This window comes from Streptomyces sp. NPDC046831, from assembly GCF_040645305.1.
Classification (GTDB): Bacteria; Actinomycetota; Actinomycetes; order Streptomycetales; family Streptomycetaceae; genus Streptomyces.
In genome coordinates, this window is sequence record NZ_JBEYXZ010000001.1 from 115,344 (window position 1) to 173,014 (window position 57,671).

Annotated in this window: 48 protein-coding genes and 4 pseudogenes (2 of these 52 cut by a window edge); 34 read left to right on the top strand and 18 right to left on the bottom strand. The window is 72.7% G+C overall.

Annotation, left to right across the window (positions count from 1 at the left end; genetic code table 11):
* Positions 1-1,072, bottom strand: partial view of a HAMP domain-containing sensor histidine kinase gene (locus ABZ920_RS00345; RefSeq protein ID WP_361496795.1) — the 5' portion only. Its footprint begins 374 nt before the window's first position; only the first 1,072 of its 1,446 coding nucleotides appear in the window; it begins with the start codon at positions 1,070-1,072; its stop codon lies beyond the left edge, outside the window.
* A complete protein-coding gene (locus ABZ920_RS00350; protein WP_361496798.1) occupies positions 1,069-1,803 on the bottom strand; it encodes a response regulator transcription factor in 735 nt (244 codons plus the stop codon). Before ABZ920_RS00350 ends, ABZ920_RS00345 begins: the two co-directional genes overlap by 4 nt.
* Positions 1,804-1,915: 112 nt before the next feature.
* Here ABZ920_RS00350 and ABZ920_RS00355 point away from each other — a divergent pair, with 112 nt between their 5' ends.
* Positions 1,916-2,218 carry a hypothetical protein gene (locus ABZ920_RS00355; RefSeq protein ID WP_361496801.1) on the top strand — a complete coding sequence of 101 codons (303 nt, stop codon included), beginning with the start codon at positions 1,916-1,918 and terminating at the stop codon, positions 2,216-2,218.
* 428 nt (positions 2,219-2,646) lie between these two features.
* On the opposite strand, the gene ABZ920_RS00360 is transcribed toward ABZ920_RS00355, so the two are convergent.
* Together ABZ920_RS00360 and ABZ920_RS00365 are read right to left on the bottom strand one after the other, a co-directional pair.
* On the bottom strand, positions 2,647-3,057 hold the full coding sequence (locus tag ABZ920_RS00360; protein ID WP_361496804.1) for a peptidase: 411 nt from the start codon (positions 3,055-3,057) through the stop codon (positions 2,647-2,649).
* Positions 3,058-3,472: 415 nt separating this feature from the next.
* The gene (locus tag ABZ920_RS00365; RefSeq protein ID WP_361496807.1) at positions 3,473-4,849 is read right to left on the bottom strand and encodes an FAD-linked oxidase C-terminal domain-containing protein; all 1,377 of its coding nucleotides are present in this window, start codon (positions 4,847-4,849) and stop codon (positions 3,473-3,475) included.
* Between the two features lie 182 nt (positions 4,850-5,031).
* On the opposite strand from ABZ920_RS00365, the gene ABZ920_RS00370 reads away from it, so the two are divergent.
* From ABZ920_RS00370 to fabG, 8 genes are all read left to right on the top strand, one after another.
* Entirely contained in the window at positions 5,032-6,051 is a 1,020-nt protein-coding gene (locus ABZ920_RS00370) for a beta-ketoacyl-ACP synthase III (protein WP_361496810.1), read from the top strand.
* A 72-nt stretch (positions 6,052-6,123) separates the two neighbouring features.
* Positions 6,124-6,363: an acyl carrier protein gene (locus ABZ920_RS00375; RefSeq protein ID WP_361496813.1), complete on the top strand. Its 240-nt coding sequence runs from the start codon at positions 6,124-6,126 to the stop codon at positions 6,361-6,363.
* Positions 6,363-7,583, top strand: a complete 1,221-nt coding sequence (locus tag ABZ920_RS00380; protein WP_361496816.1) for a beta-ketoacyl-ACP synthase II — start codon at positions 6,363-6,365, stop codon at positions 7,581-7,583. Before ABZ920_RS00375 ends, ABZ920_RS00380 begins: the two co-directional genes overlap by 1 nt.
* A 99-nt stretch (positions 7,584-7,682) precedes the next feature.
* The gene (locus ABZ920_RS00385; RefSeq protein WP_361496818.1) at positions 7,683-9,524 is read left to right on the top strand and encodes an acyl-CoA dehydrogenase; all 1,842 of its coding nucleotides are present in this window, start codon (positions 7,683-7,685) and stop codon (positions 9,522-9,524) included.
* A gap of 5 nt (positions 9,525-9,529) precedes the next feature.
* Positions 9,530-9,952 (top strand): thioesterase family protein, encoded by a 423-nt coding sequence (locus ABZ920_RS00390; RefSeq protein WP_361496820.1) that lies wholly within the window; start codon positions 9,530-9,532, stop codon positions 9,950-9,952.
* A gap of 1 nt (position 9,953) precedes the next feature.
* Entirely contained in the window at positions 9,954-10,892 is a 939-nt protein-coding gene (locus tag ABZ920_RS00395; protein WP_361496823.1) for a fumarylacetoacetate hydrolase family protein, read from the top strand.
* A gap of 413 nt (positions 10,893-11,305) precedes the next feature.
* The gene (locus tag ABZ920_RS00400) at positions 11,306-12,388 is read left to right on the top strand and encodes a branched-chain amino acid aminotransferase (protein WP_361496826.1); all 1,083 of its coding nucleotides are present in this window, start codon (positions 11,306-11,308) and stop codon (positions 12,386-12,388) included.
* Between the two features lie 54 nt (positions 12,389-12,442).
* Complete coding sequence (gene fabG / locus ABZ920_RS00405; protein WP_361496829.1) at positions 12,443-13,162, top strand: 3-oxoacyl-ACP reductase FabG; 720 nt, start codon at positions 12,443-12,445, stop codon at positions 13,160-13,162.
* Positions 13,163-13,181: 19 nt separating this feature from the next.
* On the opposite strand, the gene ABZ920_RS00410 is transcribed toward fabG, so the two are convergent.
* A complete protein-coding gene (locus tag ABZ920_RS00410) occupies positions 13,182-13,772 on the bottom strand; it encodes an XRE family transcriptional regulator (protein WP_361496832.1) in 591 nt (196 codons plus the stop codon).
* Positions 13,773-13,840: 68 nt separating this feature from the next.
* Between ABZ920_RS00410 and ABZ920_RS00415 the strand changes: the two genes are divergently transcribed.
* The 5 genes from ABZ920_RS00415 to ABZ920_RS00435 all read left to right on the top strand — a co-directional run bounded on the left by ABZ920_RS00415 (position 13,841) and on the right by ABZ920_RS00435 (position 19,556).
* Complete coding sequence (locus tag ABZ920_RS00415) at positions 13,841-14,524, top strand: AzlC family ABC transporter permease (protein WP_361496835.1); 684 nt, start codon at positions 13,841-13,843, stop codon at positions 14,522-14,524.
* A complete protein-coding gene (locus ABZ920_RS00420) occupies positions 14,521-14,853 on the top strand; it encodes an AzlD domain-containing protein (protein WP_361496838.1) in 333 nt (110 codons plus the stop codon). Before ABZ920_RS00415 ends, ABZ920_RS00420 begins: the two co-directional genes overlap by 4 nt.
* Before the next feature lie 1,352 nt (positions 14,854-16,205).
* The gene (locus ABZ920_RS00425) at positions 16,206-16,574 is read left to right on the top strand and encodes a LuxR C-terminal-related transcriptional regulator (protein WP_361496841.1); all 369 of its coding nucleotides are present in this window, start codon (positions 16,206-16,208) and stop codon (positions 16,572-16,574) included.
* Between the two features lie 375 nt (positions 16,575-16,949).
* The gene (locus ABZ920_RS00430; RefSeq protein WP_361496844.1) at positions 16,950-17,633 is read left to right on the top strand and encodes a DUF4142 domain-containing protein; all 684 of its coding nucleotides are present in this window, start codon (positions 16,950-16,952) and stop codon (positions 17,631-17,633) included.
* A 363-nt stretch (positions 17,634-17,996) separates the two neighbouring features.
* Complete coding sequence (locus ABZ920_RS00435) at positions 17,997-19,556, top strand: RICIN domain-containing protein (protein WP_361496847.1); 1,560 nt, start codon at positions 17,997-17,999, stop codon at positions 19,554-19,556.
* A 36-nt stretch (positions 19,557-19,592) separates the two neighbouring features.
* Here the strand turns inward: ABZ920_RS00435 and ABZ920_RS00440 are convergent.
* The 4 genes and pseudogenes from ABZ920_RS00440 to ABZ920_RS00455 all read right to left on the bottom strand — a co-directional run.
* Positions 19,593-19,826 (bottom strand): annotated as a pseudogene (locus tag ABZ920_RS00440) (alpha/beta hydrolase); the annotation flags it as partial.
* A gap of 4 nt (positions 19,827-19,830) precedes the next feature.
* Positions 19,831-20,000: pseudogene (locus ABZ920_RS00445) on the bottom strand (ABC transporter permease); the annotation flags it as partial.
* 434 nt (positions 20,001-20,434) lie between these two features.
* Positions 20,435-22,267 (bottom strand): AMP-dependent synthetase/ligase, encoded by a 1,833-nt coding sequence (locus ABZ920_RS00450; RefSeq protein WP_361496850.1) that lies wholly within the window; start codon positions 22,265-22,267, stop codon positions 20,435-20,437.
* 95 nt (positions 22,268-22,362) lie between these two features.
* Positions 22,363-22,782: an acyl-CoA thioesterase domain-containing protein gene (locus ABZ920_RS00455; RefSeq protein ID WP_361497565.1), complete on the bottom strand. Its 420-nt coding sequence runs from the start codon at positions 22,780-22,782 to the stop codon at positions 22,363-22,365.
* 6 nt (positions 22,783-22,788) lie between these two features.
* Between ABZ920_RS00455 and ABZ920_RS00460 the strand changes: the two are divergent.
* From ABZ920_RS00460 to ABZ920_RS00505, 10 genes and pseudogenes are all read left to right on the top strand, one after another.
* Positions 22,789-23,230 (top strand): annotated as a pseudogene (locus ABZ920_RS00460) (glycoside hydrolase domain-containing protein); the annotation flags it as partial.
* A 180-nt stretch (positions 23,231-23,410) separates the two neighbouring features.
* On the top strand, positions 23,411-25,276 hold the full coding sequence (locus tag ABZ920_RS00465; protein ID WP_361496853.1) for an FUSC family protein: 1,866 nt from the start codon (positions 23,411-23,413) through the stop codon (positions 25,274-25,276).
* Between the two features lie 93 nt (positions 25,277-25,369).
* Positions 25,370-26,044, top strand: a pseudogene (locus tag ABZ920_RS00470) (aminotransferase class III-fold pyridoxal phosphate-dependent enzyme); the annotation flags it as partial.
* A gap of 74 nt (positions 26,045-26,118) precedes the next feature.
* Positions 26,119-26,793 carry a LysE family translocator gene (locus ABZ920_RS00475; protein ID WP_361496856.1) on the top strand — a complete coding sequence of 225 codons (675 nt, stop codon included), beginning with the start codon at positions 26,119-26,121 and terminating at the stop codon, positions 26,791-26,793.
* Between the two features lie 791 nt (positions 26,794-27,584).
* Positions 27,585-27,962: an ATP-binding protein gene (locus ABZ920_RS00480; protein ID WP_361496859.1), complete on the top strand. Its 378-nt coding sequence runs from the start codon at positions 27,585-27,587 to the stop codon at positions 27,960-27,962.
* A gap of 120 nt (positions 27,963-28,082) precedes the next feature.
* Positions 28,083-29,315, top strand: a complete 1,233-nt coding sequence (locus ABZ920_RS00485; protein ID WP_361496862.1) for a Scr1 family TA system antitoxin-like transcriptional regulator — start codon at positions 28,083-28,085, stop codon at positions 29,313-29,315.
* Entirely contained in the window at positions 29,302-29,490 is a 189-nt protein-coding gene (locus ABZ920_RS00490) for a DUF397 domain-containing protein (protein WP_361496865.1), read from the top strand. The genes ABZ920_RS00485 and ABZ920_RS00490 overlap by 14 nt, the downstream gene beginning before the upstream one ends.
* 254 nt (positions 29,491-29,744) lie before the next feature.
* Positions 29,745-32,735, top strand: coding sequence for a BTAD domain-containing putative transcriptional regulator (locus ABZ920_RS00495; RefSeq protein WP_361496868.1), 2,991 nt, complete (start codon positions 29,745-29,747; stop codon positions 32,733-32,735).
* A gap of 80 nt (positions 32,736-32,815) precedes the next feature.
* Complete coding sequence (locus ABZ920_RS00500) at positions 32,816-33,160, top strand: STAS domain-containing protein (RefSeq protein WP_361496871.1); 345 nt, start codon at positions 32,816-32,818, stop codon at positions 33,158-33,160.
* Entirely contained in the window at positions 33,157-34,107 is a 951-nt protein-coding gene (locus ABZ920_RS00505) for a sensor histidine kinase (RefSeq protein WP_361496874.1), read from the top strand. The genes ABZ920_RS00500 and ABZ920_RS00505 overlap by 4 nt, the downstream gene beginning before the upstream one ends.
* Before the next feature lie 22 nt (positions 34,108-34,129).
* Here the strand turns inward: ABZ920_RS00505 and ABZ920_RS00510 are convergent, their stop codons facing one another.
* Positions 34,130-35,482 (bottom strand): monooxygenase, encoded by a 1,353-nt coding sequence (locus ABZ920_RS00510; RefSeq protein WP_361496877.1) that lies wholly within the window; start codon positions 35,480-35,482, stop codon positions 34,130-34,132.
* A 691-nt stretch (positions 35,483-36,173) separates the two neighbouring features.
* Between ABZ920_RS00510 and ABZ920_RS00515 the strand changes: the two genes are divergently transcribed.
* Positions 36,174-37,334 (top strand): alpha/beta hydrolase, encoded by a 1,161-nt coding sequence (locus tag ABZ920_RS00515; RefSeq protein WP_361496880.1) that lies wholly within the window; start codon positions 36,174-36,176, stop codon positions 37,332-37,334.
* 774 nt (positions 37,335-38,108) lie between these two features.
* Positions 38,109-39,005: an endonuclease/exonuclease/phosphatase family protein gene (locus tag ABZ920_RS00520; RefSeq protein WP_361496883.1), complete on the top strand. Its 897-nt coding sequence runs from the start codon at positions 38,109-38,111 to the stop codon at positions 39,003-39,005.
* Between the two features lie 136 nt (positions 39,006-39,141).
* On the opposite strand, the gene ABZ920_RS00525 is transcribed toward ABZ920_RS00520, so the two are convergent.
* From ABZ920_RS00525 to ABZ920_RS00535, 3 genes are all read right to left on the bottom strand, one after another.
* Positions 39,142-41,034: a CocE/NonD family hydrolase gene (locus tag ABZ920_RS00525; RefSeq protein WP_361496886.1), complete on the bottom strand. Its 1,893-nt coding sequence runs from the start codon at positions 41,032-41,034 to the stop codon at positions 39,142-39,144.
* A 690-nt stretch (positions 41,035-41,724) separates the two neighbouring features.
* On the bottom strand, positions 41,725-43,776 hold the full coding sequence (locus ABZ920_RS00530; protein ID WP_361496889.1) for a PA14 domain-containing protein: 2,052 nt from the start codon (positions 43,774-43,776) through the stop codon (positions 41,725-41,727).
* 572 nt (positions 43,777-44,348) lie between these two features.
* Positions 44,349-44,900, bottom strand: a complete 552-nt coding sequence (locus tag ABZ920_RS00535) for a hypothetical protein (RefSeq protein ID WP_361496892.1) — start codon at positions 44,898-44,900, stop codon at positions 44,349-44,351.
* Positions 44,901-46,515: 1,615 nt separating this feature from the next.
* Here ABZ920_RS00535 and ABZ920_RS00540 point away from each other — a divergent pair.
* From ABZ920_RS00540 to ABZ920_RS00560, 5 genes are all read left to right on the top strand, one after another.
* Entirely contained in the window at positions 46,516-47,286 is a 771-nt protein-coding gene (locus tag ABZ920_RS00540) for a TauD/TfdA family dioxygenase (protein WP_361496895.1), read from the top strand.
* Between the two features lie 65 nt (positions 47,287-47,351).
* Positions 47,352-48,119, top strand: coding sequence for a TSUP family transporter (locus ABZ920_RS00545; protein WP_361496898.1), 768 nt, complete (start codon positions 47,352-47,354; stop codon positions 48,117-48,119).
* 77 nt (positions 48,120-48,196) lie between these two features.
* On the top strand, positions 48,197-49,267 hold the full coding sequence (locus tag ABZ920_RS00550) for an alpha-hydroxy acid oxidase (RefSeq protein ID WP_361496901.1): 1,071 nt from the start codon (positions 48,197-48,199) through the stop codon (positions 49,265-49,267).
* A gap of 83 nt (positions 49,268-49,350) precedes the next feature.
* Positions 49,351-50,466: a PLP-dependent aminotransferase family protein gene (locus ABZ920_RS00555; protein WP_361496904.1), complete on the top strand. Its 1,116-nt coding sequence runs from the start codon at positions 49,351-49,353 to the stop codon at positions 50,464-50,466.
* A 477-nt stretch (positions 50,467-50,943) separates the two neighbouring features.
* Complete coding sequence (locus ABZ920_RS00560) at positions 50,944-52,179, top strand: benzoate/H(+) symporter BenE family transporter (RefSeq protein WP_361496907.1); 1,236 nt, start codon at positions 50,944-50,946, stop codon at positions 52,177-52,179.
* Positions 52,180-52,344: 165 nt separating this feature from the next.
* On the opposite strand, the gene ABZ920_RS00565 is transcribed toward ABZ920_RS00560, so the two are convergent.
* A complete protein-coding gene (locus ABZ920_RS00565) occupies positions 52,345-52,782 on the bottom strand; it encodes a glutaredoxin domain-containing protein (RefSeq protein WP_361496910.1) in 438 nt (145 codons plus the stop codon).
* 179 nt (positions 52,783-52,961) lie between these two features.
* On the opposite strand from ABZ920_RS00565, the gene ABZ920_RS00570 reads away from it, so the two are divergent.
* Entirely contained in the window at positions 52,962-53,453 is a 492-nt protein-coding gene (locus ABZ920_RS00570; RefSeq protein ID WP_361496913.1) for a GNAT family N-acetyltransferase, read from the top strand.
* Between the two features lie 221 nt (positions 53,454-53,674).
* Here ABZ920_RS00570 and ABZ920_RS00575 read toward each other — a convergent pair whose 3' ends face one another.
* From ABZ920_RS00575 to ABZ920_RS00590, 4 genes are all read right to left on the bottom strand, one after another.
* Positions 53,675-54,121 carry a VOC family protein gene (locus tag ABZ920_RS00575; RefSeq protein ID WP_361496916.1) on the bottom strand — a complete coding sequence of 149 codons (447 nt, stop codon included), beginning with the start codon at positions 54,119-54,121 and terminating at the stop codon, positions 53,675-53,677.
* 68 nt (positions 54,122-54,189) lie between these two features.
* Positions 54,190-54,603 (bottom strand): helix-turn-helix transcriptional regulator, encoded by a 414-nt coding sequence (locus tag ABZ920_RS00580; RefSeq protein WP_361497568.1) that lies wholly within the window; start codon positions 54,601-54,603, stop codon positions 54,190-54,192.
* An 87-nt stretch (positions 54,604-54,690) separates the two neighbouring features.
* Positions 54,691-55,269, bottom strand: coding sequence for a TetR family transcriptional regulator (locus tag ABZ920_RS00585; RefSeq protein ID WP_361496919.1), 579 nt, complete (start codon positions 55,267-55,269; stop codon positions 54,691-54,693).
* A gap of 199 nt (positions 55,270-55,468) precedes the next feature.
* Positions 55,469-55,960, bottom strand: a complete 492-nt coding sequence (locus ABZ920_RS00590; RefSeq protein WP_361496922.1) for a hemerythrin domain-containing protein — start codon at positions 55,958-55,960, stop codon at positions 55,469-55,471.
* Between the two features lie 392 nt (positions 55,961-56,352).
* Between ABZ920_RS00590 and ABZ920_RS00595 the strand changes: the two genes are divergently transcribed.
* On the top strand, positions 56,353-57,363 hold the full coding sequence (locus ABZ920_RS00595; RefSeq protein ID WP_361496925.1) for an aldo/keto reductase: 1,011 nt from the start codon (positions 56,353-56,355) through the stop codon (positions 57,361-57,363).
* A 30-nt stretch (positions 57,364-57,393) separates the two neighbouring features.
* Positions 57,394-57,671, top strand: partial view of an SRPBCC family protein gene (locus ABZ920_RS00600; protein ID WP_361496928.1) — the 5' portion only. It continues 136 nt past the right edge of the window; 278 of the gene's 414 nt are visible here — the first part of the coding sequence; it begins with the start codon at positions 57,394-57,396; its stop codon lies off the right edge, out of view.

Sequence of the window (57,671 nt, forward strand, 5' to 3'; positions counted from 1 at the left end):
GGTTGTCGATGATCTGCTCCAGGGCGCCGGGGATCGCCCACACGTGGCCGGCGGGCGGGCCGCTGATGCCGAGGGCGACGTACTGCTCGGCGGCCAGCGGCTCCCACATCGCGACCCGGTCGGCAAGGACGGCGTCCAGGTCGACCGGTTCGGGGGTGGTGGCGGCGTTCTCCAGGCGGGCCAGGGCGAGCAGGCCCTGCACCATGCGGCCGAGGCGTTCGACCTCGCCGACGGCTTCGTCCAGGCTGCCGTGCGCACGCGGGTCGAGGTAGGGCTCGAAGTTCTCCAGCCGCAGTCGCAACGCGGTCAGCGGTGTCTTCAGCTGGTGGGAGGCTTCCGAGGCGAACGCCTGCTGGGACCTGAGCAGGAGCTGCAGCCGGGCCGCGGTGCGGGTGAAGGACGCCGCCAACCGGCGCAGTTCGGGCGGTCCGGTGGTGGCGTCGGGCGGATGGGCCAGGTGCCCGTCGGCGAGCTGGGTGGTCGCGGTCTCCAGGGTACGCAGGGGGCGGGTGATCCAGCGCGCCAGGCTGAACGCGACCAGGGCGACCACGGCCAGGATGCAGGCACCGGCCAGGGCCAGGGCGCCCCAGATGCGATGCACCCGGGTGCCGACCTGGTCCAGGGGGTAGGTCAGGCGCAGGGTGCCACGGATCGTGGTGCCCGAGGAGCCGGGCATGGTCGCGGACAGCACGTCGCGGCCGTCGCCGTCCGTCGTGGTGGTGACGGTGGGCTGGTTGTTCAGGGCCCGGGCGATGTCCGCCTCGGCGGCGAGGCTGATGCCGGTGCGTCCGTCGGGACCGGAGTCGGCCAGGACGACACCCTGTTCGTCGGTGACGACGACGTGGCCTCCGGTGCGGGTGGCGTAGTCACCGACCACGTCCGGCAGCGCATCGAACTGGCCCTTCTCGATGTTCTCCTCGGTGACCTCGGCGAGCATGGACGCGTCGCGTTCCACGCTCTGGGAGGCTCGGGCGATCTCGCCGCGGGCGTAGATGTAGCCGAGCGGGATCTCCAGGCCGGCCAGCACCAGCAGGGCCAGGGCAAGATAGCTGAGCAGCAGACGCCTGGTCATCCGGCCGCCCCGGAGGCGGCAGGTTCACCGGGGATGGTGAGGCGGAAACCGACGCCGCGAGCGGTGGTGACCCAGCCCGGATCACCGAGCTTGCGGCGCAGCGCGGCCACGTGGGCGTCCAGAGTCTTGGTGGGGCCGAAGAAGTGCGGATCCCACACCGTGTCCATGATCTGCTGCCGGGAGCACACCGTCCCCGGATCGTCCGCGAGGAAGACGAGCAGGTCGAACTCCCTGGGCGTCAGAGCGATGTACCGGCCGTTCAGGTGAACCTCGCGGGTGCGGCGGTTGATCGCCAGCGGTCCCAACTCCTGTGCGCCGGAAGGCGGCCGGTGCGGTTCCGGGGTTTGCGCAGGCCCGGCCGGCGTGAAGGCGGGGGCTCCCGCGCGGCGGGTCACGGCGCGGATGCGGGCGACCAGCTCCCGCACGCCGAAGGGCTTGGCGAGGTAGTCGTCGGCACCGAGTTCGAGGCCGACGATGCGGTCGGCTTCCTCGCCCCGCGCGGTGATCATGATGATGGGGACTGCGGAGCGGGCGCGCAGGCTGCGGCAGACGTCCAGGCCGTCCATGTCGGGCAGGCCGAGGTCCAGCAGGACCAGCTCCGGTGCGGGGGTGGTGTCGGCGAGTCCGGCGGCGCCGGTGCGGACGTGGTCCACGGTGAACCCGTAGCGTCCCAGGCCCTCGGTGAGGGGGCCGGCGATTCGGTCGTCGTCTTCGATGAGCAGGAGCCGCATGGCGCCAGGCTCGCACAGCTGTGTCAGGGGAGTCGGGGGGTTCACGGGAAGCCGCCTGAGACCGGTAGGACGTAGAGGACGACGGTGGACAAGCAGGTGCCGCCCGGCCGACGTGGACGGGAGGACGGCGTCGGCCGCGCGGCGGTGGCGGGACGTCGGACGGCGGTTGCGGGACGGCGGTTCCGGGACGCCGGGCAACGCCGACCGGGAGTCATTCGTCTGCGTCGTCGCCGTCCTCGCGTCCCTGGTGCTCCTGCCCGTGGTCCTCACCGCGGTCCCGGGCCTCGCCGGTGCCCGGCGGCTGGCCTGCGTGGGTGGTGCGGCCGGGCTCACGGCGTCGCCAGGAGGCTCGACGGTGGCCGGTGCTGCCGGCGACGGCGGCTGCGTGGTGGGCGACTTCGGCACCGAGACCTGAGCGGTGCCGGCCGGGGCGGGTGGAAAGGTCACCGTGTCGCTGACCGTGGACAGGGAGAGCCCGAAACCGCCCAGACCACGAGCGCGGCGGCGGCCGTGAGGACTGACCGGGGCCGGACAGCCGTTTGCCGCCGGCCGTCTGTACTCCTCACCGCCCTCCCCCTGGTGCCGCGTTGGGCGGCCGGCGCCTGTGGCTCGGTGCCTGGTTGACCGGCGCCCGTCGGGGCCGGGTCGGCGGACCAGGAGTGCGCCGGCGACAAGGGTGGTCGAAGGCGCACTCCGCGAAACGCTCGCCGTAGCCGTCCGGAGCCGGGGCGCCGGGTACCGCGTCCAGGATCGCCGTCTCCTCAGCATCTGTGGGCGAAGAGGAGGTCTGCTCGGGCTCAGGCGGCATCGGGCTTCTTCCTTCCCCGGGTCAGGCCCCGGCTGTCAGCCCGCGTCCTCGGCCTCTTCGGTGCCTTCCTTCTTGGTGGCCGTGACCTTGAAGGACTTGTCGAGGTAGACCTCGATCGAGGTGCCGTCGGCCTGCTTGACCTCCACCGCGTACATGCCGGGCTTCTCGGCGTCCTCCTCGGACTTCTCGACGGTGCCCGGGTACGCGGCGAGCGCGGCGGCCTCGGCCTTCGTCTTGATGTCCCCGGTCAGCGGCGGCTCCGGCTTGTCGTCGGTGTCACCGGCCGCCTCACCGCCGGCCTCGGCCCCGCCCGCGCTCTGCTCCTGCTGGGTGGCCGCGGCCCTGGAGCTGTCGGGGCTGGAGTCGGATCCGCCGCAGGCGACCAGGGCGAACGCCAGCACGGCGACCGGAGCGGCGAGCAGGGCACGACGGGGCAGAGCACGCATCAGAAGGTCTCCAGACACTGGGAATCATCGTGAGGCCGGAGAACCGTGGGGCCGGGTCTCCGGGGGACGACAACGACCCTAGGAACCCGCTGTCGAGAAGCAGACCAGCAAACGGAGAAAGGCAGACCAGCGGAGCCCCAATATTTCGCCACGGGACGCTGTACCAAGACGGACAACGGACAGCATCGAACCCTGGCCGTCAGACAGCAGGCAGGTACCCGTACGGGGCGTCCGGGCCGGGCAGCTGCCGCGCGACCTTGCGGGCACGCCCGGCGACCTGCACGAGCAAGCGCCCCAGTGGCGTGAACACACGTGCCGGCGCACTGCTTTCTCCGCACGCGGCTTGGCCACCGGGCTGACCCGGCTGGTCGACGCGTCGTACGATGCGTCGACCAGCCGGCGATGTCCGACAGCTTCAGGCGGAGAAGACCTTGCCCGGGTTGAGGATGCCCGCCGGATCCCACACCCGCTTGATGTCACGGTGCAGGTCCAGTACCGCCGGGCTGAGTTCGTCGGCCAGGCCGCGCATCTTCAGCAGGCCCACGCCGTGCTCTCCGGTGACCGTGCCTCCCAGCGCGAGCGCCAGGTCGACGACCTCTTCGAACACCCCGCGGCAGCGGGCGAGTTCGCGCTCGTCGCCGCGCGGAACGACCAGCATCGGGTGCAGGTTGCCGTCCCCCGCGTGCGCCAGGGTGGCGATGTGCACGCCGTGCCGCGCGGCTACGTCCTCGAGGCGGGCGAGCATCTCGGGCAGGAGACTACGGGGGACACAGACGTCTTCGCTGAGCACCATGCCCAGGCGCTCCAGCGCGGGGTAGACCAGGCGCCGCGCGGCGAACAGGGCGTCCGCCTCGGCCGGGTCGCCGGACCGCGCGCTCCAGGTGGCGCCGGCGGCCTCGAAGCAGGCCAGCACGGTGTCCGTCTCCTGCACACCCGCCGCTCCCGGTGCATCGCAGCGGGCCAGCAACAGCACGTCGCCGCCGTCGGTGAGGCCCATGTTCTTCCACTCGTCGACGGCGCGCAGGGAGAATCGGTCCACGAGTTCCAGGGCGCTGGGGACCACGCCGGAGGCCACTACCCGGGCCACGGCCCGGCCGGCGCTCGGCAGGTCGGCGAAGTAGCCGACGACCGTGTGCTCCTGGGCCCGCTCGCCCCGCAGCCGCACCGTGACCTCTGTGATCAGGCCCAAGGTACCCTCCGAACCCACCAGCAGACCGGCGAGTTCGAAACCGGCCGAGCTCTTGGCGGTGCGCCGCCCCAGCCGTACCACGTCACCGCGACCGGTGACCACCTCGAGGCCGAGCACGTAGTCCCGGGTGACGCCGTACTTCACGCAGCACAGTCCGCCCGCGTTGGTGGCAACGTTCCCGCCGATGGTGGACCACGGGGCGCTGGCCGGATCCGGCGGGTACCAGAGCCCTTCGGCGGCACACGCGGCACGCAGCTCCTCGTTGACCACGCCGGGCTGCACGACGGCCAGCCGTTCGTCCGGATCTATGCGCAGGATCCGGTCCATCGCCGAGAAGGACACCACCACCGCGCCCTGGACCGCGTTGGCGCCGCCGGACAGGCCGGTGCCTGCCCCGCGGGCAACCACCGGCACGCCGTGCTCCGCGCAGTAGGCCACCACGGCCGCCACCTCGGCGGTGTCGTGGGGCTGCACCACGGCCGCCGGGAGCGCATAGGGCGCGCCTGCTGCTTCGTCGTGGGCGAAGGACGCCACGCGGGACGGGGCGGTGATCACCCGTCCTGCCGGGAGGAACCCTGCGAGATCAGTCGGTGTCGTGGTCACCCCGGGGAGGTTGGCACTCGCGGCGGCAGCCGTTCAATTGGCCGTTGGTACAGGCCGTGGCACCTGTACCAACGGCCAATTGCCCGGCCCGCGAGGCTTCGGCCAGCCTTGCTTGACGTCAGGTCAAGGACGTGTCCGCACCAGGTCAGGGCCGTGTCCGCGGTCCTCAGGAGGGTGAGTCGATGACAGCAGTGCTGAGAGGGATCGGGGGCTTCCTCCCGCCCGTGAGGGTCACGAACGACGACCTCTCCCGCACCCTCGACACCACGGACGAGTGGATCCGTACCAGGACGGGCATCCGGGAGCGGCGGTTCGTCTCCGAAGGCCGGTCGACGGGAAGCATGGCCGTGGCGGCCGGTGAGCGTGCCCTGCGGTCGGCCGACGTATCCGGGGTGGACGCCGTGGTCGTGGCGACCACCTCGCCCGAGCGTCTCTGCCCGGCGGTGGCGCCAGAGGTGGCGTCGCGGCTGGGTCTGGGACCGCTGGCCGCGTTCGACCTGACTTCGGCGTGCAGCGGCTTCCTGTACGGGCTCGCCACCGCGTCCGGCCTGATCGCCTCCGGTACCGCCGGCACTGTGCTGTTCATCGGGTCGGAGGCGTTCACCACCCTGGTGGACCCGGAGGACCGGTCCACGGCGCCGATCTTCGGCGACGGCGCGGGCGCGGTTGTCCTGCGCCAGGGCGAGCCTGACGAGCCCGGCGCGCTGGGCCCCTTCGACCTCGGCAGCGACGGGGCGCTGGCCGACCTGCTGGCCATTCCGGCGGGCGGCTCCCGGCAGCGTTCCGCCGACGGCGGCCTGGGGCACGGCACGGTGCCGGCGGGTGACTGGTACCTGCAGATGGAGGGGCGTCCCCTCTACACGCAGGCCGTCGAGCGGATGACGCAGTCGGCGCACGCGGCTCTCGAACGCGCCGGCTGGTCCGTGGCGGACGTCGACTGGTTCGTCGGCCACCAGGCCAACATCCGGATCGTGCGTGCCGTCGCGGAAGAGCTGGAGCTTCCCGGGGCGCGGGTCGCGGTGAACATCGACAGGGTGGGCAACACCCTGGCCGCGTCCGTGCCCCTGCTGCTGAACGACTACGCCGCCCGCGGGGACCTGAAGGCGGGCCAGCGAGTGCTGCTCTCCGCCTTCGGGGCCGGTCTGTCCTGGGGCTCGACCACGCTCGTGTGGCCGGAGATCAAGGCGGAGGCCGTCGACTGACGGCTTCTCGGTTCCGTGTCCCCCGTTCGCTCACCCCTCTCGAACCCCTACAGCCCTCCAGGAGGAGACATCATGAGTTCCGCCTACGAGTCCGTCGTCGCAGTCTTCGTCGCCCGTTTCGATCTGGACGCCGAGGTGGTGGTGCCCGAGGCCACCTTCGACGACCTCGGTCTCGACTCCCTGTCGCAGCTCGAACTGGCCACCGCCCTCAAGAAGCGCCTGGGCGTCGTGATCACCGACGAAAAGCTGTCTGAGATTGCCACGGTGGCCGACATCGTCGCCCTGGTCGAGAAGAAGGGCGCCGCGGTCTGATGACCGGCTTCGCGACCGCCGTCACCGGCATCGGGCTGGTGACTCCCGCCGGTATCGGCGTCAAGGAGAGCTGGGACCGCGTGGTCGAGGGTCGGCCGACGGCGGCGCACCACGCCGACCTGGAGGGCCTGCCGGTGACCATGGCGTGCAAGGTGCCCGACTTCGCCCCGGCCGCTCTCGGGCGCACCGCCTGGCAGTGGGACCGCTACGCCCAGTTCGCCATCGCCGCCACACGCGAAGCGCTGGACCAGGCCGGGCTCGTCCCGGGCGAGTGGGCGGACAGCTCGCGGGTGGCGGTGATCCTGGGCTCTGGCGCCGGCGGCACCGCCACGCTGGAGGCGCAGCACCGCGTACTGCTGGAGGAGGGACCGGAGGAGATCTCCGCCATGACCCTCCCGATGGGGCTGCTCAACATGGCCGCCGGCCAGGTTGCGATCGACATCGGCGCCACCGGGCCGTGCTCGGCCCCCTGCACGGCGTGCGCGGCCGGGGCCAGCGCGATCGGCCTGGGCCGCGATCTGCTCCGATCGGGGCTGGCCGACATCGTCGTGGCCGGTGGTGCCGAGGCGCCGATCACACCGCTGTACCTGTCCTCGTTCGCGAGGATGCGGGCGCTGTCACGGCGGCTCGACGACCCGGGGACCGCGTCGCGTCCCTTCGACGCGGCCCGCGACGGGTTCGTGCTCGGCGAGGGCGCCGGAGTCGTCGTGCTGGAGGCCGAGGAGCACGCGCGGGCCCGGGGTGTGCGGCCGGTGGCCAGGATCATCGGGTACGGCGCCTCGGCGGACGCGCATCATGTGACGTCCCCGCACCCGGAGGGCCGGGGCGCTGAGCTGGCGATCCGTGCGGCGCTCGCGGACGCCGGGCTGACCGGCCGGGATATCGGCTACGTCAACGCGCACGGCACCTCGACCCCGCTCAACGACGTCATCGAGGCGGGGGTGATCCACCGGGTGGCCGGCTCGGACGTGCAGGTGAGCTCCACCAAAGGCGTCACCGGGCATCCGCTGGGTGCGGCCGGTTCCATCGAGGCGGCCTTCGCGGCGCTCACCGTGCGCCACGGGGTGATCCCGCCGTCGGCGAGCACCGCCGAGGTCGATCCGCGGGTGGAGGTGGACGTCGTGCACGGCGCGGCGCGCCACGCCCGCGTGGACGTGGCCTTGAGCAACTCCTTCGGCTTCGGCGGCCAGAACGCCGCCCTGCTGATCGCCTCGGCCTGACCCCTTCCTGAGTTCCGCCCGATCACGGCGGCTCCCTCCGCCGGTCCCCTCACGACCCACCGGACCGCAGGAGTCGTGGCCGCGGGAAAGGACCCACACATGACCTCGTCGGCCTCCGCCGAACTGTCCCGGCTGCTCTTTGACGGCAGGTATGAGCAGACGCACCAAGACCTGCACGAGCTCCTGCTGGACCCGGTCTTCGACCCCCGCGAAGGGCTGAACATGACCGAGGCCGGGAAGCTGGCCTACGAACGGTCGCGAGCCGTACACGCCGGACTGGAGCGTCCGCGGGACGTCCTGGCCGATCCGTGGCGGCTGTTCGCACTGGCCGAGTGGCCGTCGCTGGTGGACGTCTCCACCTTTTCGCTGCTGATGGTGCACTACAACCTGGCCTTCGGCACTGTCGTGGAGCACGGCGACCGGGAGGACCTGAAGGACCTGTTCGACGAACTGGACCGGCTCGACTCCTTCAGCCCGTACATGGCCACCGAGCTGGGCTACGGCAACAACGTGGCCGCCCTGCGCACCGAGGCCGTCTACGATCCCGCCACCGAGACGTTCGTCCTGAACACGCCCGACGCCCTCGCGCAGAAGTACATGTCCTACAGCGGGTTCCAGGACGTCCCCAAGCTGGCCGTGGTGATGGCCCGGCTGAAGGCGGACGGCAAGGACCACGGCGTGTACCCCTTCCTCGTCCGGATCAGCGACGGGAAGCAACTGTGCGAGGGTGTGCACGCCGCGCCGTGCCCGGAGAAGCCGGTACAGGGCCTCGACAACGGCCTGACCTGGTTCGACCACGTGCGCGTCCCCCGTCGCCAGCTGCTGCACGGCGACATGGGCGGCTTCGACGACGACGGCAGGTTCCGCCCGGCGTCCGGCAATCGGCGCAAGCGGTTCCTGCGCGCGATGAACCGCATCCTGCCCGGCCGGCTGTGCGTGTCCAGCGCGGCGACGGGCGCGGGCCGGGCGAGCGTGTACATCGCACTGCGATTCGCGGCGCAGCGGCTCACCAACGCGCCCGGTCGCAACGACCTGCCGATCATCGAGTACCGCAGCCACCAGCTCGCGCTCTACACCGCGCTGTCCCGGACGTACGCGATGACGCTGTTGCTCAACCACGCCAAGCGGGAGTTCACGGCGGCGCCGCAGGATGCCGTCCCTGCAGAGCTGAACCATTTGGTGGCGATCACCAAGGCGCTGTCCACCTGGGAGATGACCGACGTCGTCGCCACCTGCCGTGAGCGCTGCGGCGCGCAGGGCATCTTCAGCGCGAACCGGATCGCGGACTATGGCTCGCTGCTCCAGGGCCTGGTCACCGCGGAGGGCGACAACCAGGTGTTGCTGGCCACCACCGCGGGGCAGATCATCGCGCAGTACGACGACGGCGCCGAGCCGGCCCCGGCCCCCGACCCGGCGGGGCGGAACCTGGGAGACCTCGCGTTCCTGGCGGCGGTGGTACGGCACAGGGAGGCGGAGCTGCTCCGCGAGGCCGCCGCGGCCATGGCGGACGACACCGGTGACCGGACGTACTTCGAGGCCTGGAACGGCACCATCAACACCGGTCTGGAGATGGCCCGGGCGCGGGGTGTGCGGACCGCGCTGGAATCCTTCGCCGCCGCGGCCGGCACGCTGAAGGACGAGTCGGCGCGGACGGCGCTCGGTCTGCTGGCCGCGCTGTACGGGCTGACCGAACTGCGCCGGGACGCCGGCTGGTACCTGGCGCGCGGCGTGCTGACCGCCGAGCAGGTGGAGCGGCTGCCCCGGGAGGCGGACACGCTGTGCGCGCGGCTCCAGCCGTACACCGACGCCCTGATCGACGGCTTCAACCTCTCCCCGGAACTGCTGCGGGCTCCGATCGCCGCCGACGACTACGTGAGCGCCTTCCAGCAGCGCACCAGCGCCTTCGGACCGGCCGCCGACGCGGTCGCCGAGGGGAGCTGAGCGCCATGGCGCGGCACAGCTACCTCTGCCCGATCCGCTGGTCGGACATGGACGTCTACGGCATCGTCAACAACGTCTCCTACCTGCGCTACCTGGAGGAGGCACGGGTCGACCTCATCTTCCGGATGGCGCCGAACGACGGCGACGCCTTCTTCAGGGACGGCTCGGTGGTGGTGGAACACCGTATCCGCTACCGGCGCCAGCTGGTCCACCGGCACGAACCGGTGGAAATCGAGATGTGGGTCTCCGACCTCCAGTCGGCGACCGTGGCCATCGACTACGTGGTCCGCGACGGCGCCACCGTGTACGCCACCGCCTCGACCGTGATGGCGCCGTTCGACTACCGGGCGGGGCGGCCCCGGCGGCTGACCGACGAAGAGATCCGCTTCTTCGAGAAGTACCTCGAGCAGACACCGGCGGCCGACTGAGATGCGGCTGCTGCGAATCGGACCGCCGGGCGACGAGCGGCCCTGCGCGGTGGGCCCCGACGGCGTCGTCCGGGACCTGGCCTCGTGGGTGCCGGACTGGACGGGTGCGGCCCTGGACCCCGACGCGCTGCAGGAGACGGCGCTGCGGCTGGCACGGGAGGCCGCCCGGCTGCCGGCGGTCGACCAGGCCGCTGAGCGGGTCGGTCCGCCCGTCCGGCCGGGCGGGCATCTGCTGTCGATCGGGCTCAACTACCGGGCGCACGCCGCCGAGGCAGGCTTGGCGTTGCCCGACGAGCCGATCGTTGCCAGCAAGGCGCCGACCACGCTGGTCGGCCCGTACGACGACCTGCTGCTGCCGCCGGGCGGTGAGAAGACGGACTGGGAGGTCGAGCTTGCCGCCGTGATCGGCCGGCGCGCGCAGTACCTGCCGGACCCCGCCTCCGCGCTGCGCCATGTTGCGGGCTTCGCCACCGGCAACGACGTGTCGGAGCGGAGCTGGCTCCTGGAACGGGGCGGGCAGTGGGTGAAGGGCAAGTCCTTCGAGTCGTTCAGTCCGCTGGGCCCGTACCTGGTCACCCCGGACGAGGTGGGCGACCCGGGCCGACTGCGGCTGACCTGCCGGGTCAACGGCCGGGTGATGCAGGACGGGTCCACCGCGGACATGGTCTTCGGGGTGTCCCACCTGCTCTGGTACCTCAGCCAGTGCATGGTGCTGCACCCCGGTGACGTGGTGCTGACCGGGACGCCCGGCGGCGTCGCGCTGGGCCGCCCGGACCAGCCGTACCTGCGGGCCGGTGACGTGGTGGAGGCGGAGGTGTCGGGGCTGGGCGCACAGCGGCAGCGGTGCCGGGCGGTGGTCCTGGGCGGCGGCGGAGCGGATGCCGGGGAGGCCGCGGCCGCCCCCGTCCTGCCCGCCGCGCCCGCACGGGCCCGGTCATGACCGGGCGTCGGCCCCGGCGCAGTCCGCAGCACCACGGCCCCGACGGCCACGGTGCCTGCCTGCCGACGCCTGGACCCCGGAAGGAGAGGGAACGGATGACTGTCCGGCAGTCACTCACGGAGCAGCAGCCGGGCACGCGCGCCGGCATCCGGGCGCGGACAGCCGACCTGCACGCGACCGGAGAACGGGCGCGTCGCGGTCCGAGCGAGCGCGCGACCTCGGCCCAGCACGCCATGGGCAAACTGACCGCCCGCGAACGGATCGAGGTGCTGCTGGACGCGGGGTCTCGGGCGCTTGCTCATCCGCGCCTTCCGGATGCTGCGGAGCAAGCACACGGACCAGCCGTCCCGCAAGCACGCCGACATCCCACTGTGACCTGGAAACCCCGTGACCTCTTGCTCCGGAGCGCACCCATGACGATCACCTTCACCACCGAGACCGCCGTCCGCCGGCCGGCCGCCGAGCGGGCAGCGCTGATGGAGGCACCCGCCTTCGGCGAGGTGTTCACCGACCACATGATCAGCATCGACTGGGAGCAGGACTGCGGCTGGCACAATGCCCGTCTGCACCCGTACGGGCCGCTGGTGCTCGACCCGTCGGCCCAGGTGTTCCACTACGGCCAGGAGGTCTTCGAGGGCATGAAGGCGTACCGGCGCCAGGACGGCACGGTGGTGACCTTCCGCCCGTACGCCAACGCGGCCCGGCTGAACCGCTCCTGCGCGCGCATGGCGATGCCGACGCTGCCCGAGGAGACCTTCGTCGAGGCTCTCGAGCTGCTGGTCGGCGCCGACCGCGACTGGGTCCCGGACCGGCCCGGGCACAGCCTCTACCTGCGCCCCTTCATGATCGCCACCCAGCCCGCCATCGGCTTCTACGGCCCTTCCTCCGCCTACCGGTTCATGGTGATCGCCTCGCCCGCGGCCTCCTACTTCACGGCCGGGGCCAAACCGCTCACCGTGTGGCTCTCCCAGGACTACACCCGGGCCGCACCCGGCGGCACCGGCGAGGCCAAGTGCGGCGGCAATTACGCGGGAACACTGGTCGCGCAGGCGCAGGCCCGGGAGATGGGCTGCGACCAGGTGGTCTGGCTGGACTCGGCGGAGCGCCGCTGGGTGGACGAGATGGGCACCAGCAACCTCTTCTTCGTCTACGGCGACCGGCTGGTGACGCCGGAGCTGTCCGGGACGCTGCTGGCGGGCGTCACCCGCGACTCGGTGCTGGCTCTGGCGGCCGGGCTCGGCCACCGGGCCGAGGAGGGGCGGATCAGTGTGGAGCAGTGGCGGGCCGATGCGGAGTCGGGGGCGCTGACCGAGGTGTTCTCCTGCGGCACCTCGTCGATGATCACCCCGGTCGGCTTCGTCAGAAGTGTGGACGGGGACTGGACGATCGGCGGCGGCACACCCGGCCCGGTCACCGAGCGGCTGCGTGCGGAGCTGACGGGGATCCAGGACGGTTCGCGGCCGGACCCGTTCGGCTGGGTCCACAAGATCGCCTGACCGGCGTCCGCCGGGCCCGGGCCAACCGAAGGTACAGAAGGGTGCGTGGAAGACATGAGCCGTTCGGTCCTCGTGACCGGAGGGAACCGGGGGATCGGCCTCGCCGTGGCGCGTGCCTTCGCGCAGGTCGGCGACAGGGTCGCACTGACCTACCGCACGGGTGGACCGCCGCGGGCCGCGACCGAACTCGGCTGCCTCGCCGTCACCTGCGACGTCACCGACTCCGCGCAGGTGGAGCGGGCATTCCAGGAAGTGGAGGCGGCACACGGCCCGGTGGACGTACTGGTGGCCAACGCCGGCATCACCCGGGACCGGCTGCTGCTGCGCATGACCGAGAAGGACTTCACGGACGTGATGGACACCAACGCGACGGGCGTTTTCCGGGTGGTCAGGCGGGCCGCCGAGGAGATGGTCGACGCAAGGCGGGGACGGATCGTCCTGATCTCTTCGGCGGTCGGCCTGCTGGGCGCGGCCGGGCAGACCAACTACGCGGCGTCGAAAGCGAGTCTGGTCGGCTTCGCCCGGTCCGTCGCCCGCGAGCTGGGCTCGCGCGGGGTCACCTGCAACGTGGTGGCGCCGGGCATGGTCGACACGGACATGACCAAGGCGCTCGACGAGAAGCAGCGTACGGCCGTGCTGGGCAAGGTACCGCTGGGGCGCAGCGCACAGCCGGCGGAGGTGGCGGCCGCGGTCCGGTTCCTCGCCTCCGAGGACGCCGCCTACATCACCGGCACCGTCCTGCCGGTGGACGGCGGCTGGGGCATGGGGCACTGAAGCCGGTCCGTGCGCGTGCTCAGGAGTGCTCCGAGACGAGTACCGCGCGCGTGCCGGGCTCCAGCGCCCGGAAGACGTGCGGGACGTCGGCCGGATAGCTGATGTAGTCGCCCGGGTGCAGTTCCACCGGTTCGTCGGCGGTGCCCACCAAGGCCCGTCCGGTGCCGATCACGACATGCTCGACGACGCCAGGCATGTGCGGGGCGGAGGAGCGCTGCGGACCCGGCTCGGCAGCGATGCTGTAGACGTCCCGCCGGGCCCCCGGTGGAGAGGCGGCCAGCAGAGTGGCCCGGTAGTCGCTCTGTGTCGAACCGATGACCGGTCCCTCGCCCGCGCGGAGCACCTGGACGGGGGGACGGGAGGCGGCCAGCAGCCGGGAGAAGGGGATCTCCAGGACCACGCACAGCGCCCACAGCGTCTCCAGGCTCGGATTGCCGGTACCGGTCTCCAGTTGCGAGAGCGTGGACTTGGCGAGCCCGGCACGTCGGGCGACCTCCGTGAGGGAGAGCCCAGCCCGGACCCGTTCCGCCCGCAGAGAGGCGGCGATCGCTGCCAGGGGAGGCTTGAGCGCTGTCAGCGGCGGCTTGAGAGGGGGGTCGACGTCGGACACGCGCGTTCGCTCCAATGGTCAATCGTTCGCCTTGACGAACACCCGCCAGGGTGTTCACTATAAACGCCATGCGTACGTTATGGGAAACACTGGGCAGGGGGCCACTGCGGGACATCGTCCTCGTCTGTCTGGCCGTGGGGGTCATCGGTCTGTCGTACGGGGCCATCGCGGTCACCTCGGGCTTCCCCTGGTGGTTCCCGGTGCTCATGGGAGCGCTCGTCCTGGCGGCCTCGTCCGAGTTCCTCTTCGTCGGGATCATCGCCGCCGGAGGAAGCCCGATCGCCGCGCTGCTGGCGGGCCTGCTGGTCAACGCCCGCCACCTGCCGTTCGGTCTGGCGGTGCCCGATGTGCTCGGGCGAGGCCGGCTCCGGCTGCTCGGCACGCACCTCATGAACGACGAGACGGTCGTCTTCGCCATCGCCCAGGAGGGCCTCGCCCGCAAACGGGCCGCGTACTGGGCGTGCGGCCTCGGCATCCTGGCCTGCTGGCCCGTCGGCGCCACGCTCGGCGCGCTGCTCGGCAGCGTCGTCCGGGACACCGACGCTCTCGGCCTGGACGCGATGTTCCCCGCGGTGATCCTCGCTCTGATCCTGCCCGCGATGAAAGACCCGGCGCTGCGGCGGACCGCCCTGGCCGGTGCGGCGATCGCACTGGCCCTCACCACCTTCCTGCCGGCCGGACTCCCGGTTCTGATCGCGCTGGCCGCACTGCCGCTGTTCCGGACGAAGAACCGTCAAGGAGCAGCGCGATGAGCCATCCCTTTCCCCTCATGCCGGCGCTGGCGGCCATGTTCGCCCTGGCGGCCGGGACCTTTCTGCTGCGCCTCTCCGGTCCAGCCCTGCGGGCGAAGATCACCTTCCCGAAGCAGGTCGAGAAGCTGCTGGAGGTCTCGGCGGTCGTGCTGCTGGCCGCGCTGACGGCAACCGCGGCGCTCACCGAGGGCGACGGCTTCGCCGGCGCGGCCCGGGCGCTCGGGGTGCTGGTCGGCGGAGTGCTCGCCTGGCGCAGGGCGCCCTTCCTCGTCGTCGTCCTCGCGGCGGCCGGGACGGCGGCGCTCCTGCGACTCGCCGGTGTGGCGTGACGTCAAGGTCAAAGGGTGAAGCAGCAGGGCGCGTCAGCGGGAAGCCGCATCGTCGTCATGAGGGACAGCGACCGCTCGACCGCGCGGAGCGGGCGAAGGCGCGAAGCGGTGCGCTCTTGGTCGGACTGGGCCGCGCGACCAGGCTGATCTACCGAGCCCGGACAGAGCGGGGCCGCACCGGAGGGAAGCCTGGCTTCCGGGCTCGCGCGTTCGCGAACCTGCTCGACGGCGCCCCGCTGACCGTGGTGTGAGTCAACGCCGACGCCCACCACGCAGCTCTCCGGAAGATCGGCGATCGCAGCAGCGACCGGTGACCATCGTCAGGTTCCCGCCATACGGACCCGACCTCCACCCGGTCGAAGGCGTACGGCCTGGCCCACCCAAGTGGCCGACCTCGCTCCCCGTGCAATCGACGACCCCACCCCACTCGCGAGGAACCGCCTGCACGGCATCCGCCGCCAACCCGAGATTCTCAACGGTTTCAGGGCCGAGACCGCACTCGGGCTGGAGCCTCCATAAGCCTGCCACCCCGCTCAACCTCAGCGTCACCCCGACACTCCCGAAGAGCGCGTGGAGCCACCTCTTCGGGCGGTCGCACGCATCTCCACGGGCACGTCGCCCGAGAATTCAAGCCTCATGGCGAAATGCAGCCACATATCTCAGATATTGGATCTGGCATTGATCATTGCAGTAGCGACCGAGTAACATAACGCAAGATAACGACCTCCAGAGGTCGGCCACCCGTCTACGCATTGTCGGCTGTCGTTCGGGATGCCGTTCCATCGAGATGCCCGGAGGGGGAACCACCGTGGGTGGAGGAGTCGAACTCCTTCCGTTGCTTGCACCGCAGAACCCCGTCGTACAACCCGATCACGTTGGGCGTTCGAGCTGTCATCCGCCCACCGCATCCGCTCGCAACCCCTTTCCGGCGTCGACATCGGCCCTGCCCCTTAGCGGACACCCAGAATCTCATGGCCGCCTCCGGTAGCTCGCGGACGGAATTCCGCGCATTGTTGCGACCGAATCGAGCCACCCAGAGGGAGGCGAATCGGCGGGTTGGGCGAGGCCCGTCGCCGTCTCCGAGTGCACCACCGCAAGTGGCCGAATTCCACACGCCGCGCAGCACCGCTGGCCGAGAGATTGTCTGCCCGACGTGCAGTCAGAACTGCCCCATTCGCTCCCCGGAATGACGACGCACCACTCGCCGTACCCATGCCCCGCGGTCGACCCGGCAGGATCAGCCGGCCTTCCCACCCACGCTGCGTGCCTCACCGGCGAAGCCCGCACGCGTCGCCGCGCGCAGCCCCACATGAGACGACCGCCTGTCAGCCAGAGGACACCGAGGATCCGGCATGCTCACCGCAGATCTCTTAACAACGTCCCACCACCTCGTCGCCGGCCAGCAGGGGGCCCGAGTCCACCAACACGTCTGGGACGCGGCCCTGGCACGAGTGCCGCTGTTGTCCGAGCGTGAGCTCGACGTCTTCCGGATGCTGGCGAAGGGGTCGTCGAACCGGACCATCGCGACCCAGCTGGCCATCACCGAGCGCACCGCCAAGGCCCATGTCGCCCAGATACTGGCCAAACTCTGCGTGGAGTCCCGTCTCCAAGCCGGCATCGTCGGCTTCGCCTGGGAGATCCTCACCCACGGCGCCGCGGTCCCCTGTGCCACTGACCCGACCAGGTGCCACACCCTGAGCGCTTCTCGACCTCACGTCTGATACGGCAGCAGCACTTTGACGCCTTCCTTGCCGGCGCACGACGCGGCCCGCGCCGGGATGGTCCAGGACGGCGGAGGGCGCCCGCGCGTGCGCGCCGTCGTGTCAGGAGGCTGTGAGGCCCCTGCGGCCGCGGGCGTCGTGCGCCCCGGCACCGCGGCGGCCCGCCCGTCGTCGCGGCCGCGCAACCCGCCCGGGCACACGGCTCTCGGCTGCCCGGGGGCACGTCTGTCGGCCACTCGGGTGGACGACGGGCCTCCGGTGATAGAGCAGGGCGTTCCCCTGGTACGGATGCGTGCGGGGGGCGCTGTGTCAGCGCCCCGTTCCGATCGCCGGTGCGGTGCCTGTGGCCCCGCCGGCTCGAAAGGAGCAGTTCCCATGCATGCACGACCGGTGGCCGCCGCAGTGGCGGCGGTGGCGCTGTGCGGTATCTCCGTACCCCAGGCATTCGCCGTCGACGGAACCAGTCAGGACGCGACGTTCCTGATACAGGCGCACCAGGGCAATCTCGCCGAGACAGCGGCGGGTGAGGACACCCTCAACCACGCGACGAGCCAATGCGTGAAGGAGGTCGGCGCCGTACTGGTGCGCGACCACCGCAGGCTGGACACGGACGTCAGCGCGCTCGCCGGCAAGCTGAAGGTCAAGCTGCCGGCGTCCCCGTCCGCGGAGCAGAGGAAGCAACTGGCCGCCGTGCAGGCGAAGGCCGGGAGCGCGGCCTACGACGCGGCGTGGCTCACCGCCCAGGACGCCGCGCACCGCAAGACGCTGGCGCTGATCGACCAGGAGATCAGGGCGGGCCGCAACGCCCAGATCGTGGCCGCCGCCCGCAGCGCCCGCCCGGTGGTGGCGATGCACCTGGACATGGTCCGCGGCGGCACCTGCCGCGCGGCCCAGGACACCGGAACGATCCGCGCCGACACCGCCGGCCGACTGCCCGCCGGTGAAGGCTCGTCGGCCTCGGCGGGTACGGTCGGCCTGGCCGGGGGCGGGCTGCTCGCCGCCGGCGCGGCGGCCTGGCTGCTGCGCACGCGGCAGCGCTCGGCCGACGTGAAGCGGTAAGCCACCGGAATGCCACCGGTGACCGCCGCTCTCACGGCCCCGTGCGGTCCGGGCGTGGCGGCCACCGGCTGGCGAACCCGCAAGACGCAGACCAGCGGCGCTGCGTGACGACATCCGGTAGGGCAGGCCCACCGGCCCCCTGACGGCGGCTGCCGCACCGGCCTGCCCGCACCGGTGCGGCGACGGCCTCGCACGCGGCGCCCCGCGCGCCCCCCGAGCACCGGACGTCGACCGGCACATCGTGTTACTCGCCCGGAACCTCTTTCCTCACACGCCCCCTTCCACCACTATGGGCAGCCCCAAACTGGCTGGTCCGTCAGGAACGGTCACGGGGATCAGTACGGGTCACGAGGAGGCGGATCGATGGTGCGGGCCGACGGAACCGGCGACGAAGCCGGTGGCAGCGGCGGCGAGTACAGCGGTGCGTCCGACGAGCGGTTGACGGAGTTGCTGCGCGCCGACACGTCGAGGGCGTACCCCGCCCTGCGGGAACTGCGCGCGCGGCACGGCGCGTCGGTGCTCGCGTACGCCCGCCAGTGCGCCGCCGGTGACGCGTCGGCCCGCCAACTCGCGGCGCAGGCCTTCGCGTCGGCCGCCCGCGAGACCGCGCGCGGTACCGACCCCGGCGGCCCGCTGCGCCACAACCTCCTGCTGCTGACGGCCCAGGTGGCGCGGACATGGGCCGCGGACGAACGGGCCGGCGGACTCGACGCCGGACTGCTGCTCGTCCTGAACACGGCCGGTACCGGCGGCCCCGTACCGCCCATGCTCGCGGCGTTCCGCACCTTGCCGTACCGGGCGCAGGGCCTGATCTGGTACGGCATCGTCGAGCAGGAGTCCGAGGACAGCACGGCCACGCTGCTCGGCCTCACCCCCCGGGACGTCTCCTACGGCACGGACTCCGCGCTCCAGACGCTGGCCCAGGCCTGTCTGCGGTCCCGCCTGGCCGCCTCCGACGACCCGCGGTGCGGCGACTTCCGCCGGCTCATCGAGGAGTCGGTACGGCCCGGCAGCCGCCGCACCAGCGCCGACCTGCACGGCCACATGGCGCGCTGCGCCCACTGCACCGCCGCGTACGAGGAACTGTGCACCCTGCGGGACAGCCCGCGCACGGCGCTGGCCGAGGGCCTGCTGCCCTGGGCGGGCACGGCGTACGTGTCCAGCCCTGGACCCGAGGAGGGGCCCGGACCGAACGGCCGTGCGGCGGCCGCTGCCTGGCCGCCCTCACGGCGCCTGCTGCTGACCTCGGCGGCGCTCGGTGTCGCCGTGGTACCGCTGCTGGTCCTCCTGCTGACGCAGGGCGGGTCGCCCGCCCCCGAGCGGGCGGCCTCGACGGCCCGCCCGGCCGGCCCGCCGCCGGTCACGGTCACGGCGACGATCCCAGCCCCCGCCCCGCCGTCCTCCCCGTCGCCGTCCGCGCCGCCGACCACCAGGACCCCGCCGCCGACCCGGACTTCGCCCCCGCCGCACCGGGCGCACCCCACGCCCTCGCACAGCCGCCCCGCGCCGGCCCCCTTACCGCCGGGCGGCACGTACGCCCAGGTGGTGAACGTCGCCTCGGGCCTGTGCCTGGACATCGCCGGCGACCTGGAGAAGCGCACGGACGTCGTCACCACCGCCTGCACCTCCTCACCCACCCAGTTGTGGCGGGTGGACTCCGAGCGGGACGTGGTGCAGTCGTACGCCGACCCCGAGTACTGCCTGGACAGCAGGGGCGCGGTCGACCGCGGCGTGGGCATCTGGGAGTGCGACTCGGTGGACGGGGACAACGGCCAGAACCTCAGGTTCGCCGTCGACGCCCGCGGTGTCATCCGCCCGAACATCGCGCCCGACCACGCGGTGACGGCGAGCGGTGACGGCTCGGTGTCCCTGGTGCGGGAGGCGGGGCGGGCGGACCAGCGGTGGCGGGCGGGGGCTTCCTGACGGACCCGTGCCCGGCCGGCTCCGGGTTCGCCCGCGCTACGACTCCAGAAACGCCAGGATGTCCGGGTTCAGGACGTCCGGATGGGTCGACAACATGCCGTGGGGAAGCCCGTCGTAGCTCTTCAGCGTGCCGTTCTTCAGGAGCTCCACCGACAGCGGAGCCGAATCCGGATACGGCACGATCCGGTCGTCGGTGCCGTGCGCGACGAGGACCGGGACGTCGATCCTCTTGAGGTCCTCGCTGAAGTCGGTCCCGGAGAACGCCTTGATGCTTGGTCACCACGATCTCGTCGAAGGACAGCGCGAACGCCAGCAGGCCGCCCGCGAACAGCGCCGAGCGCACCAGCGGGAAGGTGACGCGGCGAAGACGCGCAAGGTGCGCGCGCCCAGGTCCGCCGCCTCCTCGTACGACCCGGAGGTACGGCGCAGCCGGGCGACGACGTTGAAACCGTAGTTCGAGATCCAAGACCGCCTCCGGGCGCGGCGGCGAGGGCGGGGCCGTGCGGCGGGAGCGGCGAGGAACCGCCCGAGCCGGCGGCCCCCTCGGGCGCACCTCCGGGCGCGGCGGCCCGGCTCGCGGCGGTTCGCACCGAGCCGGCCGCCCGCGCGGGGCGGTCCGGCCGCCACCGGCCCCGCCGCGCGGGCGGGCCCGCTGCCGGGGTGGTGGCCGAGGCGGGCTCCGGCTGCTCTACCCGCCTCCGGCTGTTCGACCGGTCCGCGGCTGCTCTACCGGCCTCCGGCTGTTCGACCGGTCCGCGGCTGTTCGACCGGTCCGCGGCTGCTCTACCGGCCTCCGGCTGCCCCCGGCTGCTCACCGGCCGGCGGAGCGCGACGGTCGGCCGTCGGCGCGGGGCGGTCCGGCCGCCGGCGAGGGACCCTCAGGAGCCGTACAGCGCTTCGATGTCGGCCGCGTACGCCTGCACGATCGCGGCGCGGCGCAGCTTCAGCGACGGTGTCATGAGGCCGTTGGCCGTGCTGAACTCGTTCGGGATGATCCGGAACGCGCGGATCGCCTCGGCCTGGGAGACCGCCGCGTTCGCCATCGTCACGGCCCGCTGGATCTCGCCACGCAGTTCCTCGTTGATCGTCGCCTCCCGGGGCCGGGCGTGCTGCTGTGCGCGAAGCCGGCACCAGTGCTGGGACGCCTCGGGATCCAGGGTGATCAGCGCCGCGATGAAGGGACGGTTGTCGCCGACGACGAGGCACTGGGAGATCAGGGGATGTCTCAGCAGCCGCTCCTCCAGCACCCGGGGATTGACGCTCTTGCCGCCACTGGTGATGAGGATGTCCTTCTTGCGCCCGGTGATGACCAGGAAGCCGTCGTCGTCCAGCCGGCCCACGTCGCCCGTCGCGAACCACCCGTCGCGCAGCACCGACCCGGTGGCCGCCGGATCGCCGAGATAGCCGGAGAAGACGACGTCCCCGCGGACCCAGATCTCCCCGTCCCGTGCCACGTGGACGGAGCAGCCGGGCAGGGGTCTGCCGACGGTCCCGTAGCGGGGCCGGCCCGGTGGCTGGCTGGTCACGGCGGCGGTCGTCTCGGTGAGCCCGTACCCGTCGTGGATGGTGACCCCGGCTCCGGCGAAGAACAGGCCGAGTTCCCGGTCGAGACTCGACCCGCCGGAGGTGGCATACCGGACCCGGCCGCCGAGGACGGCCCGCAGCCGCCCGTACACCAGACGGTCGAAGACGGCGTGCGAGGCCTTCAGCAGCGGCCCCGGCCCCGAGCCCTCGCCCCTGTCCCGGCGCTCCAGTTCCTCGGCGTAGCGCACCGCGACGTCCACGGCCCGGTCGAAGAGCGTCTCACGGCCGGCCGCTTCGGCCGAACGCCGAGCCGAGTGGAAGATCTTCTCGAAGATGTACGGCACGGCGAAGACGTACGTCGGCCGGAACGACGCCAGGGCGGGCAGCAGCGCGGCGGGGGACAGGTCCGGCTGATGCCCCAGCCGGATGCCGCCGCGCATGCAGACGACCTGCACCATCAGGCCGTAGATGTGGGAGAGGGGGAGGAAGGCCAGAACGGCCGGCTGCTCACCGGGCTCGGCGAGGATCTCCCGCCAGCCCGCGTTCAGGGTGTCGCATTCGGCCGCGAGACTGGCGTGGGTGATCAGGCAGCCCTTGGGGTGGGGGCCGGTGGTGCCGGAGGTGTAGGCGATGGTGGCGATCGAGCCCGGCTGCACTGCCCTGCGGTGCTGGTGCACCACGTGGTCGGGGATGCCCCGGCCCGCGTCCGCCAGCCACTGGACGCAGTTCGCGTCCAGTTGCCATATCGCCCGCAGCAGCGGCAGCTGGTCGCAGACCGCCCCCACGGTCATGGCATGGTCCTCGTGTTCCACCACGACGGCCACCACCTGCGCGTCCGACAGGATCCAGCGGACCTGGTCCGCCGAGGAGGTCGGGTAGACGGGCACCACCTGGGCGCCGATGGACCACAACGCGTAGCTGAACAGCGTCCACTCGTAACGCGTCCGGGACATCACGGCGACGCGGTGACCGAACTGGATCCCGCCGGCCAGCAGCCCCTTGGCCAGCGCCAGCACCTCGTCACGGAACTCGGCCGCGGTGACCGCACACCACCTCTGCTCGTCCAGGGGGTCGCGCCGGGCCAACTGCTCCAGTTTCGGGTCGCGTTCCGCCACGTCGTACACCGAGTCCGCAAGGCCTCCCGCCGACAGGGTCTCCACCAGTGCCGGAAGGCTGAAGTCGCGCACGCTACCCCCAGAATGAGCCGTTCACCGTGCCGCGCCCCGCGGCGGGCAGGGGCGCAACATACCGGCAGGCATCCCGAGTGCCTAGGTACTGTCCGTCAATTCCCGTTGCATCGGTGCGCGGTGGCGGAGCTGGGGAGTGCCCCCACGCTCTTCAGGCCGTGGGGGAGCGGTCGTCGGGCGGAGAGGCACCCCCGCAAGGGGGTGTCCGCGGGCGCGCCCGCAAGGGGCGGCCAGGCGCCGGGAGCGGGTGCGGCGGGCATGGGCAGATCGGTGTGGGACGGCCCGTGCCCGCCCCGTCCGAACACGGCCGTACCCGTCAGGACCGGGGCGTCTGCCTGGACCGCGGTGACGGAGGACATCGAGGTGCGGCGGCCCGCGCGCAGAATGCGGGACGTGAACTGCAGCGGGCGCTCGTCCACCGGGGTCCGTGTCCGGTCGCGCCGCGTCGGCGCGCCCCGGCTCGGGCCCGGCTCACCCCGAGCGGCGGGCGATCCCCGGCTTCCCGCAACAGGCACCGCGACTACCTCTCGACCGGGCAGCCCTGGAAGACACCGACGTGGTGCACGCCGCCCTCACCCTGTTCACCGACACGCCGACCGGCATGACGGGCAACGACGACCTGGGCACCATGTCCGCCGCGCCTGGAACGTGGTGTCGTCGATCGGCATCTTTCCGGTGCAGCCCGGCCACGACACCTGGGGCCTGTCCACGCCCGTCTTCGACCGCGTCGACCTCACCCTCGACCGCTGCCACTACCCGCGCGGCCCGCTGACGGTGACGGCGCCCGGCACCTCGGACGCACGCCGCTGGATCCAGTCGGCCGGCGTCGACGGCTCCGCCCACGCACGGACGTACCTGACGGCGGACGACCTGCGGAACACCCGCTCGCTCGCGTTCACCGTCGGCACCGAGCCCGCCGCGTGGGGCACGGCCGCCGAGGCGGGGCCGCCCCCGCTGAACTGAACCGGTACCTGCCACGATCCGGGTCCCGCCGCTTCCGAGCGGCGGGACCCGCCGGTGCGGGCCCCTGCCCCGGCGCCGGCGTGAGCCGGGGCAGGACAGGGCCGGCCTCAGCGGATCCCCGGCCGGCGGCGGACGCGGAGTACCATGCTGGGGGTGCTTGCGTGAACCGCGCGTTCGCGCATGGACGGCACTTCCACCGCCCCGCCCACCCCCAAGGTCATGTCCCACCGCACGTTCCCCCGTCCGTCGCCGGCCCGGGCCGGCCTGCGAGGCCGAGTGGGACGGCTGCCGCGCGTGCTGTCCCCGCGGGGTGCGCTCTCGCTCCGGCGGGTGGACGGAGCGCTCCTCTTCGCCGTGCGCGCGGCGCTGGCCATGATCCTGCCGGTCCTGCCGCTGGTGCTGTCGGGGCGTCCCGACCTCGCCGTCTTCCCCATGCTGGGCGCCTTCACCACGACCTTCGGCCGTAACCTCCCCTACCCCCGCCGGGCGCGCGTCCTCGCGGTCGTCGCGCTCGCGATGACGGCCTGTGTCGGCGGCGGCTCCGCCCTCGCCGCGCTGACCGACGCGCAGACGAGCACCGCCGGTGCGCTGACGGTGATCGTCGCGATGGCGGTGGTGGCCGGACTCGCGAAGTTCGCCTGCGACGCGGCCGGCCTCGGCGGACTGGGCGCGGTGCTGCTGCTCCTGTCCTTCGCCGTCGCGGCCAACGGTTCGGCCGTGGGCCTCGGCGACGTCCTGCCCCACACGGCGCTGGCCGCGACGGGCGCCGCCGTCGCCTGGGCACTGGCCCTGGTGGGCCGGCTGGTGCATCCGTACCGTCCGCAGCGCCTGGCGGTGGCCGGGGCCCTGCGCGACCTCGCCGATCTCCTCGAGACGGGCGGGGGCGCGGACGGCGCCGGCCCGGCGCGGCACCGGGCGACCGCCGGCATCCTCCGCGCCTACCGGTCCCTCGGCCTGGCACCGTCGACGCCGGCGCGGCGCGACGCCGGGACGCCGGGGATCGAGGTACGGCTGACCGACTGGGCCTGGACCCTGCTGATCACCTCCGTCCACCGGCCGTCGCCCGACGCCGCGACGGCGCGGCAGCTGCGCCGGCAGGCCCGCGCCCTCACGGCCCGGGGACGCCGTCCTCCCTTGCCGCTGCCCGAACCCGTCGCCGCCCGTCCCGAAGCCGCCGCCACGGCCGCGCGGCCGGACGGCGCGGAAGGCGCCGACCGTGAGTCCGAGCGCGCGGTCGCCGCGCCGGACAGCGGCCGGTCACCGGCGGAGACCGAGGCCGCCACCTGCCGTGCCGCCGAGCTGGCGGTGGGCACGCCGTCGGCCGGCCGGCACCGCCTCGCCGTCCACGTCGTGCCCGCCCTGCGTATGACGCTCGGCACGGGCGTGGCCGGCGCGGCGGCCGTCTTCCTCAGCTTCGGACACGGGTACTGGGCCGCTGTCTCCGCGGCCGCCGTGCTGCACTCGGTCAACATCCGCACCAGCGTCCAGCGTGCCGTCCAGCGCACGCTGGGCACCGTGACCGGGCTGCTCCTCTCGGCCGCCATCCTGGCCACGCATCCGGCGCCGGCCGCCGCGGTGTTCCTCATCGTGCTCTTCGAGTTCCTCCTGGAATACGTCGTGGCGCGCAACTACGGCCTGGGCGTCGTCTTCATCACCCCGCTGGCGCTCCTGCTCAGCAACCTGACGTCCCCCACGTCCGCAGGAACGCTCGTCTACGACCGCATGCTGGGCGGCGCCGTGGGCATCGTCACCGCCCTGGCGTGCGCGCTGCTGGTGGTCCACAGCAGGGCGACGGACCGGGTCCGCCGCGCCCTGGCGGCGTGCGCGCAGGCCTCGGAACACGCCGAGCGAGCACTGTCCGGACCCACCGAACCGCACCCCGGGGTGCAGGCGCGGCTGGCCGCCGCGGTGGTGGAGCTGCGGGCGGCCGACGACGCCGCGGCAGGGGAGCTGCGCTCGGTGGGGATCGACCCCGCCGAACTCGCGGAGGCCGAGCAGCGCGCCTACGGCCTCCTCCACCGCCTGCTGCGCCGCCACCCCCTGTGACCCGGCGCCGGCTCCCCGGCCCGTCGTCGTGCGCAGCACGGGCGGCCTTGGCGGATTCCATGAAGAAGGCGTCCCCTGAGCGCTGGGCCGCTCGCGGCCGTGGTGGTGGGGACCGTGCAGGGCGAGGGCAGGGTCAATCCCGCCCGCACCGTCTGGCTCCGCACCCTGGCCTCCTGGGCGCGGGAGCACGGCACGCTGCTCGTGGTGGACGACGTCCAGATGGGCTGCGGGCGCACCGGACCCTTCTTCATCTTCGAACCGGCCGGAATCGTCCCGGACATCGTCTGCCTGTCCAAGTCCATCAGCGGGTACGGGACGCCCATGGCCCTCACCCTGATGCGCCCCGAGTACGACGTGTGGAAGCCCGGCGAGCACAACGGCGCCTTCCGCGGCTACGACCCCGCGTTCGTCACCGCCGCCCGGGCACTGGAGCTGTTCTGGTCCGACGGCGCGCCGGAGGCCCGGACCACCGCGCTCGGCGAGCGCGTCGCCGGCGCCCTGGCCGAGACCGCCCGCCGGCACGGACTGCCCGCCCCGCGCGGCCGCGGTCTGGCCTGGGGCCTGCCCTTCGACCGCCCGGGCGCGGCCCGGGCGCTCCGCGACGCCGCCTACCGCCGCGGCCTGCTGCTGGAGACCGCCGGCATCCACGACGAGGCGGCCAAGATCCTTCCGCCACTGACCGTGACGGACGAGCGACTGGAACAGGGCCTTGGGATGCTCGACGCATCCGTCGCCTCGGTGGCCGGCACGCGGACGCTCGCGGCCTGACCGGCCCGGGCCCCTGCATCGTGACGAACGACCCCTGGCGGCCGGCAGGCGCGGGGCGACGGAACGGAGAGCGGATGTCGGTCGACCTCGTGGGCTTCCTCGGTGTCGTACTGGTGGCCTACGTGGTCCCCGGCCCGGACTTCCTGGTGGTGCTGAGATCGGCCACCGAGCACCCCGCCAAGGGGCGGGCCGCGGCGCTGGGCGCCCAGACCGGACTGTGCGTGCACATGCTCGCCGCGGCCGCCGGCCTGTCGCTGATCGCCGCGCGCTCCCCGGTGGTCTACGACGCCATCAAGCTGCTGGGCGCGGCCTACCTCGTCTACTTGGGGATCCGGGCCCTGCTCGCCGCCCGGCGCGCCGCCCGCGAGCGGCGCGCCGGGCGGGAGACCAGCGGCGGCCCGGAGGACGGCCCCGCGCCGCGGGACCCGGCGCGGGACGGACCGGTCCGCGGGCGGTGGCGGTCCGGCTTCACCCAGGGCTTCCTCACCAACGTGCTCAACCCCAAGGCGGCCCTGTTCTTCCTCAGCATCCTGCCCCAGTTCGTCCACGGCGGCGGCTCGACGGCACAGCAGATCTTCTTCCTCGGCATCCTGGACGTCCTCATCGGCGTCGCCTACTGGTTCGCCCTGGTCGCCGTCGCCGCGCGGCTGCGAGCGCTCCTCGCCCGCCCGAAGGTCCTCCACCGCTGGGAACTGACGACCGGCTGGCTGTTCATCGGCATCGGCATCGGCGTCGCGGCGGCCGCCTGAAGCGCCCGGGAGGGCGTTCTTGCCCCGCGGTGTCCCGCCACGTCGGCGAAGGGGCGCGCCAAGGCGGGGTTGTGGCCGTGGTGAGAGGACGGGTCCACCGGTGTGCGGTTCCTGCGACGGCGGCCCGGCACCTGTGACACCGACGGCACGCGCGGGGCGGCGTTCCGGTGCTCCGGGCATCACGTCGGCCGTCACTCTTCCGGCGCGCCCCGCGCCCTCGAAGCGGTCGTTTTACCACCGCTGTACCGCCGCTGCTCCGTGATCCGGAGGGTGTCACCGAGGACACCGTGGACGCAGTGCTTCGGGAGGCGACGATGCCGGAAGTTCGGGAAGTGACCCGTGCCGCCGTTCCGGCGGCGGCGGTCCCCGGCCGACGTGGCCGGGACGGTCCGCGGCCGCCCGGCCGGCACCTCGCCCGTGCCCGCCGCCCGCCCACCGTGCCCGGGCGCCGTCCGCCGTCCGCGGCCGGGCGCCGCTCCGTCGCTTCCGCTGCTTCGATGAGCTGCTTCACGTCCGCGCCCCGTCACGGTGACGTGGGTGCGGAGGGCGCCTCCCCCCACCGAGGACAGTCATCGCATCCCCGTCCACCTCATCCTCGGTCTGGACCTGCCATGACATCGATCGACAACCCACGTGCTCGCGCGGCACACCACCTTTCGGGATCACCACACGGCGGAGTCTCCCCGGGGCGGCTGTCGGCGCCCCACGTCCGCGGCAACCCGTTCCGGGACCGGGCGTGCCACGACTGCGCCCTGCCGTACGGGCGGTACTTACACCTGCACGTGCAGCCGGTGGCGGCAGAGCTCGGCCGGGTCCGTCGCGAGGTCCGCTCGGTGCTGTCCTCCTGGGACTGCCCGCCGAGCGTCATCGACGACTGCGTGCTGCTGTGCAGCGAGCTGGTCGCCAACGCGGTCACCCACGCGGCGGCCGGCTCGATCGGCGTGAGCCTGCTGCAGGCGGGGGAGAGGCTGCTGCTGGAGGTCACCGACGTCTCCGCGAAGCACCCCGTGGTGCGGCACGCGGACCCCGACGACGAGCAGGGCCGCGGCATGTTCCTGGTGCAGGAGATCGCGGCGGCCTGGGGCTCGTGCCGGGAGCCGAACGGCCGGAAGACCACCTGGTGCACGCTCCTTCCCCCGCCCGCCGGCGGCCCGCCGTCCGGAGCGTGACGCCGCCGCCCGCGGCCCGCGGGCGGACCCCACCCCCGGTTTACCGCCGCTCTCCCGGTCCCCCGCACTGTGGGAGCGGCATCCCGCCCCCACCCCCATCGCGATCGCGAGGCAGGACCTGTGAACGGTTGGACGACGAACCAGCAGAGCCGGGACGGCCGGCCGCTGCCCGCGGTGCGGCACGTGCCGTTCGCCTGCCTGTACCGGTGGGACGTCCACCGGATCTCGGACGGCCGGCACCGGGAGGGCCCCTCCGGCACCTGCACGACCGAGGACAGCGCACGCGCCTGCATCGAGGCCGTCCTGTCCGCGGCGGCGGTCGGTCCGGGCGCGTACGCCTGGGGCCTGCTCAGCCGCCTGCGACCGGCCCCGGCGCGGGAACCGGGCCCGGTGCCCGATCCGGAGCCGGCGTCGTCGTGGTCGCGCGCCCCCCTCGCCTGGGCGGCACCCGGACCGGACGGCAGGGTCGCCTGGCTGCCCGTGGAGGGGCCGCCGTACGTCGCGCAGGACACGGGGGCGCCGCGGACGGAACCCGGCGAGGACGTCCCGGTGCTGCTGGCCCGCTTCGGAGGCCGGCTGCAGTGGTACCGGCAGGCGGCCGGCCTCACCCGTGCCGAGCTCGCCGAGCAGCTCCAGTGCGCCCCGGAGACGGTCGGGCACGTGGAGAACGCCCGGCAGATTCCGTCCAGGTCCTTCGCCCAGTGCGCCGACCGCGTGCTCGGCGCCTGCGGGGAACTGGCCACCTCCTGGCCGGCGCTGATACAGAGCGCCTGCCCGGACTGGTTCTGGCCGATCGTCGAGCTGGAGGAGCAGGCGAGCTTCATCCAGGAGTTCGAGACGGCCGCCGTGCCCGGCCTGCTCCAGACCGAGGCGTACGCACGCGCCCTGTTCACCGCCGCCCACCCGCTGGCCTCGAGCATGCGGATCGAGCAGCTGGTGGCGGCCCGGGTCGACCGGCAGCGCCTGCTCACCCGGCGCGAACCACCCCAGATCATGGTCGTCGTCGACGAGGGGGTGCTGCGCCGCCGCATCGGCGGCAGCACCGTCCTGAGCGAGCAACTGGGACACCTGCTGCGGATGTCCGCCCTGCCCAAGGTGCATCTGCAGATCGTCCCCCTCGACGTGCGCGAGCACCCCGGAGGGATGACCTCCTTCCGTCTGATGGGCTTCCGCGACGGGCCCGACCTCCTCTATGGAGAAACGTTCATCTGCGGGCAGACCACGGTGGAGCCCCAGCAGGTCCAACGGCACAAGCTGGCCTTCAGCCTGATCCAGTCCGCGGCCCTGTCCCCGGACCGCTCGCGCGCGCTCCTGCGCCGTCTGAAAGAGAAAGAAGCCCATGGACCAGCGTGAACTCCCCTGGCGGAAGAGCAGCTACAGCATGGGGAACGGGGGCAACTGCGTGGAGGTCGCGCACGCCGGGGACCGCGTCCACGTACGGGACAGCAAGCAGTCCGGCGGACCGTGCCTGACGTTCGCCCCCGGGCCGTGGCGGGCCGCCCTGGCCGCTGCCGCCGACGAGCAGTGAGGACGGCACGTCGGGAACCGCGCCGCGTGCGAGCGGACGCCCCGGCGGGCGCGGGCCGACCGCCGTCCACTACCGTCCTCCTGCGGAAGGGCTCCTCCCGCGGCAGGGCCTCGGCCCCGTGGCGCCGCCCGCGCTCCGCCTGTCGCGTGCACCGTCTTGGAAGGGGACCGGGTGATGAACGTTCAAGGCTCACCGGCCCCGGCCGGTACGTGCCCGGCTCCGCGCCCCGGCTGTCGCGGGAGTGCCGCAGCCTGATGACGGACCGTGAGGAAGGGCGTCCGCTTCCGACGGGCGGGGAGGAGGAGGGGCTGCGGTACGGCGTCCTCGGCCCGCTCGAACTGCGCCGCGACGGCCGTCCGGTCCTCCTCACCGCGGCGAAGTGGCGGATGCTGCTGGCCGTGCTGCTGTGCGACGCCAACAAGGTCGTCTCCACCGACCGGCTGGTGACGGAGCTCTGGGGCTCGCGTCCCCCGCAGAGCGTGAGCAAGCTGCTGCAGGGCTACGTCTCCCGGGTGCGTCGCGCGCTCGGCGACGACGAGGGCCGGCTGCTGGTCACGCACGCGCACGGCTACCGGGCCCACGGCTACCGGCTCGTCGTCGGCCCGGACGAGGTCGACGCGCAGGCCTTCACCACCCTGGTCGAGCAGGCCGGGCGGGAACTGGACGGGGGCCGGGCCGAGGCCGCCGACGCACGGCTCGCCGAGGCGCTCGGGCTGTGGCGGGACGCGCCCTTCGCCGACGTGCCGCCGACACCGGCCCTGGAGGCCGAGGCGGTGCGCCTGACGGTGTGCCACACGCAGGCGCGGGAGATGCGTGTCGAGGCCCGGCTCAGACAGGGCCGCCACGAAGGGGTCCTCGACGAACTCGAGACGCTGGTGGCCGAGCACCCCCTCCGGGAGAGCCTGTGGGGCCAGCTGATGCTGGCGCTGTACCGGAGCGGGCGGCAGGCGGACGCCCTCGCCTCCTACCGCAGGCTGCGCGACCACCTCGCCGAGGACCTGGGCATCGAGCCCGGACCGCAGGTGCAGCGGCTCCACCAGCGGATCCTCACCGCCGATCCCGCGCTGCTGCCGCCGGACGCGCCGGAACGGCCACCGGCCCCCACCCTCCGGGTCGCCGCCACCGCCCCCGCCGTCCCGCAGGCGTCCCCGCCCGGAGCGCGGGTCACTCCGATCGCGGCCGGGGCCCCGGTCCCGGCCGTCGCACCGGTGCCCGCCGCGTCCCCGCCCTCGCAGCCGGCCCCGCCCCCGCCACCGGCGCCGGCCATCGTGCCCAGGGAACTGCCGCCCGCCGGCAGCGTCTTCATCGGCCGCGCCGACGAGAGCTCCGTGCTGCTCACCCTGCTCCAGCGCGCCGACCGGGACGCCGAGGGCGTCGCCGTCGCCGTGATCGACGGCCCCGGCGGCGTGGGCAAGTCGGCCCTGGCCGTGCACATCGCGCACCGGGTCGCCCACCGGTTTCCCGACGGCCAGTTCTACGTCGATCTGCACGGAGCCACCGCGGGGCTCACCCCGCGCGACCCCGGCGAGGTGCTCCGCCGGACCCTGAGTACCCTCGGCGTACCGGAGACGGCGATACCCGCGGACACCGAGGCGGCGGCCGCCACCTTCCGCTCCCTGGTGGCCGACCGGCGCATCCTGGTCGTGCTCGACAACGCCGCCGGCGCGGACCAGGTACGCCCCCTGCTGCCGGCCGGGTCCGGCTGCGCCGTGCTGATCACCAGCCGCGAGATGCTGACGACGCTGGAGAGCGCCACCCACCTCCACCTCGGCGTGCTCTTCCACGACCAGGCGCACGCCCTGCTGGAGCGGCTCGTGGGCACCGAGCGGGTCACCGCCGAGCCCGGGGCGGCGGACACGGTCGTCCGCATGTGCGGGGGCCTGCCCCTGGCGCTGCGCATCGTCGGCGCCCGCCTGGCCGCCCGCCCCGGATGGCGCCTCGGCGCGTTCGCCGAGAGGCTGGGCGACGCCCGGGGCCGCCTGGACGAGATCCGCGTCGGTGACGTCTCGGTGCGTGCCAGCTTCCACGCCGGCGCCGACGCGCTCCGCCACAGCAGGCATCCCACCGACCGGGCCGCGGTACGCGCCTTCCGGCTCCTCGGGGCCGTGCCGGGGCCGAGCATGAGCCTGCCGGCCGCGGCCGCGCTGCTCGGTGTGGACGGCCGGCGGGCCGAGGACGCCCTGGAACGGCTGGTGGACGCCCATCTGCTGAACAGTCCCGCGCCGGGCCGCTACCGGATGCACGACCTGCTGCGGCTGTTCGCGCGCGAGCAGGCGGACGCCGAGGAACCCGCGGAGGAGCGCGAACGGGCCCTGGAACGGTTCCTGCGCTTCCACCTCACCACCGCGCGCAGGGCCGCCTCCTTCCTCGACGCGCCGCCGCAGCCGGCCGGTGACGAGACCGAGGACGCGCCCGCCGCCGGCGGCCCGTGCCCGGCGCCGCCGGCCGTGCCGATCCGGAACCGCGACGAGGCGGAGGCATGGCTGGAGGCCGAGTGCACCAACCTGATGGCCGCCGTCACCCACGCCGCCACCCGGTCCGGCACCGCGGCGCGCCTGGCCGCGCGGCTGACCGAGCCCCTGCACTGGTACCTCTACCCGCACGCCCGTGCCCGGGAGCTGCACACCCTGGCCGAGCTGGCCGTGCGCATCGCCCGGCGCCTCGCCGACCGCCGCGGCGAGGCGCGGGGCCTGGACCATCTGGCCGCGGTGTACTGGCTGCACGGCCGCTACGAGGAGACGCGTGCCTGCCTGGAAGCGGCCCTGGCCGTCTGGCGCGAGACCGGTGACCCGGCCGGTGAGCTGCGGTCCCTGGGCAACCTGGCGGACGCGCTGGCGGAACGCGAACTCCACGAGGAGGCCGCCGACGCGCACCGAAGGCAGCTGGCCCTCGCCCGCGAGACCGGCGACGTCCCGGCCCGGATCACCGCGCTGGGCGGCCTCGGACGCGCCCATCTCGGTCTGGGCCGCGCCGAGGACGCCCTGGCCTGCTTCGAGGAGAGTCTGCGGCATGCCCAAGCCCTCGGTGACACCGTCCTGCAGGGCTTCGCCCTCCGCGAGATGAGTCTGGTCCGCGTCGCGCAGGGCAGGAACCGGGAGGCGCAGGACTGCCTGAAGCGCGCCGCGGCCCTCGGAGGCAGCCCCGCGGCGTACGTACGCTGGCGCGGCCACGCCTGGAGCGCGTACTTCCCCTCCTGCCTGAATCTGCGCATCGACGGCAAGTCACCTGATCCGCCAGTCTTTTGACGACGCATCGGATAACTTCTCGATCACACCCGACCCCGAAGGCCCACCCACCCAGGACCCGGCAGGCTCTCATGGACGTCATGGCAGAACCCGACCAGCACATCCTCCGCATCACCCCGACCGCCGATCCCCCCGGCCTCAGGCTGGAGGGCGAACTCGACGCGACGCGGCACGGCGCCGTACTCGACGCGCTCTCCCGGGTGGCGGACGGCACCGGTGAGGCAGGTGAGGTGCGGCTCGACCTCGCCGGGCTGCACTTCGTCGACCTCGGCGCCCTGAGCGCGCTCACCCGCTTCGTGCAGGCCCGCGGCGGCGGCCTCCGGATCGTCCTGGACCACCTGCCGCCGGCCACCGACACGCTCGTGGGGACCGTGGGGTGGGAACGCCTGCCCGGGCTCGTCCAGGGCCGCAAGGAGGACGCATGACGACCGAGGTGCACACGGGCCGGCCCGTGGAGTCCGAGCACGTACTCCAGCACCACGCGCTGCTGTACCGCGACGAGCGCGAGTTCCTCGCCGGAGCCCTGCCCCACCTGCGCGCGGGCATCGCAGCCGGTGAGGCGACGTTCGCCGTCACGGCCGGGCCGGAGACCGGGGCGCTGCGCGACGCGCTGGGGGCGGGCGCCGCCCTCGTCCAGTTCATCGACCCGCCGCAGATCTGCAGGAACCCCATGCGGGCCATGGCCGCCTTCTCCGCCCTGGCCAGGACGCTGGGCTCCCGCCCCGCATGGGTGCTGCTGGCGTTCGACTGGACGGAGCACCCCGACGTGATCGAGTGGGCGCGCTACGACTCGATCGTCAACCAGGCCTTCGCCGGCGTCGAGTTCCGGGGACTGTGCTGCTACGACACCCGGACCCTGCCGGCCGACGTCCTCGACCTGGTGCGCCGGACCCACCCGAAGCTCCAGGAGGGCGGCGGGCTGCGGGAGAACCCCGCCTACACCGACCCCGAGACCTTCGTCGCCGACGTCGACGGCCGGCCCCTCGCGGCGTGCCCGCAGACGGCCGCGTCGATGCGCGTCCTGCCCGCCGACCTGCACGCCATGCGGACCTTCGTGGCGGAGCAGGCCAAGCGCTGCGGACTGGCGGGCGACGCGCTGCACAACCTGCTGGTGGCCGTCACCGAGGTCGCCACCAACGCCGTCCGGCACGGCAGCGCGCCGGTGACGGTCCGTGCGTGGCCCGACAACGGCCTCATCTGCGAGATCACCGACTCCGGCCACTGGCAGCCCGAGGAGCTCATCACCTGGGTGCCGCCCGAGTCCGCCGTGGAACCCGGGTTCGGCCTGTGGGGTGTGGGCATGCTGTGCGACACCGTGCAGGTGCGGACGGGCCCGCAGGGCACCACGGTGCGCCTGCGCGCCTGCGCCTGACCGCGGCCGCCCCGCCGTCCGCTCACCGGCCGCCCTGCCTCCGGGCCGGTGACCGGCGGGCGGCCGCCAGGGACCGCACGACCGTGGCCGGCCGCAGCAACGCGCTGGGCGGGGCCAGCAGATGCTGGACGTCGAGCAGGACGCGGTGTGCGTCCACCGAGACGTGGCTGGCCAGCACCACCTGCCGGACGTACCGGTTGACCAGGCCGGTCCCGGCCGGCCGGGGTCCCACGGTCTCCGGGTACATGAAGTCGCCGCCCGTGGCCATCCGCCACGGGGTGTCGATCACCCCGGCGGCAGCCCGGTAGTAGGCGCGGGCCATCCGCGACGAGGCGGTGCCGAACCGGTCCAGGCACCGGCCCAGCTCCTGTGCCTCCAGGGCGGCGACGGTCATCCCCTGTCCGTAGATCGGATTGAAGCTGCACACGGCGTCACCGAGCGACACATGGCCCGCGGGGGGCCGCCGCAGCCGTTCGAAGTGGCGCCGGCGCGCCTGTGGGAAGGTGATTCTGCGGGCGTCGCCGTCGTCCACCGGGCGCGCGCGGGCGAGGAGGTCGGCGACGTGCGGGGCCGGCAGCCCGGCGGCGAACGCCGCGAACCCCTCGGAGCCGACGGGGGCGCGGGAACCGTGCCAGCCGCCGAGGGTCACGATCCACCGGTCGCCCTCGACGGGGAAGACGACAGCGGCCCGCTTGTCGTGCGGAGGGGCGGTGGCCATCAGGTACAGCAGTCCGTCGTCGAGCAGCCGCTCGCCCGGGGCCCGCCGCAGCAGCCGGGTGGTGTAGGCGACGTCGACCTTGACGGTGACCGCCGCGGGCGCCTCGCAGCCGACCTGCTCCAGCCACCCGTCCGTCCCACCGCCGCGCCCGGTGGCATCCACGACCAGGTCGGCGGCCAGCACCTCGCCGTCCTCCAGCTCCACCCCGGTCACCGCGCCGGCGGCACCGGTCAGGCCGCGTGCCGTGGTCCGGTCGCGCACCGCCACGTTGGCCAGCGCGGTCACGCGCCCGCGCAGCGTGTGCTCCAGGAACGCGCGGCTGCAGGTGACGCTGAGTCTGCCGCTGGGGAAGCGCACCCGCAGCGCGCCCAGGTGGTGGAACAACAGGTCGGAGCCCGGATCGCAGAGTACCGCGCCGCCCGCCGCGAGCTCGTCGGTGAGTCCGGGGAACAGGTCCTCCAGCGCCGTCTGCCCGCCGATGAGCAGGGCGTGCGCATGACCGCCCTGCGGCACCGCGCGCCGGTCCCGCGCCTCCCGCGGCAGGACGTCCCGGTCCACGATCGTCACCCGGGTGAACCTGTCGCTCAGCACCCGTGCCGCGACGAGCCCTCCCACCGAGCCGCCGATGACCACCGCGTGCTCGCCGACCGCACCCACGCGCCCCTCCTCAACTCGCCGCGCCGCCAGGGGAATTCCTCCGGGCGCCGGGGCGAGTCTAGGCCCTGTCCGACCCTGCGCGTCTGCCGCGCGACGCCCTGCACGCTCCCCCAGGCTCCCAGCTTCGCTCGAGCAGGGGGGACCCCCGCTCGCCGCACCGGCCCCGGACCCGAGTACGTCCAGTACGGGGGCCTGGGGCCGGCCCGCCGGGAGCACGCACCGGACGACGCGCGGCCGCCCCTCGGGCGACGACGCGCATGGTCAGACAGGACCTGGGGCGACGGCCGGGTCGGCGCGGACATCCGGCGCGGTTGCCCGGGGCAGACCCGTCGCGGCGGGCGTCCCCGCACAGCCGCGTCCGCCGTGCGGCGCCCGGTCACCCAGCGGGCGACCCGCCGCCTGGGCGGGAGGGCCCGCCGTCACCTGCGCCGGCCGGCCGCGGACGGCCGCGGGACCCGGCGCGCGGTGACGCGGACGCCGGGCCCCGCGCGGGTCAGCGTGCGGCGGCGGGGCCGACCGGGGCGTCGCCGTGAGCGTGCCGTGCGGCGCGCGACACGGGGGAGCGGCCTGCGCGCAGGACGTGCAGGGACCGCCGCGCAGTCCACCCGTTCGGCTCAGACCGGATAGCAGCGTGCAGCGGGGTGTCACAGGCTGCCCATGGGGGTCCTCTGAGGATGGGAAATCCACTGACATGTCTGAACGACGACTGCCCGGCCTCTTCGGAACACGGTGCGTGATAGCGGCCGCACTGATGGTGGTGGCCATCGGTGCTCTGGTCAGTGCGTGTGGCAGCGAGGTCGGCGGTGACGCGGTCAGCAGGCAGGTGCCGGCCGCTGTGGCCCAGGCGGCTTCCGCGAAGTACACACCCTGCGGCAAACCGCCGGTGAGGCTGGAGAAGATCGACCAGGACTTTCTCAACGGGCTCGCGGCGGCCGGCGGGCCGCCGCTGTACGAACAGTCCTACGCGGCGGCCCGTGAGGTACTGAACAAGGCACAGGCCGGCCCCGTGAAGATGCTGCCCGCGCAGATCAGCCGGCGAACGGTGCCCGGGGGCCCGACCGGGCCGGTCTCCGTCCACGTCGTGCGGCCCGCCGGCGCCAGGGGCGCTCTGCCCGCCGTCGTCTACCTCCACGGCGGCGGCTGGGTGCTGGGCAACTTCAGGACCCATGAGCGCCTGGTCCGCGAGCTGGCCAACGGGGCACAGGCGGCCGTCGTCTTCGTCGACTACACCCCGTCGCCCGAGGCCCGGTTCCCCGTCGCCCTCGAGCAGGCGTACACCGTGGCCCGGTGGGTCGCCGCGCACGGCGATCAGATCGGCGTGGACCCCGCGCGACTCGCCGTGGCCGGCGACTCCGTGGGCGGTGACATGACGGCCGCCCTCACCATCATGGCCAAACAGCGCGGCGGCCCGCACTTCCGCCATCAGGTCATGCTCTACCCGGTGACCGACGCCGGCTTCGACACCGCCTCCTACCGTCGCTTCGCGCAGAACTGCTGGCTCGACCGGGCCGGCATGCAGTGGTTCTGGGACGCGTACGCCCCGAACGTCAAGGACCGCGCCAACCCGCTCGCCTCACCGCTGCGGGCCACGGTGGAGCAGCTGCGCGGCCTGCCCAGCGCACTCGTGATCACCGATTCCGACGTGCTGCGGGACGAAGGCCGAGCGTACGCCGCCAAACTCCGCTCGGCAGGAGTGGACGTCAGGACGACCCACTACGGCGAGATCACACACGACTTCATGATGCTCAACGCCCTGGCGCACACCCGGTCCAACAAGGAGGCAGTCGCGGAGACGACCGCGGTTCTCCGCAAGGCCCTGCGCGGCCCGGCCGGTTCTTCCTCCAGCAAGTGAGCGTCGGCCCCACCGCGGTACCACCCCGTGCGTGAGGCGAGCGAACCGGTCCGACACCGGAGCGGTGGGGGAGCCGGGTGGCGGCAGGACGGCCGGACGACCGCCCTGCCGCCACCCACCTTGCGCGGCTGGTCAGGTGGGGATGCGGCCCGCACAGGGTGGTGGACACGGTCGCCGGTGATCAACGCCTTGCGGTTGCTGCCGCGCAGTTCCACGGCGATCTGTCCCGGAGGTGTGGCCGCGGGCCGGGACGAGGACAACGCCCGGCGGCGCCTCACGCCCGAGGTCCGGCCCGTCGATGAGGTCGTACTGAGCGCTGTCATGTACGGGGCGGACGGAGTCGCGGAACACCTGGCGGCGGGCGTCCTCGCCGAAGAAGCAGCGCACCATTGCGGAGGCACCAAGCGTGCCCTACGGTTTACGCGCTTCAACCCCTCACCCACTCACAGGAGTTGAGACGGCGTGCCGTCCCTTGCGTCCGCCTCGACCGCATCGGCGGCTCCGACTCCTGGCGAGCCTCGGCGAACTCCGCGGCCCCTCGCGCCTCAGCCTCCCTGCCCTCCCGGCGACGGCAGCGAGAAGGACTTCCGGGAGGACTCTCATGCCAGCACTCGCCGCCCGCGCCGCAGCCAACCGTCGTGGCCACGCCGAGTGCGGCCGGGCACCGGCTCGCGGCAGCGGGGAGCGGCGTGGTGTGACCCCCGCCCGTCCCCGTTGGTACGCAGGCGATCCCGCTCGACGACACCCCCACCACACTCTGATCCGGAGGACTCAGTGGACCGCAGGACCCGACGGCCCGCTCACCGCGCCCTGGCCGCCGCCGTGGTCGCAGCCACCGCCGCACTCGGGGCGGCCTCGCCCCGTGCCGTCGCGGCGGACAGCACGGCCGGCGCGGGACCGGCCGCCCCGCCCGTGCCCCTGCGAGTGGCCACCTACAACATCCATGCCGGCGCGGGCCAGGACAACGTCTTCGACCTCGACCGCACGGCTGAGGCCATCCGGGACCTCGACGCCGACGTGATCGGGCTCGAAGAGGTCGACGTCCACTGGAGTGCCCGGAGCAACTTCACCGACGAGGCCCGGGAACTGGCCGGACGACTGCGCATGCGGGTCTTCTTCGCACCGATCTACGACCTGCCCCCGGCCGCACCAGGCGGGGAACGGCAGCAGTACGGTGTCGCGGTCCTCAGCCGCCACCCGGTGCTCGACGCGCGGAACCACGACATCACCCGGCTGTCCACCCAGACCCCCGATCCGGTGCCGGCCCCCGGGCCGGGCTTCGCCGAGGTGACGGTCAACGTCCGGGGCGCCTTCGTGCACGTGTACGCGACCCATCTCGACTACCGTCCGGACCCCTCCGTCCGGCGAGCCCAGGTCGACGACATGCTGGCCGTCCTGGCCGAGGACCGCGGACCGAAGGTCCTCGTCGGCGACTTCAACGCCGAGCCGGCCGCCCCGGAACTGGCGCGGCTGTGGGACCACTTGACCGACGCCGCTCCCAACGGCGGCAAGACCTGTCCGGCGCTCGACCCGGTCAAGCGCATCGACCTCGTGACCGTCTCCCCCGATGTCACTGTCGTCGGCGCGCACGAGACCGCGACCACGGCGTCCGACCATCGGCCGGTGGTCGCCGACCTGCTGCTGCGTCGTCGCGGCCGCGGACCCTCGTGAGGCACGGCCCGGGCAGCCGAAGCACCCGCTGCGCCCGCACAGCAGACCCAGCGGCCTTACCGCGCGACGGGCCGGCGCCGGCCGCGCTCCCCGGGGTGCCCCCGGGAGCAGCGGCGGCCGGTGCCGGTCCGCAGGGTCAGAGGCGGCCGCCGGGGACCACCGTGAAGGACGCCGGACCGGCCGGCAGGTTCACCGTGTACTGGCGCAGGTAGGTGTCCAGGAACGGCGAGCGGGCACCGGGGGTCGCCACGTCGTCCGACGGGTCGTCCAGGGCCAGTTCGAGCCTGGCGCCCTTGACGTCGATCCGCTGCCCCGAAGGGGTGTCGCGCCAGGATCCGGTCTGGATGGACCCGGTCTCCACGGCCAGGACGTGTCCGGCGGCCAGCGTCCAGTCGGTCGCCTTGAGGTCGACGGACAGCCGGCCCGAGCGCAGCAGGGACACCTGCTCGTCGAACATGACGGCGGTGCCGTCCGGGGCGACGTCGTACAGCTTGACCATGACGTTGCCCGCTCCCCGTGCGGTCAGGGAGATCCGCGGGGTGCCGGTGACGCGCACGCTCTGCCTGACCGGCTTCGACCAGACGAAGTAGCTCGAGGTGACCTCACCGGCGCTCTGCTGCTTCGCCAGCTGCCGGGCCAGCCCCTTGGGAGCGGGCTGTTCGGTCGCGGGCGCGTTCTCCATGTCCCACCGGCCCGACGGCTGGACGAGCTGCGGCGCCGTTCCGCCGGACGCCCCGAGGGCCGCGCGGGCCGAGGCTCCGCCGTCGTCGACGTAGGAGCCGCCGCGGAGCGGGAGGCTGACGGACCGTTCCACGACCGGCCACGTCCTCTGGGCGCGCCAGTGGGCGGTGGAGTCCTCGATGGCGTACGCCGGGTAGTGGACCTTCGGCTTGATGCCCTTGAGGTACTGGTCGTAGAAGGAGAGGGTCTCGTCGTACCAGCCCTCACGCCCCATGGCCAGGCGTCCGTCGCCGGTGCGGTCGCCACCGCGTACGTGGTCCCACTGGCCGAGCCAACCGCGCTCCGGCCCGACGTGGTTGCGGAGGTACTCCTCCATCTCCTCGGGCTTGGTGTTGTTCTCGATGAAGCCCTGGGTGACGAACAGCGGGGTGTCGGTGCCCCTGGCCATCTTCGCGAGGTCGCGCGAGGTCCAGTGGGGGTCCCGCCGGTCGGCTATCCGGTAGCCGGCCGAGTTCTCGGTGAGGCACTCCGGGTGGGTTTCCTCCCACCGTGCGTTGGACTGGTACCGGGCGTCGTCGTCGGGCATCGGCCGCGTCGTCGCGATGCCGTTGTAGGCGTCGGCGGTGCCGGTGACGTTCGGGCGGGGCACGCCGTTGGAGTAGATGTACGGGTACATGTCCCACAGGGGTTCCTGGGCGACGACGGCCTTGAGGGACCGCTGGTCCAGGTCGTTGCCGATGAGGCCCGTGACGGCGTCGTAGGACTTGCCGTACATGCCCACCGCCCCGGTGGACCACGGCTGGCGTGCGGCCCAGTCGATCGCGGCCTTCACGTCGGCCTGTTCGCCGGGGCCGCCCCAGTCCAGGCAGCCGGTGGAGCCGCCGAAGCCGCGCAGGTCCACCATGACGAAGGCGTACCCGTGGCGGAACAGGTCGGCGCCCTCGACGAAGTCCTGGAAGCGGGAGGAGGGGCCGGTGTGGGTCCAGCCTTCGGGCCCCGTCTGCCCGGAGTGCCCGAAGTAGGGGCCGATCGACAGGATGACGGGCACCTTGTGGCGCGGGTTCCGGTGCTCGGGCAGCAGGACGTCGGCGTGCAGTTCGGTGCCGGACCTGTCCGAGGACGGGAAGTAGTGCTGTGTCCAGACCGATCCCTCGGGGACGCGGTCGTTCTCCGCGTGCGTGACGGCGCGGGTCGCGGTGGCAACCACCGGCGTCCCGGCCGGTGACGCGGCGGACGGTCCGCTCGTCGCTCCGGGCGCCGCGGCGGAGGGGGCGGCGAGCACACCGGTCAGTGCCAGGGTGGTGACGAGTGACGAGGCGGCCCAGGCAGCCGCACGACGTCTCTTCACATGCTCCTCCCGAGATGGTGAGTTACTGGGTGGTGCAGGTGTACCGATCGAGCAGCGGCCCCTGACTTGTAGCAAACGGACCGGTGTTGGGCGGCCGGGCGCACGCGGAAAGCGGAGTCGACGGGCGTGAGCGCCGGCGGGAGCCGACGGCCAGCAAGCGTATGATCAGCAACAATGACCGTCAACGAGTCGGCACAGAAGGCCTTTACCGGCACGGACCCCCGGCCCGGTCGCGTCCGGGCCGAAGATAATCGGCGGGAGGACCGCCCCTGTCCGCCGCTGCGCCCGGCGGGCGATGAAATCCGCGATGCCGTCTCACCGCTCGGTGGGCCGGGACCTCGATGATCACGGGTGACCACAGCGAAACGATCACGGTGGCGGTGTCGCCGGAGGGGCTCTTCTCCTACCTCGCCGACGGAGCGGAATCTGCCCGCCTACCTGCCGCCTCTGACGTCCGCGCGGCCCCATGGCGGTGACCCGCTCACCGTCACCGCTGACACCGATCCGCCCGACGCCCCGGAACAGGACGTCACCAGCGAGGCGTGCATCCACGTCGTCGAGGACGGCAACAGCCCGGAGTGGGGTGCGCCGCGTCCGAACGACTACCACGGCCGGCTGCACATCCGCGGCGCGGGGTCCCCGGGCGGCCCTTTCCGCCCCGGCAACCCGGGCCCCGACCACGCCGCGTGGCTAGACGCGGTCCTGGAAGACGCAGTTCCACACGTGTGTGCCGGCGACGCTGCCGTCGGCGCGCACCGCCTCCAGCGTGTAGAAGTACGTGGCCCCGCGCGCGGCGGTGGTGTCCGTGTAGGCACGGGTGTCCGCCGGCAGCAGTCCGGCGTGCAGCGGCTCGTACGCCTTAGTGACCGCGTTCCACCGGCTGACCCGGTAGCCCGCCACGGTGCCGCACTCAGCCGTCTTGTCGCACCGCCAGTTGATGGACGGCCCGTCCTCGTCGGGTCCGCCGATCACGGTGCCGTACCCCAGGCTCCCGAGCTGCCAGTCCCGGGTAACCGTCACGGACGGCCGGACGTCCAGCTCGGTGGCCTCGACGACCTTGACGTTCGGGTCGGTCGGGGGCAGCGCGTTGTCCCAGCGGTCCTTGGCGACGACCGCGTACACGTACGTCTCGCCGTCGGGCAGGTCGCCGCAGAGGACCGCGACCGGATCGCTCTCGCCGTCCCGGCAGTCGGCGACGGTGAGCCACTTGACCGTGCCGTCGGCCTGCCGGGTGCCGGTCCAGGTCACGTAGCGGTCGACGTCGTCCTCGGGCGAGGCCGTCCAGCTCACCAGGACGCCGTCGGCGCGCGGGGTGGCCGTCACGCCGGTGACCGGGCCGGGCGGGACGGAGTCGCCGGTGCGGACCGACAGCGGGGCGGACAAGGCCGATTCGTTGCCGGCCGGGTCCACCGCCGCGACGGCGTACGTCACGTACGTGCCGGCGGGCATGTCCAGGTCGTGGCAGGTGCCGCCGGAGCTGGTCTGGTCGCTGCCCTCGGCGCAGGTCACGCGGGTGAGCGCGGCGGTGTCGAGCGTCCCTCCGGTCGACCGGTAGACGTGGTAGGTCCCGCCGTTGTCGAAGCCCTGGCCGAAGCCGTCGGGCTGCTTCCAGTACACGTCGGTGTATCCGCCGCGGACGACGGCACCGAGGTCGGTCGGGGACTTCGGCGGCGTGCGGTCGACGCCGTCGCCGGTGACCGTCGCGTACGCGCCCGGATTGCCGAGCGCGTCGAGGGCCCGGACCCGGTAGTAGCGGGTGGTGTTCTCCGGCGCGTCGGTCCGGTACGACGGCGTGGTCGTCGTGCCCAGCAGCGTGAACGGGCCGGCGGCCGCGGAGGCGGAGTACACCTCGTACGTCGCAGCCTCGGCGACCGGCTGCCAGTTCAGCGTGGCCCACCAGGCGTCGCTGACGACGGTGAGCCCCGTCGGAGCCGCCGGGCCCGTGCGGTCGACGGTGGTGGCGGTCACGTCGAGGCTGCCGGTGGACTCGCGGCCCGCCTTGTCGACCGCACGGACCTCGTAGAGCATGGTCTGGCCGGTGGCGGGCGGTGCGTCGACGAAGGTCGGGGAGGTGAGCAGGGAGGTACCGCTGACCTGGGTCCACTGGGTGGCGCTCAGCCGACGGTAGACACGGTACCCGGCGAGGTCCATCTCCTTGTTGGCGGACCAGCGGAGCGTGGTCTTCGCGGTGGTCCTGTCGTACGCGGCGGTGAGGCCCGTCGGTGCGAGCGGCTTGACCGTGTCGACGGCGGCCTCGGTGCGCGGGGCATACGTGAACGCGGCGTAGGCGTAGCCGGTCCAGGCGACGTAGTCGACGCGGAGGGTGTGCTTGCCGGCCGGGATGGTCAGGTCGACGGTCTTGCGGACGGTCGTGGAGACGTTCTTCCACATGTCGATCTTCCGCACGCCGTCGACGTAGACGCGCATGCCGTCCTGGGTGGCCGCGGAGAGCCGGAAGGGGCCACCGGAGCCGAAGTCCCGGGTGAGCGACCACCGGACGGAGAAGTTGTCGTTCGGCAGAGTGACGCCGGCGGGGTCGCCGTTGCCGTAGGTCTCGGCGATGGCCGAGTCACAGGCGGTCAGCTTGGGGGTGCCGCTGAACGAGGTGTTGGCGTAGTACTGCGCTGTCCAGGCCGGGGAGGCGCAGGTCACGGCCGCGGAGGCCGGGGCGGCGGTGATCAGGCCGCCGGTGGCGGCGAGCGCGGCCACCAGGGCCATCGCGCTCAGCCGGTTGCGAGTCATCACAGAGGGAGGGCCCTTTCCGGACCGACGTGGAACACGTGAAACGTTGGGACACCTGTGTGACTCGTGAGGCCGGGACACGGTTGCCCCGTCCCGGCACTTTTCCGGCCTGGCGTTCGACGTCGTCGGCATATGCCCCTCACCGGGCAGAAGCGCGGGACACAGCGCAAGGGCCTGAGCACCGACGGCGAGGATCACCGCAAGCTCCAGCGTGAGCCATGCGCTTTCGTCACCCGTCCGGGTGCGTTCGACGGCCACGGCACCGGTCTGTGCCAGGGCTGGGCAGCGCTGCCAAGGGGGCGTGCCGCAGCAGGACTTGGCTCCGGAGGTGGCCCGGTGGGGAGGAGGGCCACGGCCGGGCAGGCGCGCAGCGGCATCTGTCCGGTCCTAGGATGGTGTGACAGACGCACGGCTGTCAGCCGGCGCCCGATGCGGACACCGCGAGCGCGGTTCCGGTGGCACGGGGTCCCCGCCGCCGGGGCGCCCCTCGACGGCGGGGCTGAGACCAGAACCCCGGCCCGATTACGGCGGGCCGGGGTTCTGCATCAGGTGGGGTGCGTCATGCGGTCGGCTCAGTAGCCGCCCTTGTCGCCGCCCCGGTGGTCGTGGATGACGCGGAAGCTGCCCACGACCCCGTCGTGGACCCGCACGCCTTCGGTGCAGCCGGGCCTGACGCCGTTGCTGGAGCTGCGGGGGCCGACGGTGGCGATGGGCGCGCCGTTGTCGCAGGTCACTCCGCGGAAGACCTCCACGGTCTTCTTGCTGTCGTTGCGGATGTTGAGGGTCCTGGAGCCGAGGCCGCTCACGACGGTGATGCAGCCGCCCGGGCGGGCGTTGTAGGACCGCTCGTTGATGTGGATCCAGCCCTCGTCGTAGTCCTTGTCCTTTCCGCCGTGGTCGTTGCCCCGGTCGCCGCCGCGGTCGTTGTCGTTGTCGTTGTTGTTGTTGCCGCCGACGTCGCCGCCCGTGGGCGCCTGGGCGGGAGCGACGGCCTGGTGGACGGCGGCCGGGGCGGCCTGGGGAACCGGCGCGGCCGAGGCCGAGGCGTAGGTGATGCCGGTCGCGGTCAGCGCCGCGGCGGCCGCCACGGCCGCGGTGATCGCAGAGGAACGGGTCATGATCATGGCACTGCTCTCCTGTCTTGCAGTCAGAGAAGCCGGCTTGCGAGAGCCGACGTGTGATTAACGTACTAATAGGCCCCAAGGCTGTCATTTCGGTCAGGCCGGAAGTGTGCGCACCTGAGGGCCAATCGGGGTACCCCGGGGCGTGCGGGGGCTCGGCTGCGGGGAGCTCCAGGCTCCTCGAAGTAACCGCCGGCCAACATGAGTTGACGTGCGATTAGCCCTTCGAGGTGATGTCTGACGGCGGCTCACCCATGCGGCAGCGGATCGCCCGGAGCGGCCCGCGCGATGAGCCCTGGCGTGACGGATCGGACGGGCTCGCGGAACGGGGCGCGGGCGCGGCAGCCACTCCAGCCATGCGCTGGGTGTCATGGCGTGGCGCCGTACGACGGCGGGAGGGGAAGGTCACCGGCCGCGTCGGGGAAGGGGCCCGGGCGCGGGATCTGTGACGAGCAGTCACCCTGTGCTCGGGTTCGCCCGCGTTGTCGCGAGGTCGGTGCGGGCACCGGTTCAACGGCGTGGCGTGAGGGCGGCCCACACTTTCATGTGATAACAGCCTGTCAGCCCTACGGGTGGCGTCGAGACTTCTGCGGCGTGGCGCCGAGGGCGGGCGATCCTCAGGTGGTAATGCCCCTTCAGAAGACGGCGCTGCTCACCCGCGCGGGCCGCGCTGACGGTCCATCGGACGTCCGCCGTGGGAGTCGGTGACGCGGCGGTGTGCCCTCGTGCTCGTGGAACTCCAGCGCGCGACCACGTCGGCGGGGGAGGGGCGGGGCGAGCGCGGTGCGGACCTGCGGGGTGCTGACGCCGTGCCCGGAAGGATCGGCTGGGCACCGGCGGCAGATGTCCGAGGTCCGCGGCTGCGCACCCGTCATCGCCTGAGCGGATCGGTCGGCGTCCGGACAGAGATCAAGGGCCCACGGCGCCACGCTGGCGATCACCCTGTGGCCCCATCACCCCCAGCCGGGTCACCGAACGGCTCGCCCGGTGAAAGCGGGGCAGCCGGTTCTTTCTGTGCGGTGCCGTTCGGCATGCCGGACGGCATGTGGCGAAAAAGCACCCTCGGGCTGCGCACCACCTCGCCCGGGCGCGTCGGCCGGACAGCGCCGGGAAGGCACCCGCCCGCGGCTCGCCGGCCCCATCACCATGTCGATCATCAGAGCAGCTCAGAACCAGTGAATGGTCAGGCGCGACCAGTGCTGCACGCCTTACACGGCGAGCGATACACGGCAGTATGAACCTTTCGTCCGTTTGTTCACTTCAGGAACTCTTCCCGGTAATTGTCACCTTCCTTAACAGGCGGGCCACCGTCCGAAACCTCTTGTTGACGGAGTGAATTCTCGCGGTCTACCTTGATCCACGTATTCGGCGAGTGCACATGCGAAGCTTGGAGGGGCATTTGACCACCACCGCTCAAGGCGTGACGAACTATCGATTAACCGAATCCGAGGCGGCCAAGACGCGAGAATTATCAGCACTCGCGGCCCGCCTCTCCAACTCACCCCCCATCGTCATTTCGGGACTTCTGGTCGATCTCCCCGAAGGAATGCGGAAATCCCTGATCGACTTCGGAACGGATAGCGGAGCGAGCGGACATTTCCTGCTCCGTGGTCTCAATGTGGAAGACCTTCCGGACACGCCCGTGGTCCACGGAATAGCGGCTCTCGACAGCCATTTCACGAACGGCACCCTGATGCTGGTCGCGGATCTTCTCGGTTCCCTCGTCGGATACCACGACGAGAAGTCGGGGGCCCTGTTCCACGACGTGCACCCGGTTCGCGGCGAGGAGCACCGCATCGAGAACAGCGGCTCGGTCGCCTTCGACTTCCACACGGAGAACGTGCACCACCCCCTGCGGCCGGACTTCCTGGGCCTGCTCTGCCTGCGGCAGGACCACGAGGCGATCGCCGCCACCCGGGTGTCGTCCGTGCGTGACGCGCTGCCGCTCCTCGCCGAGGAGCAGGTGGCGGAACTGCGGAAACCGCAGTTCCACAGCCTGTACCCGACGTCCTTCACCCGGAACACCGACGGGCCGCGGCCCTCGTCGGGACCGCACCCGGTGGTCTTCGGCCCCCCGGAGCGGCCTTTCATCCGCTTCAACTCGCACAACACACGGGCCTCCGACCCCGCCGGGCAACTCGCGCTGCGCGCCCTGACCGAGGCGCTGGAGAGCGTCTGCCGCGACCTGGTGCTCGCCCCAGGCGACCTCGTCGTCCTGGACAACCACGTGGTGGTGCACGGCCGCAGCGCCTTCCAGCCCCGCTACGACGGAAGCGACCGGTGGCTGCGCCGCTTCTACTCCCTGCGCTCCACCCCGCTGTGGGCCCAGCGCATGATGCGCCACCCGCGCGTCCTGCCCGCGATGGCGGACATCCGCGGAGTCGTCTGACCCAGGGCGGGTGGTCCGGCCCCGGGAAGGCGGGCGCCGGCCGTCACATGAACGAATGAGGAAAAGTGGATCTGTACGAGGTGCTCGGACTGCTGCTCGCCGCGACGGCAGCCGGGTGGGTGGACGCCGTCGTGGGCGGGGGCGGGGTGCTGCTGATCCCCGTACTGCTGCTGACCTTCCCGCAGTACCCGCCCGCGACGGCGCTGGGCACGAACAAGATCGCCGCCGTGATGGGCACCGCGACCGCCGCGTACATGTACCAGCGGCGCACCCGGCTGGACCGCTCGGTCCTCCTGCCGGCCGCGGCGCTCGCCGTCCCCTTCGGCGCACTGGGCGCGCTCTCCGCGGCCAGCGTGCCCACCGGATACTTCCGGCCCGTCATCATGGCCCTGCTCGTCGCGGTGGCCCTCTTCGTCGCCTTCAAACCGTCATTCGGCGTGCAGCAACTGAAGACGGTCGTGACCCGGCGCCGCCGCGTCACGGCCATCCTCCTGGCGGGTGTCGGAATCGGATTCTACGACGGAGTCTTCGGCCCCGGCGTCGGCACCTTCCTCATCATTTCCTTCACCACACTCCTGGCCACCCAGTTCCTGGAGAGCGCGGCCATGGCGAAGGTCATCAACGCCTCGTCCAACCTGGGCGCCCTCGCCTTTTTCGCCTGGCAGGGAAACGTTCTGTGGGCCATCGGGCTCGGTATGGCGGTGGGCAATATCACCGGAGCCATGATCGGCTCGCGCACGGCCATGAAAAGGGGCTCTGGATTCGTACGGATCGTATTGGTTCTCGTGGTCACCGGAATGGTGATCAAGATGGGATTCGACCAGTTCACGTAAGTGAATCCCCGTGTCGCCCGAGAAAAGCATCGACGAACGGCGACCGGCGAGATCGTAGACAGGAATCAGGAGATCGCATGGCAAGGGAACTCTCCGCTCTGCTGACCCTGCCCGACTTCGAGCGGGCGGCCGACTCCGTGCTCGACGCCGCTTCCTGGGCGTACGTCGCGGGCGGCGCCGACACACAACTCACGGTGCGCGCCAACACCGAGGCCTTCGACCAGGTGTGGCTGCGGCCCAAGGCACTCGGCAGCGTGAGCGACAAGCCGGACACCTCGGTGACCGTCTTCGGGCAGCGGCTCGACCTGCCCGTCCTGCTCGCCCCGACCAGCCCGCAGCGGCTCCTGCACGACGACGCGGAGATCGCCACCGCCCGCGCGGCCGAGGCCTCGGGCTCGCTCTCCATCGTCAGCACCGACAGCCACCACGCCTTCCCCAAGGTGGCCGGGTCCATCGAGGGCGGCTGCTGGTTCCAGCTGTACGCCTACCGGTCCCGCGAGGACGTCGCCGCGACGATCGCCCTGGCGGAGGACGCCGGGGCGACCGCTCTCGTGGTGACCGTCGACGCCAGCCACGCGGCCCGCCGTATCACCACCCGCCGGGCGGGCTTCCGCACCCCCGCCCACGTCGACTTCGGCAACCTGCGCTCGCTCGGCATCCTCACCGGCGCGATTCCGGACGGCGCGCGCATCGATCGCCTCCCCCTGACCTGGGAGGACCTCCAATGGATCCGGAGCCGGACCGGGATACGCGTGGTGGTGAAGGGCATCCTGCGTGCCGAGGACGCCCAGCGGTGCCTCGATCTCGGGGCGGACGGCGTGATCGTGTCCAACCACGGCGGCCGCCAGCTCGACGGCGCGGTACCCAGCCTGGTCGCGCTCGAACAGGTCGCGGAGGCGATCGACGGCCGCGGTCTGGTCCTGATGGACGGCGGCATCCGGTCCGGGATCCACGTCGTCAAGGCGCTCGCGCTCGGCGCCGACGCCGTGTGCATCGGACGGCCCTACCTGTGGGGCCTCGGTCTCGCCGGACAGGAGGGCGTCGAGGCGGTCCTCGACCTCCTCAAGGAGGAGATCGAGGACACCCTCCGCCAGCTCGGCGTGGACTCGGTCGCCGACATCGGCCCCGACTTCGCGACCCGGGGCTGACCGCCCATGGGCCCTCTCGACCTCGCGCCCGTCGCGCCCGCCGCAGGCGCCGCACCGTCCGCACTCGCTCTAGGAGACGACCTGTGACCGTCCGGACCGTCCACTTCTCTCGCGGTATACCCCCGCTCGAAGCGATCCCCTCCGCGGCCATCGCCGAGCACACCTCCGCGATCCTCGCCGCGGAGCCCGACCGGGTCTTCCAGTACGCGCCCATCGGTCACCACACCGGTGACCAGGAACTGCGCGAGCAGCTCGGCAAGTTCCACTCCGTCGACCCCGAGCGGATCTTCGTCACCAACGGCTCCCTGCAGGCCCTCGACCTGCTCGCGGCCCACCTGCTGCGCGACGCCGTCCGGCCGCGGGTCCTGGTCGAGGCACCGACGTACGACCGCGCCGTGCAGATCTTCGAACGGCATGGGGCCCAGGTGTCGGGCGTGCCGCTGCGGCACGACGGCATCGACGTGGACGCCCTCAGGGAGCGGCTGCGCGCGGAGGTGCCCGCCTTCGTCTACGTCATCCCGGACTTCCAGAACCCCAGCGGCGTGACCACGAGCGAGGACAAGCGCCGGGAGCTGGTGCGGCTCTCCGCCGAGTACGGCTTCACGATCCTGGAGGACATCCCGTACCGCGAGCTCCGCTTCGGCGGCACCGCGCCCACGTCGCTCGGTGAGCTGGCCGAATCGGTCGACGGGGCCCGGGTGTTGACCATCGGCTCGCTGAGCAAGGTGCTGAGCCCCGGTCTGCGCGTCGGCTACGTCATCGGGCCGGCCGACACGCCCCGCGCCCTCGCGGCGCTGGCCGAGGGCACGTATCTGTCGCCGGCCCCGCTGCTCCAGACGATCGCCGCGCGGACGCTCGCGAACGGTCTCGTACGGGAGAACGTCGACCGCGTACGGGAGTTGCTGCGGCCCCGGCACGACGCGGCGGTCGAGGCGGTGCGGCAGACGCTGGGCGAGGTACAGCTGTGCGTGCCCGAGGGCGGCTACTACGTCAGCGTGCACCTTCCCGTCCGCACCGACGAGGCGTCCTTCCTCGCGGCTGCCCGGGACGACGGGCTCGCCCTGACGCGCGGTTCGGCCTTCTACCCGGCCGACTCCGCGCCTCCCACCGGCACCGTTTTCCTCCGCCTGCCGTTCCAGGCACTCGACCCCGATGAATTCGCGGAGGGCGTCCAGCGGCTGGCGGCCGCCGCCAAGTGAACGGCGTGAGGTCCGGCCGGAGCTGAGGCAACGGCACAGGACCAGGCCCGACAGGGCACCGCTCGCTCAGCGACGTCAAGAACAGCCGATCGCTGAGCGAGCGGCACGAGAGACCGAGAGAGGGATCGCAAGGTGGACGCCAGGGGGGCGGGAACCGACAGCCGGACGAGTGACAGCAGCAGGGCCGGGGCCGGCGGGCGAGCCGGGGCCGGCAGCCCGAGCGGCACCCCCGAAGCCGGCCGCCGGCCCGGTGGCGGCAACGACGCCGAGGCCGACGACCGGCGCGGTGACGGCGGCAGCCCCAGCGGCGAACTTCCGGCCCGCCGCCGGACAACCTGCGGCAGCGAGGCCGGAGTCGACGACCGGGCCGGGGGCAGCGGCTCGAGCGGCGAGCCCGAAGCCGACACCGAGGTCGACGGGTGGGCCGGGGACGGCAGTCCGAGTGGTGGTGGCCGTGGCCGTGGCCGGCGTGGCCGTATGGGGGGCAGACCGGGCGGTAGTGGGGCGGAGCGGCGTCGGGTTGGGCGGGACGCTTCCGTTTCCGCTGTGGTCGCCGGGCTCGTCGCGGTCGTGGTGTCCTGTTCAGGTCCGCTGGTGATCGTGCTCGCCGCGGCGGAGGCCGGGCGGCTCAGCGGTGTGCAGACCGCGTCCTGGGTGTGGGCCGCATGTGTCGGTAGTGGTGTGACGTGCGCGGCGCTGAGCTGGTGGACCCGTATGCCGGTGATCACCGCCTTCTCGACGCCCGGCGCGGCGGTCCTGGTCGGCAGCCTCGGTCAGTACTCGTATCCCGAGGCGATCGGCGCGTTCCTGGTCACGGGCCTGGCCATGGCCCTGATCGGGGTGACGGGCGTCTTCGGGTGGGCGATGCGGCGCGTGCCGCCCGGCGTGGTGGCGGGCATGCTCGCGGGCGTACTGTTCTCGTTCGGGGCCGGGGTGTTCTCCGCGCTGGACAGCATCCCCGTACCGGTACTCGCCTCCCTCGTCACGTACTTCGTGGTCAAGCGACGCTCAGCGCGCTACGCGGTGGCCCTCGCCCTTCTCGCCGCCGTGCTCGCGGCGGCCGCGGGACCGGGTATCCATGCACCGGCGGGTGACATCACCCCGGCCGTCCCGGTGTTCACCTCCCCCGACTTCTCGCTCCAGGCGATGGTGGGCATCGCGGTCCCGCTGACCGTGGTCACCATGGCGTCGCAGAACGCCCCCGGCCTCGCCGTGCTCGCCGCCTTCGGCTACCGCCCGGACGACCGCGTGCTGATCGGTGTCACCGGGCTCACCACGACGGCACTCGCGCCGTTCGGCGGACACGGGATCAACCTGGCGGCCATCACCGCCGCGATCTGCACCGGCGAGGAGGCCCACCCCGATTCCCGGCGCCGCTATGTCGCGGGCATGGCCTGCGGCTTCTTCTACCTCCTCACCGGGATCTGCGGAGCCACTCTCGTGGGGCTGTTCACCGCGCTGCCGGCCGACCTGGTCGCCGTCATCGCCGGGGTGGCGCTCCTCGGCACGTTCTCCACGAGCCTCGCCCAGGCCGTCGCCGACGAGCCGGGCCGGGACGCGGCCGTGGTGACCTTCCTGACGACGGCGTCGGGCGTCACCCTCGGTGGCATCGGCGCGTCCTGCTGGGGCCTGGTCCTGGGCCTGGCCACCCACGTGACGCTCACCGTGCGGGGACAGTCCCGCCGCCCCGACCACGACCGCGTTTCTCCTTGACCACGGCCGCTACCGGCTGCCGGTGGACGAGGTGCCCACCGGCCCCCCCGCTGCGCGCACGCTGACGGCCGCCCGACCGCCGTGTCTGATGCGGACGTGCGGGGCAGCGGCGGCGGAATCGAAGGTTCCCGCTCCGTCACGGGCGCGGTGTGACGAGGACGGCGGTCATGTCGTCGGGGAGAGCCGTGCGCGCACCCATGCGGGATCGGGGTTGGTGTACGGCCGGCCCGCCACCATGACGGTCGGCACAATCTCGTCGCCGTCGTTGGCCGCCCGCACCACCGCCGCCGCGGCGGGATCGCGCCCGATGTCGACCCAGTGCAGCCGGTGGCCGCTGCGGCCCAGGCGCAGCCTCAGGCGCAGGCAGTACGTGCAGCCCGTGCGCCAGTACACGATCGGCCGGCCGTCGGCCTCGCTGCGGCGCTGTGCCTCCGCCGCACTGATGGAGCGGGGGAAGACCAGTGGCGACTGAAGCCACGCGAACAGGACGAACACCAGCGTCAGGAGCGCGGCGGCGAAGAAGCGCCCCTCGGCGAGCAGCGGGGCCGTCGCGAATGCGCCGCAGACGACGAACAGCGTCGGCAAGTACCAGGCGCGTGTCATGCGCGCACCCTACGGGGAGCAGCAGGCCCGCCGTCACACTGCGGCACCGGCCTCCGTGCCGATCTGACCCGGTCTCCTGGCCAAGCCACCCCGCGCTGGTACGGCGAGGTCTGTTTTCGGACGGCGCGCGGGCCTACGCTACTGAAACGACCGTTTCAGTAGTGATGAGGGGAGTCATGATGAGGCAGCGCGACGTGCTGGTGCGGCGTCTGGGCCGTCCCGGCGACCTCGGCTGGGTCGTCCAGGCGCACGGCGAGCTCTACGACCGTGAGTTCGGCTGGGACACCCGCTTCGAGGCGCTCGTGGCCAAGATCGTGGCCGGCTACGCCCAGGCCGGGGACGACGAGCCGCAGGCGGCCTGGATCGCGGAGGTCGACGGGGAGCGGGCCGGCTGCGTCTTCTGTGTCCGTGCCGACGAGACGACGGCCCAGCTCCGGCTGCTGCTGGTCGCTGAGAAGGCCCGCGGCCTGGGGCTGGGCGCGCGTCTGGTAGAGGAGTGCCTGCGCTTCGCACGCGAGGCCGGGTACCGGACCATCACCCTGTGGACCAACGACGTCCTCGCCTCGGCCCGGCGCATCTACCGGAAGCACGGCTTCGAGCTGGTCGCCGAGGAACCCCATCACAGCTTCGGGCGCCATCTCGTGGGCCAGACCTGGCAGCGCGCGCTGTAGTGCGCACGCCCGCGTGCCCGGCCGGCCCCGGCCCGGCCCCGGCCCTCGTGGCCGGCCGGTCGGGAAGCGCGCCGGCCGTCCGCCCGGCCGCGGCGCGCCTAGGCCCCGTGGGCGTCCCCGCTCACCGCCCGGCCGGGGCAGGGCTCGCCGTCACCCCGCTGCCCGGCGCGCCGGCGACCCCGGGCGGCTGTCCGAGCTCACCAGGCCGGGGACCGTGGCCGTCAGCCGGCCCAGTTCTTGTCCATGTCCAGGTCACCCTCGCGCCGCTGGGTGAAGGAGAACCAGTTGCCGGAGTCGTCACGGAAGAGCGCTTCGATGCCGTAGGGCCGCTCCTGAGGCTCCTGGAGGAACTCCACACCTCGGTCCTTGAGCCGCTTGTAGTCACCGTGGATGTCGTCGGTGGCCAGCACACCGGCGCCGAGGGCACCCTTGGTGATCAGTTTCCTCATCATCTCGGCCGACTCCGGGTCCATCGAACCCGTCCCGGGCACCATGAGCGTCAGCTCCACGTCCGGCTGGCCGGGGGCGCCGACCGTCAGCCAGCGCATCCCGCCCTCTCCCATGGTCATGTCGGTACGGACTTCCAGACCGAGCTTGTTCGTGTAGAAGTCCTTGGCCCGGTCCTGGTCCAGGACCCAGACGGTGGTGATGGCGAGCCCCTTGATCATGGCTTCTCCCTGTGGTGCGAACCGTGCTTGCACTGCCACGGTAGGCAGGACGCCGATCAGCCCGCTTCTCAGGAATTGCTTCGTCGCGCCTGCTCGGCGCCGGCCCGGAAGCCGCCGGCCCACAGCATGGCGTAGCACCCGGGTATGAGCGCCGCGCCGCGGCCGACGTGCCGGGCGCGGTACCCGCTGGGGGTGAGCCCCGTCCAGGCCTTGAACCGGGCCGAGAACGTGCCGACGCTGCTGAAACCGACGAGATGGCAGATCTCGGTCACCGACAGGTTGGCGGTGCGCAGCATCTCCTCGGCGCGCTCGATGCGGCGGTGGGTCAGGTACTGGCCGGGCGTCTCGCCGTACGTCTCCTTGAACGCCCGGATGAAGTGGTAGCGCGAGTAGCCAGCGTGGGCCGCGACCGCCCGCAGGTCCAGCTCCGGGTCCGCCCAGTCCCGGTCCATGGCGTCCTTGGCGAGCCGCAGCTGCCGCATCTTGTCCATGGTGCCGATGGTGGCACGGGGGTCCGACAACGACGCCGGGCCGGATCGCGGCCGACGGCTCGGACTCGGGAGGCGGTCTCAGGCCAGCCGGTCGAGCTGCATGCGCACCGCGGCGGTCGAGCGTGTGACATCGCCGGTGGCGAGCAGGTCCAGCAGTGCCCCGCGCAGAACGGCGAGCACGAGGGTCCGCTGCGCGATCCCCTCCTCGGTGTCGCGGACGTCGGCCGTCTGGCTGCCGGCCAGCAGGCGCAGCCAGTCCTCGACCGTGCTGCGGGCGAAGCCCGACCAGGGCCCTTCGGGGTCGACGAGGGAGCGGGCGTAGCTCTCCACCCACAGGGTCAGCAGGGCGCGGTGGGCGTCGTCGGCCAGCCATCGCCACAGCCCCTGCGCGGCCGACCGCAGACCGCCTGGCTCACCCTGCGTGCCGGCCATCCGGCGGATGAGGGCGAGCTCGTCGGCCCGTGCCCGCTCGAGCAGGGCCCGGATGAGGCCGTCCTTGCTCCCGAACAGGTACAGCAGGACGCGCGGACTGGACCCGATCTCCTCCGCGAGCGGCCGCAACGACAGATCACCGAGTCCGCTGCGCAGCGCGTAGGCGTAGGCCGCTTCCAGCAACTCCTGCTGCCGCGGGGACGGGCTCACTCCGGGACGGGTCACCTCGCCAGTCTACTGAAACGTCCGTTTCATACTGGCGTGGTTGACCGTGACTGATCGTCAGGCGTTGCCGTACGCCCGATCGTGCCCGCCCCGCGGGGGCGGTGGTCTCGCCGGAACGACGAGGTCACCGCCCCCGCTTCCGAGGCCGCCGCCGGGTACGGGGGGCGCGGGGCGGGGCGTGTGAACGGTGCGGTGGGGGTCAGGACTTGACGATGCTGCGCACGTTGTCCAGCGAACCGCAGTTGGCCTTCAGATGGCGTTCGCGCTCCTGCAGGAATGCCACGCCGAGTTCCTGGCGCCGCTCCATGGCCACGTTCTCCCGTGCTCCGTTGAGGACGGTGCGTTCCTCTTCGTCCGCGTGGTGGGTGACGGCTTCCACGAGCGCTTCCAGTTTCTCGTCCCATTCCTCGGAGCCGATCTCCTCGACCTCGAGGAGCTCCAGGAGGGCCTGGTTGCCCTCGTCGTGCTCGTCCTCCCCGTGTTCGACCTCTTCGTCGTCGATGTTCTTGTACCGCTTCAGGGCGGGGTAGACCTTGGCCTCCTCGGCCAGTGCGTGCGCGATCAGGAGGTCCGCGAACTCCTGCAGCGCGGCCGCCCGGTCGGCCTCGATGCTCCGCATCTGGCGGAAGAGGTCTTCCATGCGCCGGTGGTCCTGGAGGATGAGGTCGACGACGTCGTGTGTCTCGGCCATGGGACGGGCACGCCTTTCGTTCGGGGGATCGGGCCACTTCCGCTTACCCTCATCCCGCCGTTTTGAGCGCTCCGGGCAGCACGCCTGCCGCCGCCGGCGCCGTCCGGTGTGGGCCTGCCGGGTGGTGGCGACGCCGATGCGCCGGGGCGGCCGTCGTCGCGACGGCCCGTGCCGCTCATGGAGCCGGCGGTCGGCGGGCGACCACGGACAACGGCGTGCGGCGGTTTCCGCACGTCGGACAGGTAAGACCCGCAGGGTCTGAAGTGTGTCCGACCAAGTCTTGGACAGTCTCAAGTCTGGTTCCTAGGGTCGAACACGTCAGCACGACGGACCCGCGCACCGGGCGCGGAGACCACATCCGTCGTCGTTCCGCACAGCAAGGAATGCGCACCATGTCGATCAGGTCTTTCCTGCCGGGCCGTCTGGGCTTCGGTACTGCTCCGCTGGGCAACATGTTCCGGGCGATCCCCGACGAGGAGGCCGCGGCGACCGTGGACGCCGCGTGGGAGCAGGGCATCCGCTCCTTCGACACCGCTCCTTTCTACGGCGCCGGCCTGTCGGAGATCCGCCTCGGCGAGGCGCTGGCCGGCCGGCCGCGTGACGAGTTCGTCCTGAGCACCAAGGTCGGCCGCGTCATCCTCGACGAGGTCGAGGACCCCGGCGCCCGGGACCTGGGGGAGAAGGGCGGGCTGTTCGAGCACGGACGCCCGAACAGGATCGTCAACGATTACTCGGCGGACGCCACGCTGCGTTCGATCGAAGACAGTCTGAAGCGGCTGAGGACGGACCGGCTGGACATCGTGTGGGTGCACGATGTCGCGCAGGACTTCTACGGCGACGAGTGGCTGGCGGCGTACGAGAGCGCCCGCACCGGCGCCTTCCGTGTCCTGCAGAAGCTGCGCGACGAGGGCGTGATCAGGGGCTGGGGCCTGGGTGTCAACCGGGTCGAGCCGCTGGAGCTGACGCTCGACCTGGACGAGCCGAAGCCGGACGCCTTCCTGCTCGCCGGCCGCTACACGCTCCTGGACCACGAGCGCGCCCTGCAGCGGCTGCTGCCCGCCGCGCAGGCGCAGAACGTCGACATCGTGGTCGGCGGGCCGTACAGCTCCGGTGTCCTGGCCGGCGGGCAGCATTTCGAGTACCGGAAGGCACCCGCCTCGGTCGTCACCAAGGTCGAGCGCATCAAGGCCCTCGCGGGCGAGCACGGCGTGGGCGTCAAGGCGGCCGCGCTGCAGTTCTCCCTGGCCCACCCGGCGGTCGCCGCGGCGATTCCCGGTGCCTCCCGGCCCAGCCGCATCGCCGAGGACGTCGCCGCGCTCGGCGAGGACGTCCCGGCGGCCTTCTGGACGGCTCTCCGTACGGAGGGGCTGATCGCCCAGGACGCCCCCGTGCCCAGCGCCTGACTCCCACTTCACCCTCAGGAGATGACAACCATGGCGACGACCAGCGCGACCATCGACCTTCCCGTCCCGGCCGACCGGGTCTGGCAGCTCATCGGCGGCTTCGGCTCCCTGCCCGACTGGCTGCCCTACATCCCCGAGAGCGGGCTCAGCGAGGGCGGCCGCGTGCGCAGCCTCACCAACGAGGAGGGGGACGTCATCGTCGAACGCCTCGAAGCGTTCGACAACGACGCCCGCACGTACACCTACTCCATCCTCCAGGCGCCGTTCCCCGTCACCGGCTACCGCTCCACCCTGACCGTGCACGAGGT

Coding starts and splice junctions, on each gene's coding strand:
- ABZ920_RS00350 (WP_361496798.1), bottom strand. CDS start 1,803: ATGCGGCTCCTGCTCATCGAAGACGACGACCGAATCGCCGGCCCCCTC.
- ABZ920_RS00360 (WP_361496804.1), bottom strand. CDS start 3,057: ATGCGTGCTCTGCCCCGTCGTGCCCTGCTCGCCGCTCCGGTCGCCGTG.
- ABZ920_RS00370 (WP_361496810.1), top strand. CDS start 5,032: ATGACAGCAGTGCTGAGAGGGATCGGGGGCTTCCTCCCGCCCGTGAGG.
- ABZ920_RS00375 (WP_361496813.1), top strand. CDS start 6,124: ATGAGTTCCGCCTACGAGTCCGTCGTCGCAGTCTTCGTCGCCCGTTTC.
- ABZ920_RS00380 (WP_361496816.1), top strand. CDS start 6,363: ATGACCGGCTTCGCGACCGCCGTCACCGGCATCGGGCTGGTGACTCCC.
- ABZ920_RS00385 (WP_361496818.1), top strand. CDS start 7,683: ATGACCTCGTCGGCCTCCGCCGAACTGTCCCGGCTGCTCTTTGACGGC.
- ABZ920_RS00390 (WP_361496820.1), top strand. CDS start 9,530: ATGGCGCGGCACAGCTACCTCTGCCCGATCCGCTGGTCGGACATGGAC.
- ABZ920_RS00395 (WP_361496823.1), top strand. CDS start 9,954: ATGCGGCTGCTGCGAATCGGACCGCCGGGCGACGAGCGGCCCTGCGCG.
- ABZ920_RS00400 (WP_361496826.1), top strand. CDS start 11,306: ATGACGATCACCTTCACCACCGAGACCGCCGTCCGCCGGCCGGCCGCC.
- fabG (WP_361496829.1), top strand. CDS start 12,443: ATGAGCCGTTCGGTCCTCGTGACCGGAGGGAACCGGGGGATCGGCCTC.
- ABZ920_RS00415 (WP_361496835.1), top strand. CDS start 13,841: ATGCGTACGTTATGGGAAACACTGGGCAGGGGGCCACTGCGGGACATC.
- ABZ920_RS00420 (WP_361496838.1), top strand. CDS start 14,521: ATGAGCCATCCCTTTCCCCTCATGCCGGCGCTGGCGGCCATGTTCGCC.
- ABZ920_RS00425 (WP_361496841.1), top strand. CDS start 16,206: ATGCTCACCGCAGATCTCTTAACAACGTCCCACCACCTCGTCGCCGGC.
- ABZ920_RS00430 (WP_361496844.1), top strand. CDS start 16,950: ATGCATGCACGACCGGTGGCCGCCGCAGTGGCGGCGGTGGCGCTGTGC.
- ABZ920_RS00435 (WP_361496847.1), top strand. CDS start 17,997: ATGGTGCGGGCCGACGGAACCGGCGACGAAGCCGGTGGCAGCGGCGGC.
- ABZ920_RS00465 (WP_361496853.1), top strand. CDS start 23,411: ATGGACGGCACTTCCACCGCCCCGCCCACCCCCAAGGTCATGTCCCAC.
- ABZ920_RS00475 (WP_361496856.1), top strand. CDS start 26,119: ATGTCGGTCGACCTCGTGGGCTTCCTCGGTGTCGTACTGGTGGCCTAC.
- ABZ920_RS00490 (WP_361496865.1), top strand. CDS start 29,302: ATGGACCAGCGTGAACTCCCCTGGCGGAAGAGCAGCTACAGCATGGGG.
- ABZ920_RS00495 (WP_361496868.1), top strand. CDS start 29,745: ATGACGGACCGTGAGGAAGGGCGTCCGCTTCCGACGGGCGGGGAGGAG.
- ABZ920_RS00500 (WP_361496871.1), top strand. CDS start 32,816: ATGGCAGAACCCGACCAGCACATCCTCCGCATCACCCCGACCGCCGAT.
- ABZ920_RS00505 (WP_361496874.1), top strand. CDS start 33,157: ATGACGACCGAGGTGCACACGGGCCGGCCCGTGGAGTCCGAGCACGTA.
- ABZ920_RS00515 (WP_361496880.1), top strand. CDS start 36,174: ATGTCTGAACGACGACTGCCCGGCCTCTTCGGAACACGGTGCGTGATA.
- ABZ920_RS00530 (WP_361496889.1), bottom strand. CDS start 43,776: ATGACTCGCAACCGGCTGAGCGCGATGGCCCTGGTGGCCGCGCTCGCC.
- ABZ920_RS00535 (WP_361496892.1), bottom strand. CDS start 44,900: ATGATCATGACCCGTTCCTCTGCGATCACCGCGGCCGTGGCGGCCGCC.
- ABZ920_RS00550 (WP_361496901.1), top strand. CDS start 48,197: ATGGCAAGGGAACTCTCCGCTCTGCTGACCCTGCCCGACTTCGAGCGG.
- ABZ920_RS00560 (WP_361496907.1), top strand. CDS start 50,944: ATGGGGGGCAGACCGGGCGGTAGTGGGGCGGAGCGGCGTCGGGTTGGG.
- ABZ920_RS00565 (WP_361496910.1), bottom strand. CDS start 52,782: ATGACACGCGCCTGGTACTTGCCGACGCTGTTCGTCGTCTGCGGCGCA.
- ABZ920_RS00570 (WP_361496913.1), top strand. CDS start 52,962: ATGAGGCAGCGCGACGTGCTGGTGCGGCGTCTGGGCCGTCCCGGCGAC.
- ABZ920_RS00575 (WP_361496916.1), bottom strand. CDS start 54,121: ATGATCAAGGGGCTCGCCATCACCACCGTCTGGGTCCTGGACCAGGAC.
- ABZ920_RS00580 (WP_361497568.1), bottom strand. CDS start 54,603: ATGCGGCAGCTGCGGCTCGCCAAGGACGCCATGGACCGGGACTGGGCG.
- ABZ920_RS00590 (WP_361496922.1), bottom strand. CDS start 55,960: ATGGCCGAGACACACGACGTCGTCGACCTCATCCTCCAGGACCACCGG.
- ABZ920_RS00595 (WP_361496925.1), top strand. CDS start 56,353: ATGTCGATCAGGTCTTTCCTGCCGGGCCGTCTGGGCTTCGGTACTGCT.